Source organism: Phenylobacterium sp. SCN 70-31, from assembly GCF_001724605.1.
In the GTDB taxonomy this organism is placed as follows: Bacteria; Pseudomonadota; Alphaproteobacteria; order Caulobacterales; family Caulobacteraceae; genus Phenylobacterium.
Genome location: NZ_MEEX01000004.1, coordinates 112591 through 169482, shown reverse-complemented (window position 1 = coordinate 169482; position 56892 = coordinate 112591). Strand labels below are relative to the sequence as shown.

At 69.7% G+C, this 56892-nt stretch carries 49 protein-coding genes and 1 pseudogene (1 of these 50 only partly in view); 25 read left to right on the top strand and 25 right to left on the bottom strand.

What is annotated here, in order from left to right:
- From ABS78_RS03100 to ABS78_RS03090, 3 genes and pseudogenes are all read right to left on the bottom strand, one after another.
- On the bottom strand, window positions 1–892 hold the 5' portion of the coding sequence (locus ABS78_RS03100; RefSeq protein WP_293374775.1) for an alkaline phosphatase D family protein. It extends 644 nt beyond the left edge of the window; the window shows 892 of its 1536 coding nt (coding positions 1–892); it begins with the start codon at window positions 890–892; its stop codon lies off the left edge, out of view.
- 56 nt (window positions 893–948) lie between these two features.
- Window positions 949–1767 (bottom strand): hypothetical protein, encoded by an 819-nt coding sequence (locus ABS78_RS03095; RefSeq protein WP_293374773.1) that lies wholly within the window; start codon window positions 1765–1767, stop codon window positions 949–951.
- Window positions 1767–4265: pseudogene (locus ABS78_RS03090) on the bottom strand (TonB-dependent receptor); the annotation flags it as partial. The gene ABS78_RS03095 and the pseudogene ABS78_RS03090, both read right to left, overlap by 1 nt.
- A 289-nt stretch (window positions 4266–4554) precedes the next feature.
- On the opposite strand from ABS78_RS03090, the gene ABS78_RS03085 reads away from it, so the two are divergent.
- From ABS78_RS03085 to ABS78_RS03065, 5 genes are all read left to right on the top strand, one after another.
- Window positions 4555–6249 carry a lysine--tRNA ligase gene (locus ABS78_RS03085; protein ID WP_293374771.1) on the top strand — a complete coding sequence of 565 codons (1695 nt, stop codon included), beginning with the start codon at window positions 4555–4557 and terminating at the stop codon, window positions 6247–6249.
- 170 nt (window positions 6250–6419) lie between these two features.
- Window positions 6420–6899, top strand: coding sequence for a MerR family DNA-binding transcriptional regulator (locus ABS78_RS03080; RefSeq protein ID WP_293374769.1), 480 nt, complete (start codon window positions 6420–6422; stop codon window positions 6897–6899).
- 32 nt (window positions 6900–6931) lie between these two features.
- Window positions 6932–8719 (top strand): acyl-CoA dehydrogenase C-terminal domain-containing protein, encoded by a 1788-nt coding sequence (locus ABS78_RS03075; protein ID WP_293374767.1) that lies wholly within the window; start codon window positions 6932–6934, stop codon window positions 8717–8719.
- A 13-nt stretch (window positions 8720–8732) separates the two neighbouring features.
- Window positions 8733–9200: an OsmC family protein gene (locus tag ABS78_RS03070; protein WP_293374765.1), complete on the top strand. Its 468-nt coding sequence runs from the start codon at window positions 8733–8735 to the stop codon at window positions 9198–9200.
- A gap of 70 nt (window positions 9201–9270) precedes the next feature.
- Window positions 9271–9858, top strand: coding sequence for a hypothetical protein (locus ABS78_RS03065; protein WP_293374763.1), 588 nt, complete (start codon window positions 9271–9273; stop codon window positions 9856–9858).
- On the opposite strand, the gene vsr is transcribed toward ABS78_RS03065, so the two are convergent.
- From vsr to dcm, 3 genes are all read right to left on the bottom strand, one after another.
- A complete protein-coding gene (gene vsr / locus ABS78_RS03060; protein WP_293374761.1) occupies window positions 9780–10274 on the bottom strand; it encodes a DNA mismatch endonuclease Vsr in 495 nt (164 codons plus the stop codon). The two genes, ABS78_RS03065 and vsr, sit on opposite strands and share 79 nt — an antisense overlap.
- 43 nt (window positions 10275–10317) lie before the next feature.
- The gene (gene cysK / locus ABS78_RS03055; protein ID WP_293374759.1) at window positions 10318–11307 is read right to left on the bottom strand and encodes a cysteine synthase A; all 990 of its coding nucleotides are present in this window, start codon (window positions 11305–11307) and stop codon (window positions 10318–10320) included.
- A 107-nt stretch (window positions 11308–11414) separates the two neighbouring features.
- Entirely contained in the window at window positions 11415–12524 is a 1110-nt protein-coding gene (gene dcm, locus ABS78_RS03050) for a DNA (cytosine-5-)-methyltransferase (RefSeq protein ID WP_293374757.1), read from the bottom strand.
- Between the two features lie 210 nt (window positions 12525–12734).
- On the opposite strand from dcm, the gene ABS78_RS03045 reads away from it, so the two are divergent.
- The 4 genes from ABS78_RS03045 to recQ all read left to right on the top strand — a co-directional run bounded on the left by ABS78_RS03045 (window position 12735) and on the right by recQ (window position 17869).
- Complete coding sequence (locus ABS78_RS03045; RefSeq protein ID WP_293374755.1) at window positions 12735–13211, top strand: hypothetical protein; 477 nt, start codon at window positions 12735–12737, stop codon at window positions 13209–13211.
- A 132-nt stretch (window positions 13212–13343) separates the two neighbouring features.
- Window positions 13344–15095: an amidohydrolase family protein gene (locus ABS78_RS03040; protein ID WP_293374753.1), complete on the top strand. Its 1752-nt coding sequence runs from the start codon at window positions 13344–13346 to the stop codon at window positions 15093–15095.
- Between the two features lie 4 nt (window positions 15096–15099).
- On the top strand, window positions 15100–15855 hold the full coding sequence (locus ABS78_RS03035) for an enoyl-CoA hydratase/isomerase family protein (protein ID WP_293374751.1): 756 nt from the start codon (window positions 15100–15102) through the stop codon (window positions 15853–15855).
- Window positions 15856–15997: 142 nt separating this feature from the next.
- Window positions 15998–17869, top strand: a complete 1872-nt coding sequence (recQ, locus tag ABS78_RS03030) for a DNA helicase RecQ (protein WP_293374749.1) — start codon at window positions 15998–16000, stop codon at window positions 17867–17869.
- Window positions 17870–17930: 61 nt separating this feature from the next.
- Here recQ and ABS78_RS03025 read toward each other — a convergent pair whose 3' ends face one another.
- Both ABS78_RS03025 and gyrB read right to left on the bottom strand, forming a co-directional pair.
- Window positions 17931–18413, bottom strand: coding sequence for a PEPxxWA-CTERM sorting domain-containing protein (locus tag ABS78_RS03025; protein WP_293374747.1), 483 nt, complete (start codon window positions 18411–18413; stop codon window positions 17931–17933).
- Window positions 18414–18630: 217 nt separating this feature from the next.
- Entirely contained in the window at window positions 18631–21081 is a 2451-nt protein-coding gene (gene gyrB, locus ABS78_RS03020) for a DNA topoisomerase (ATP-hydrolyzing) subunit B (protein WP_293374745.1), read from the bottom strand.
- A gap of 174 nt (window positions 21082–21255) precedes the next feature.
- On the opposite strand from gyrB, the gene ABS78_RS03015 reads away from it, so the two are divergent.
- Both ABS78_RS03015 and ABS78_RS03010 read left to right on the top strand, forming a co-directional pair.
- Complete coding sequence (locus tag ABS78_RS03015) at window positions 21256–22842, top strand: energy transducer TonB (protein WP_293374743.1); 1587 nt, start codon at window positions 21256–21258, stop codon at window positions 22840–22842.
- A gap of 135 nt (window positions 22843–22977) precedes the next feature.
- Window positions 22978–23469, top strand: coding sequence for a cyclic nucleotide-binding domain-containing protein (locus ABS78_RS03010; RefSeq protein ID WP_293374742.1), 492 nt, complete (start codon window positions 22978–22980; stop codon window positions 23467–23469).
- Here ABS78_RS03010 and ABS78_RS03005 read toward each other — a convergent pair.
- From ABS78_RS03005 to ABS78_RS02990, 4 genes are all read right to left on the bottom strand, one after another.
- Complete coding sequence (locus tag ABS78_RS03005; protein ID WP_293374740.1) at window positions 23438–24262, bottom strand: metallophosphoesterase; 825 nt, start codon at window positions 24260–24262, stop codon at window positions 23438–23440. The two genes, ABS78_RS03010 and ABS78_RS03005, sit on opposite strands and share 32 nt — an antisense overlap.
- Window positions 24263–24313: 51 nt before the next feature.
- Window positions 24314–25504 (bottom strand): DNA replication/repair protein RecF, encoded by a 1191-nt coding sequence (gene recF, locus ABS78_RS03000; protein ID WP_293374738.1) that lies wholly within the window; start codon window positions 25502–25504, stop codon window positions 24314–24316.
- Between the two features lie 141 nt (window positions 25505–25645).
- Entirely contained in the window at window positions 25646–27466 is a 1821-nt protein-coding gene (locus tag ABS78_RS02995) for an MHYT domain-containing protein (protein WP_293374736.1), read from the bottom strand.
- Window positions 27418–27690 (bottom strand): hypothetical protein, encoded by a 273-nt coding sequence (locus ABS78_RS02990; protein ID WP_293374734.1) that lies wholly within the window; start codon window positions 27688–27690, stop codon window positions 27418–27420. Before ABS78_RS02990 ends, ABS78_RS02995 begins: the two co-directional genes overlap by 49 nt.
- A gap of 139 nt (window positions 27691–27829) precedes the next feature.
- Between ABS78_RS02990 and polA the strand changes: the two genes are divergently transcribed.
- Window positions 27830–30727, top strand: a complete 2898-nt coding sequence (gene polA / locus ABS78_RS02985) for a DNA polymerase I (RefSeq protein ID WP_293375458.1) — start codon at window positions 27830–27832, stop codon at window positions 30725–30727.
- Window positions 30728–30743: 16 nt separating this feature from the next.
- On the opposite strand, the gene ABS78_RS02980 is transcribed toward polA, so the two are convergent.
- Window positions 30744–31538 carry a metallophosphoesterase family protein gene (locus tag ABS78_RS02980; protein ID WP_363082561.1) on the bottom strand — a complete coding sequence of 265 codons (795 nt, stop codon included), beginning with the start codon at window positions 31536–31538 and terminating at the stop codon, window positions 30744–30746.
- A 55-nt stretch (window positions 31539–31593) separates the two neighbouring features.
- On the opposite strand from ABS78_RS02980, the gene ABS78_RS02975 reads away from it, so the two are divergent.
- Genes ABS78_RS02975 through ABS78_RS02965 form a run of 3 tightly spaced genes read left to right on the top strand, consistent with a single transcriptional unit; the run spans window position 31594 to window position 32438 of the window.
- Window positions 31594–31809: a hypothetical protein gene (locus tag ABS78_RS02975; protein WP_293374732.1), complete on the top strand. Its 216-nt coding sequence runs from the start codon at window positions 31594–31596 to the stop codon at window positions 31807–31809.
- 2 nt (window positions 31810–31811) lie between these two features.
- A complete protein-coding gene (locus ABS78_RS02970; RefSeq protein ID WP_293374730.1) occupies window positions 31812–32135 on the top strand; it encodes an HPF/RaiA family ribosome-associated protein in 324 nt (107 codons plus the stop codon).
- A 21-nt stretch (window positions 32136–32156) separates the two neighbouring features.
- Window positions 32157–32438 (top strand): PepSY domain-containing protein, encoded by a 282-nt coding sequence (locus ABS78_RS02965; protein WP_293374728.1) that lies wholly within the window; start codon window positions 32157–32159, stop codon window positions 32436–32438.
- Between the two features lie 19 nt (window positions 32439–32457).
- On the opposite strand, the gene ABS78_RS02960 is transcribed toward ABS78_RS02965, so the two are convergent.
- Window positions 32458–34749: an NADP-dependent malic enzyme gene (locus tag ABS78_RS02960; RefSeq protein ID WP_293374726.1), complete on the bottom strand. Its 2292-nt coding sequence runs from the start codon at window positions 34747–34749 to the stop codon at window positions 32458–32460.
- 202 nt (window positions 34750–34951) lie between these two features.
- Here ABS78_RS02960 and ABS78_RS02955 point away from each other — a divergent pair, with 202 nt between their 5' ends.
- The gene (locus ABS78_RS02955) at window positions 34952–35350 is read left to right on the top strand and encodes a hypothetical protein (protein ID WP_293374724.1); all 399 of its coding nucleotides are present in this window, start codon (window positions 34952–34954) and stop codon (window positions 35348–35350) included.
- 75 nt (window positions 35351–35425) lie between these two features.
- Here ABS78_RS02955 and ABS78_RS02950 read toward each other — a convergent pair whose 3' ends face one another.
- Both ABS78_RS02950 and ABS78_RS02945 read right to left on the bottom strand, forming a co-directional pair.
- Window positions 35426–37591 (bottom strand): malate synthase G, encoded by a 2166-nt coding sequence (locus ABS78_RS02950; protein WP_293374722.1) that lies wholly within the window; start codon window positions 37589–37591, stop codon window positions 35426–35428.
- A gap of 127 nt (window positions 37592–37718) precedes the next feature.
- Window positions 37719–39311 carry an isocitrate lyase gene (locus tag ABS78_RS02945; protein WP_293374720.1) on the bottom strand — a complete coding sequence of 531 codons (1593 nt, stop codon included), beginning with the start codon at window positions 39309–39311 and terminating at the stop codon, window positions 37719–37721.
- Window positions 39312–39457: 146 nt separating this feature from the next.
- Between ABS78_RS02945 and ABS78_RS02940 the strand changes: the two genes are divergently transcribed.
- From ABS78_RS02940 to ABS78_RS02930, 3 genes are all read left to right on the top strand, one after another.
- On the top strand, window positions 39458–40870 hold the full coding sequence (locus ABS78_RS02940; RefSeq protein WP_293374718.1) for a helix-turn-helix transcriptional regulator: 1413 nt from the start codon (window positions 39458–39460) through the stop codon (window positions 40868–40870).
- A gap of 89 nt (window positions 40871–40959) precedes the next feature.
- Window positions 40960–41880: a hypothetical protein gene (locus tag ABS78_RS02935; RefSeq protein ID WP_293374716.1), complete on the top strand. Its 921-nt coding sequence runs from the start codon at window positions 40960–40962 to the stop codon at window positions 41878–41880.
- Window positions 41881–42032: 152 nt separating this feature from the next.
- The gene (locus tag ABS78_RS02930; protein ID WP_293374714.1) at window positions 42033–43262 is read left to right on the top strand and encodes a TetR/AcrR family transcriptional regulator; all 1230 of its coding nucleotides are present in this window, start codon (window positions 42033–42035) and stop codon (window positions 43260–43262) included.
- A 14-nt stretch (window positions 43263–43276) separates the two neighbouring features.
- Here the strand turns inward: ABS78_RS02930 and ABS78_RS02925 are convergent, their stop codons facing one another.
- Both ABS78_RS02925 and ABS78_RS02920 read right to left on the bottom strand, forming a co-directional pair.
- Complete coding sequence (locus tag ABS78_RS02925; RefSeq protein ID WP_293374712.1) at window positions 43277–44782, bottom strand: MFS transporter; 1506 nt, start codon at window positions 44780–44782, stop codon at window positions 43277–43279.
- A 144-nt stretch (window positions 44783–44926) separates the two neighbouring features.
- Window positions 44927–45919 carry an NAD(P)H-quinone oxidoreductase gene (locus ABS78_RS02920; protein WP_293374710.1) on the bottom strand — a complete coding sequence of 331 codons (993 nt, stop codon included), beginning with the start codon at window positions 45917–45919 and terminating at the stop codon, window positions 44927–44929.
- Window positions 45920–46003: 84 nt separating this feature from the next.
- Here ABS78_RS02920 and ABS78_RS02915 point away from each other — a divergent pair, with 84 nt between their 5' ends.
- The 3 genes from ABS78_RS02915 (at window position 46004) to ABS78_RS02905 (ending at window position 48399) form a co-directional block, all read left to right on the top strand.
- Window positions 46004–46207 carry a DUF1192 domain-containing protein gene (locus tag ABS78_RS02915; RefSeq protein ID WP_293374708.1) on the top strand — a complete coding sequence of 68 codons (204 nt, stop codon included), beginning with the start codon at window positions 46004–46006 and terminating at the stop codon, window positions 46205–46207.
- Between the two features lie 94 nt (window positions 46208–46301).
- A complete protein-coding gene (locus ABS78_RS02910) occupies window positions 46302–46838 on the top strand; it encodes a DUF1465 family protein (RefSeq protein WP_293374706.1) in 537 nt (178 codons plus the stop codon).
- Window positions 46839–46929: 91 nt separating this feature from the next.
- Window positions 46930–48399 carry a PQQ-binding-like beta-propeller repeat protein gene (locus tag ABS78_RS02905; protein ID WP_293374704.1) on the top strand — a complete coding sequence of 490 codons (1470 nt, stop codon included), beginning with the start codon at window positions 46930–46932 and terminating at the stop codon, window positions 48397–48399.
- A gap of 102 nt (window positions 48400–48501) precedes the next feature.
- Here ABS78_RS02905 and rpmE read toward each other — a convergent pair whose 3' ends face one another.
- Window positions 48502–48726, bottom strand: a complete 225-nt coding sequence (rpmE, locus tag ABS78_RS02900) for a 50S ribosomal protein L31 (protein ID WP_293374702.1) — start codon at window positions 48724–48726, stop codon at window positions 48502–48504.
- Window positions 48727–48842: 116 nt separating this feature from the next.
- Here rpmE and ABS78_RS02895 point away from each other — a divergent pair, with 116 nt between their 5' ends.
- Together ABS78_RS02895 and ABS78_RS02890 are read left to right on the top strand one after the other, a co-directional pair.
- Window positions 48843–50732 (top strand): ABC transporter transmembrane domain-containing protein, encoded by a 1890-nt coding sequence (locus tag ABS78_RS02895; RefSeq protein ID WP_293374700.1) that lies wholly within the window; start codon window positions 48843–48845, stop codon window positions 50730–50732.
- Window positions 50733–50734: 2 nt separating this feature from the next.
- A complete protein-coding gene (locus ABS78_RS02890) occupies window positions 50735–51226 on the top strand; it encodes a hypothetical protein (protein ID WP_293374698.1) in 492 nt (163 codons plus the stop codon).
- Here the strand turns inward: ABS78_RS02890 and ABS78_RS02885 are convergent.
- From ABS78_RS02885 to ABS78_RS02860, 6 genes are all read right to left on the bottom strand, one after another.
- On the bottom strand, window positions 51186–52217 hold the full coding sequence (locus ABS78_RS02885; protein ID WP_293374696.1) for a glycerophosphodiester phosphodiesterase: 1032 nt from the start codon (window positions 52215–52217) through the stop codon (window positions 51186–51188). The two genes, ABS78_RS02890 and ABS78_RS02885, sit on opposite strands and share 41 nt — an antisense overlap.
- Before the next feature lie 19 nt (window positions 52218–52236).
- Window positions 52237–53031, bottom strand: coding sequence for an inositol monophosphatase family protein (locus ABS78_RS02880; RefSeq protein WP_293374694.1), 795 nt, complete (start codon window positions 53029–53031; stop codon window positions 52237–52239).
- A gap of 108 nt (window positions 53032–53139) precedes the next feature.
- Window positions 53140–53793, bottom strand: coding sequence for a thiamine phosphate synthase (thiE, locus tag ABS78_RS02875; RefSeq protein ID WP_293374692.1), 654 nt, complete (start codon window positions 53791–53793; stop codon window positions 53140–53142).
- A 21-nt stretch (window positions 53794–53814) separates the two neighbouring features.
- Window positions 53815–53964 carry a hypothetical protein gene (locus ABS78_RS02870; RefSeq protein WP_293374690.1) on the bottom strand — a complete coding sequence of 50 codons (150 nt, stop codon included), beginning with the start codon at window positions 53962–53964 and terminating at the stop codon, window positions 53815–53817.
- Complete coding sequence (gene cydB, locus ABS78_RS02865) at window positions 53948–54973, bottom strand: cytochrome d ubiquinol oxidase subunit II (protein WP_293374688.1); 1026 nt, start codon at window positions 54971–54973, stop codon at window positions 53948–53950. The genes ABS78_RS02870 and cydB overlap by 17 nt, the downstream gene beginning before the upstream one ends.
- Window positions 54970–56385 (bottom strand): cytochrome ubiquinol oxidase subunit I, encoded by a 1416-nt coding sequence (locus ABS78_RS02860; protein WP_293374686.1) that lies wholly within the window; start codon window positions 56383–56385, stop codon window positions 54970–54972. The genes cydB and ABS78_RS02860 overlap by 4 nt, the downstream gene beginning before the upstream one ends.
- A gap of 171 nt (window positions 56386–56556) precedes the next feature.
- On the opposite strand from ABS78_RS02860, the gene ABS78_RS02855 reads away from it, so the two are divergent.
- Window positions 56557–56742 (top strand): (2Fe-2S)-binding protein, encoded by a 186-nt coding sequence (locus tag ABS78_RS02855; protein WP_293374684.1) that lies wholly within the window; start codon window positions 56557–56559, stop codon window positions 56740–56742.
- The last annotated feature ends 150 nt before the right edge of the window (window positions 56743–56892 follow it).

The following is a 56892-nucleotide window of genomic DNA, read 5'->3' as shown; positions in this document are numbered from 1 at the left end:
CGAGGCGGCCCCAGTCCGTCGCCCGATAGAGCCGCATGTCGGGACCCATCGGCCGCACCGCGGCGCGGAGCGGCATGTTCTCGAAGTAGGCCTGGTAGGCCGCCGCCCGGCGCTTCAGGAAGAGCGCCGGATCGGGGTCGCTGCGGTCCTGATCGTTCCCGTAGTCGTTCGACACCTCGTGGTCGTCCCACATGACCATCCAGGGCGCGCAGGCGTGGGCGGCCTGGAGGTCGGCGTCGGCCTTGTACCAGGCGTAGCGGCGCCGGTAGCTGGCCAGGTCCAGGCAATCCTCCTCGGGATGGCGGCGGACGCCGTCCGCGGTGGCGGCCTTCTCGTAGATGTAGTCGCCCAGGAAGACGACGAGGTCGGGATCGTCCGCCGCCAGCGCCGCATGGGCCGAATAGAAGCCGGACTCGTACTTCTGGCACGAGCCGTAGGCGATCCGCAGCCGCCGGACGTCGGCGCCCGGGCTCGGCGCCGTGCGGGTGCGCGCCACCGGGCTGGCGTGTCCGCCGGCGGTGAAACGATACCAGTACGGGCGGTCGGGCTTCAGCCCCGCGGCCTCCACATGCACCGAATGTCCGGCCTCGGGCGCGGCGATCGTGCGGCCCCGGCGCACGATCCGGCGCAGGGCCTCGTCCTCCGCGACTTCCCAGCCCACCTCGAACGGCTCGGGCGGCATCCCCCCGGCCGGCGCCGCGGGATCGACCGCCAGCCGCGTCCAGAGCACCACGCCGTCCGGCGCGGGCTCGCCCGACGCGACGCCCAGCCGGAAGGGATTCTCGGGCAAGCGCGTGCGCGCCCAGGCCGTGGTCCAGCCGGCCGGGGCCATCGCCCCAGCGGCCAGGGCGGCGGCCCGGATCAGCAGGCGGCGGCGGTCGACGCTGGGCATCTTCATCTCCTTACCTTGGCTTTGGGTCCGCCCGCCACGCAAGCGTCGTCGGGGCTTCAGCGCCTTTCGACCCCGGGAAGACGCAACGCCACCACCTCGCGGTTGGGTCGGCTGATACCGTAGAGGACGTCGCGCCGCGTCGGATCGACGGCGATGGCCTGGCCCTCGATGGCCGCGCCGATCGTCGCGACATGGTCGAGCTTCGACCCGCCCTTCGGCAGTTCCAGCACATAGAGCTCCGGATGATCGTGGCCCGTCACATAGAGCCGGCCATCGGCGCCCCAGACGCCGCCAGACGAGCTCATGGGCGCGAAGCGGGAGGTGACCGAGGCGGGGAAGGACCAGCCCTCCATCCGCCGCCACTGGTCGTCGAACCTGACGAGCTGGGTGTGGGCGTGGCCCCGACCGGGCTCGCCCCCCTTGCCGTCGTAGTTGGCGAAGGCGGCCCACCAGGCGCCGTCGCGGCGGTCGATCCAGGTGAGCGAACCGACCTGCTGGCCCAGGGACACGGTGCGCAGGTGAACCATCCGGCGGGGATCGAAGATCTCCACCGAACTGGTCATCGGCATCTCCGGGAAGTTCGAGGCCGCGCACACCAGGTCCCGGCCGACCACGGCGCACGAGTTGATGTGCGGGAAGCGGTCCCTGTCGCCCGACCACTCGGCCAGCTTCTCGCCCGTGGCCCTGTCGTACTTGCCGATGCGCGAATTGGCGACGGCGTAGAAATGGCGCGCGTCCACCGCCACGCCCTGGACGGCCTCAGGCGCCTTCCAGCGCCCGAGGACTTCAGCTTCCAGCTTCGGCTGCGCCGCCGCCGGAACGGCGGCGACCCATGCGATGGCGAGCAGCGCGCCGGTTGCGAGACCAGCCCGCATCAGAACGTCGCCGCCAGGCCGACCCAGTAGGTGCGACCATAGTTCGCCCACTCCTGGAGATAGCGCTGACCGGGGCCGGTCACTTCCTGGCGTCCGGTGTTCGACAGGTTCTGGGCCTCGGCGAAGACCGTGAAGTTGTCGTTGATCCGCCAGCTCACGCTGGCGTCGAACACGTGACGGCCCTTCCAGTACTGGTCGGCGTTGGGGATCGTATCGTTGATCGTCTCCAGGAAGCCGCCGATGTAGTTGTGCGAGACCCGGGCCTCGAGCGGGCCTCGCTGATAGTAGATCGACTCGTTCGTGGTGATCTCGGGCTGCTGGAACAGGCCGGTCACGCGGCGTCCCGCCCGCGTAAGGAACGTGAACTCGGTGTCCAGGTAGGTGATGTTGCCGTTGAAACCGAAGCCGTCGAAGGGCGCGGGCAGGAAGGTGAAGGCCTGCTGCACGGCGAACTCCACGCCCTTGATCTTGGCGTCCTCAGCGTTGCGGGGCGTCGAGACCGTCACCGCCTCCACGCCGCGGCCCACGTCGATCTGCTCGACGGACGACAAGGTGAAGATCTCGTTCTTGATGCTCTTGGAGAACACCGCCAGCGAGATCAGGCCGTCGGGGGGATAGAATTCCACCGACAGGTCGAAGCCGCGGCTCTCTCGCGCCTTCAGGTCCGGGTTTCCGCGCGACAGGGTGGGCTGGCTCCCATCGAAGTTCAGGGTCTCGCTGGCGGCCAGCGAACCATAGTCGGGGCGGCCGATGGTGTTGGTCCACGCCGCCCGGACGATCAGGTTCTCCCGCGCATTCCATTGCAGATGCACGCTGGGCAGCAGGTTGTCGTACGAACCCGAATTGCTGACGGGCGTCAGGACGCCGCCGGTGTTGCGGACCGCGTCCGAGTCCACCTTCGTCCGCTCGTATCGGAGACCGCCCAGCAGGGTGACATCGCCCATCCGGTAGCTGGCCTGGCCATAGGCCGCGAAGACGTCCTCGGACACCTCGTAGTCCCCCGTGGGCAGGTTGGTGGCCACGCGGAAGCGGTCGCGATTGGCGTTCAGGAAGTCGCTGGCGGCCTTGGGGTCGATCCTCGGGTTCAACAGGTATCGGCCGGCGATCAGCTCGGTGGGCCCGGGCCGGTCGACCGCATCCAGCGTGTAGGTGAAGCCGGGGAGCGCCGTGTAGTTCGTCTGCCGTGACAGGAATTCGCGCTTCGTGCTGCGCAGCAGGCCGCCGGCCTTGGCCTTGAGGTTCCGGTCGCCGCCCTCGTCGTCGTAGGCCACATTGAAGCGCGCCTGGGCGGTGTCCTCGTCGGTGGCGGTGACCGCGAAGCGGTGTTGCTGCAGATTGTAGTTGGCCGGGTTTCGGAGATTGGCCTCGTTCACCGGCCGGAAGATCGGGAAGAAGGCGTTCGTCGTATCGTAGTCGAACGCATAGTTCGCGCCCTGGGCGTCGATGGTCCGGAACTCCACGGACTCGTTCGGCACGTCCAAGCGAGCCTGCGAGTAGACGACGTCGCCGTCCAGGTTCCACAGGGGCGCGAAGCGCCATTCGAAGGCCGACCGCGCCATGCCGATCTCGCGCTTGGTGATCGGCTGATTGAGCTGGATCACGCTGCGGCCGCGGGCGAAGCTGCCGCTGGTGGGGGTCTGGTTGCTGACATTGCCCAGCGGCTCGGTGCGGTACTCGATCCGCTCCTCGTCGTCCTCCATCCGGGCGAAGAGGCCCGAGGCCTCCCAGCGGAAGTCCGTGTTCGGGCGGTACTCGACCTTGGCGTTCAGGCCGCTGCGCTGCTTGGTGTTGTTGTACCAGAACAGGCGCACGAAGGTGGGCACCTGGATGCCGTTGCCGGTCGCCGCGCCCGAGTTCACCGGGGCGCCCGCGGCGGTGTACTCGCGAACCGAGGGGTCCTGGGATTCCACCTGGGGAATGTCGTAGTCGAGCTGCTCGTGCGAGGCGCCGACGACGACGCCCCATTCGTCGGCCGCGCCGAACGTGCGGCCGGCCGCGAAGGCCAGGCGGTAGGATTGCTTGTCGTTCCGCACGCCGCCGCTGCGTTCGTAGTAGCCGGCGGACGCCATGCTGTTGAAGAAGGGCCGGCCGGCGTCGAAGGCGCTGCGCGTCGTCACGTTGATGACGCCGCCGATAGCGTTGCCGTCGTCCTCGGGCCTGATCGTCTTCATCACCTCGAGGCGGCCCGCCATCACCGAGGGGACGATATCCATCGGGATCGTCCGGCTGCTCTCGTCCACCGACGCCATGATGGCGCCGTCGACGGTCGTCCGGTTGTAGGTGGAACGCAGGCCGCGGAGCACTGGGAAGCGCGGCTCGCCCTGGTCCTCCATCACCGACACGCCGGGGATGCGGCGCAGTGCGGCGGCGGTGTTGTGGTCGGGCAGCTTGCCGATGTCGTCTGCGGAAACCACGTCGGCCACCACGAATTCCTCGCGCTTCACGGCGATGGCTGCGCGCTGGGCCTCGCGCTGGCCGGTGACGACGATCTCCTCGACCTCGGCGCCGGCGTCGGCCGCATCGTCGGCCGCCAGCGCGGGCGCAGCGGCGGCCAGGGCCAGGATCAGGCTCGACGCAGACAGAAGCGCCGCGCGGCGGCGCTGGCCGCCCGCATTCCCGTAAGACATGACAAAATCCCCTCTTGTCGGATGGGGCGCGCTTACGGGACGGGAGTGACAACCGGGCGACGGCTTCGCGAAGGCTGCGCGACAGCGCCACGCCCTGGGCCGGCCCGCTACCGGGCGATAGGCCTTGAGCCTGGGCCCCGAGGGGTTTAGGCCGCCCGGCATGCAAGGCCATACTCTCCAAGGACTGTCCCAACAGGCGCGCGACGCGCGCAGCTGGCCGTTCGAACAGGCGCGCATCCTGCTGGACCGCATCACCCGCCTGCGCCTGACCGACGCCGAGCGGGATCTGGCGGCCGCCCTGTTCGCCCGTGGCGAGTTCGCCGAAGCCGTCCGGACCCTACCCGCTCTACAGAAGCCGGTGATCTTCCAGTGCGGCTATGGGGCCAGCGGCCTGCCGCACCTGGGCACGTTCGGCGAGGCCACCCGGCCCACCATCGTGCGCAACGCGTTCCGGGCGCTGACCGAGGACGCCATCCCGACCCAGCTCATCGTCTTTTCGGACGACATGGACGGCCTGCGGAAGATCCCGGACAACGTGCCCAATCGCGAGATGCTGGAGGAGGATCGCGACAAGCCGGTCACGTCCGTCCGCGACCCGTTCGGCGAGCACGAGAGCTTCGGCGCCCACAACAACGCCCGCCTCCGCGCGTTCCTCGACAGCTTCGGGTTCGAATACACCTTCATGTCGTCGACCGAGACCTACCGGTCGGGGCGGTTCGACGAGGTGCTGCTGCGGATCCTGGCGCGGTTCGACGCCGTCCAGGCGATCATGCTGCCCACCCTGGGCGAGGAGCGCCGCGCCACCTATTCGCCGTTCCTGCCCATCAGCCCGAAGAGCGGCCGGGTTCTCCAGGCGCCGACGCTGGAACGCAACGTCGAGAAGGGCACGATCGTGTTCGCCGACGAGGATGGGACGCCGACCGAGGTTCCCGTCACCGGCGGCCACGTGAAGCTGCAATGGCGCCCCGATTGGGCCGCCCGCTGGACGGCGCTGGAGGTCGACTTCGAGGCCTCCGGCAAGGACCTGGTCGACAGCGTCCGCGTCTCGAACAAGATCGTCCGCGCGCTGGGCGGCGAGCCGCCCGAGGCGTTCCACTTCGAGCTCTTCATGGACGAGAACAACCAGAAGATCTCGAAGTCGAAGGGCAACGGCCTGACCATCGAGGAGTGGCTGCGCTACGGCGCGCCCGAGAGCCTGACCTACTACATGTTCCAGTCGCCGAAGTCGGCCAAGCGGCTCTATTTCGACGTGATCCCCAAGGCCACCGACGAGTACCTCCAGCAGCTCGACGCCCTGCTGCGCAAGAAGGCCGAGGGCGACAACGCCGCCCAGCTCGACAACCCCGCCTGGCACGTCCATCGCGGCGCGCCGCCCGAAAAGGGCTCGCCGCTGTCGTTCTCGCTGCTGCTCAATCTGGTGTCCGCGGCCGACGCGTCGACCAAGGACATCCTGTGGGCCTTCATCGCCCGCTATCTGCCGGGCGCGACGCCGAAGAGCGAGCCGCTGCTCGACAAGCTCGTGGGCTATGCGCTCAACTATTATGAGGACTTCGTGAAGCCCTCGAAGCGGTTCCGCGCCCCGACCGACCTCGAACGCGCGGCGATGCTCGATCTCGTGGCCAGGCTCGAGGCGCTGCCGGCCGACGCCGACGCCGAAGCGATACAGAACGAGGTGTTCGAGGTGGGCAAGGCCGCCGGCTTCGATCCCCTGCGGGCCTGGTTCGGCGCGCTCTACGAGGTGCTGCTCGGCCAGAGCCAGGGGCCGCGTTTCGGCTCGTTCGTGGCGATCTTCGGGATCGACCGCACCGTCGCCCTGATCCGGCGGGCGCTGGCCGGGGACCTCGTCGCGGCCTGAAAGGCCGAGACGTAGGGAGCGCTATCGTCATACCCCGGTCGCAATCGAGCATGACGGTCATCGCTGTCCACAGCCTTTGACGACTGACGCCGCGTTCGCTCCCCTTGACGTAAACGGAACCCGGGCGCACGTTGGTTATCAACGATAAGCCAAGGGAGGACGGCATCATCATGCCCCACGATCTGCGCCGCCCCGTCCGGACCTATACGATCCGGCAGCTCTGCCATGAGTTCAAATGCACGCCGCGTGCGCTGCGGTTCTACGAGGACAAGGGTCTGCTCAATCCGGCCCGGGACGGCATGAACCGCGTCTATTCCTACAAGGACCGCGGCCGCCTCGTCCTGATCCTGCGCGGCAAGCGCGTCGGCCTCTCGCTGGCCGAGATCGCCGAGATCCTCGACCTGTACGACGCGGACGACACCGGGGTCGCCCAGGCCGCCAAGAGCCTGCGCAAGTTCCAGGAGCGTATCGTGGCCCTGGAGCAGCAGAAGAAGGATATCGACGACGCCATCGCTCAGCTTGAGATGGGCGTCGTGGCGATGGAGAGCCGGCTGGCCGAGACCCGCCCCGATCTCCTGCCCAGCGCCGAGGCCTACGACCAGATGCTGCGTCGTCGCCTCGACGGCATGGAGGGCGGCGCGGAGGCCTGATAAACCGGAGCCGGACAGACTCCGGAGCTCCCATGACCTACCAGGCCCCCGTGCGGGACTACGCCTTCCTGCTGCGCGACGTGCTCCAGCTCGAGCGCTACGCAGACCTGCCCGCGTTCGCCGACGCCTCGATCGACACGGTCGATGCGGTCCTGGAGGAGGCCGGGAAGTTCACGTCCGAAGTCCTGGCCCCGCTGAACGGGGTGGGCGACAAGGAGGGCTGCGTCTGGAGCCCGGACTTCACGGTCCGGACGCCGAGCGGCTTCAAGGACGCCTACGCCAAGCTGGTCGAGGGCGGCTGGCCCGGCCTGGGGTCCGATCCGACCTATGGCGGCCAGGGCCTGCCCCACGTCGTCAACGTGGCGTTCTCCGAGATGAGTTCGTCGGCGAACATGGCCTTCTCGATGTACCCGGGACTGACCCACGGCGCCTATTCGGCGATCGTGGTGGGCGGGACGCCGGAGCAGAAGGACCTCTACCTGCCCAAGCTCGCCTCCTTCCAATGGGCGGGCACCATGAACCTGACCGAGCCGCATTGCGGCACAGACCTCGGGCTCCTCCGCACCAAGGCGGTTCCGCAGGCTGACGGGACCTATCGGATTTCCGGCCAGAAGATCTGGATCAGCGGCGGCGAGCAGGACCTGACCGAGAACATCGTCCATCTGGTGCTGGCCCGGATCGAGGGGGCGCCGGCCGGCGTGCGCGGCATCAGCCTGTTCATCGTGCCCAAGTTCATCCCCGACGCCGACGGCAACCCCGGCGAGCGCAACGCGGTGAAGTGCCTGGGCCTGGAAGAGAAGATGGGCATCCACGGTAACGCCACCTGTGTCATCAGCCACGAGGAGTCCGTCGGCTGGCTCATCGGCGAGGAGAACCAGGGCCTCAAGCTGATGTTCGTGATGATGAACGAGGCGCGCCTGGGCGTGGGCCTCCAGGGGATCGCCCAGGCCGAAGCCGCCTACCAGGCCGCCGCCGCCTTCGCGAAGGAGCGTCTCCAGGGCCGCTCGCTCACCGGTCCCAAGAATCCGGACGGACCGGCCGACCCGATCATCGTCCACCCCGACGTGCGCCGCATGCTGATGGACGCCCGCGCCATCGTCGAAGGCGGCCGCGCCTTCATGGCCTGGACCGCGCTCCACGGCGACCTCTCCCACGCCAGCCCGGACGAGGCCGTCCGGCAGAAGGGCCGCGACTACATGGCCCTCATGACCCCGGTGGTGAAGGCCTTCCTCACCGACCGCGGCTTCCAGGTCTGTTCCGACGCCATGCAGGTGCACGGCGGCTCGGGCTTCACCGAGCACTTCCCGGCCAGTCAGTACCTGCGCGACGTGCGCATCGCGCTGATCTACGAGGGCACCAACGGCGTCCAGGCGCTCGACCTCGTGGGCCGCAAGCTGGCCGCCGACGGCGGCCGGGCCGTGATGAGCTTCTTCGCCGAACTGGACGCCTTCTCGGCCGAGATCGACGGCGAGGCGGCGATGAAGCCGTTCGCGGACGGGCTCGCCAAGGCCAAGGGCGAGCTTCAGGAGGCCACCATGTGGCTGATGCAGCACGGACTGGCCAATCCCGACAACGCGGGCGCCGCCTCCACCGACTATCTGCACCTCTTCGGCCTGACGGCCCTGGCCTACATGTGGGCGCTCCAGGCCCGGGCGGCGCTGGCCCGCATCGCGGCCGGCGACACCGACCCCTTCTACGAGACCAAGCTGGTGATCGGCCGCTATTACCTCGAACGCGTCCTGCCCGAGACCGCCAGCCGCCTGGCCAAGCTCAAGGGAGGCTCCGAGCTGATGATGAAGCTGCCCGCCGAGGCCTTCTGAGGGGATCGTCCTGATGGCCACCTATCGCGCGACGGTCGAGTGGGCGTTGCAGGAGAGCCCGGAGGACTTCCTCAAGGGCCGCTACGGCCGCGGCCACACCGTCGGCTTCGCCGAGCACATCGTGCCGGCCACCGCCTCGCGCCACGTCGTGGGCAAGTGGGCCGCGCCGGGGGCGGTGGACCCCGAGGAGATGCTGGTCGCCGCGCTCTCGAACTGTCACATGCTGACGTTTCTCCACAGGGCGCGGCTGGCCGGCTTCGCCGTCGTGCGCTACCGCGACGCCGCCGAAGGCGTGATGGAGAAGATCGACGGCGACCGGATGGCGGTCACCCGCGTGACGCTGCGGCCCCAGGTCGACTACGACGGCCGCCGCCCCACGGCCGAAGAGGCCGCCCGGCTGCACCACGAGGCCCATGAAGAGTGCTTCATCGCCAACTCCGTGAAGACCGAGGTGACGGTCGAGGAGGTTTCCGCAATTTAGTTTCTGCTTTGTTCTTGCACGCGGGTTGGTGCTCTGGGACAATGAGGATCACGACTTAGGGGGGTGACGGATGGGTTTCTCGCATTCCTGGATCGCGGTCTCGGGCCTCACGCCGGACGCCGCCGTCGCGGCGCTCGGCGCTGAAGTGGTGGGCGAGCTCGACGCCGAAGAGTTTCCGGAAACACTCGGGATGGGAGTTCTGCCCGGCGGCTGGTTGCTGGTCGTGAGCAGCGATTTCGACGATGCGTTCAAGGGCAGGCTGGCGCGGCTCGCGGCTCTGGGGCCGGCCGTCGCCTGCGCCATCGAGGAACACGTCATGCACGCCGAGGCGCGCGGCTACGACGCGGGGAGCGAGACCTGGCGCGTGGTTCGCGATCCCGACGACGACCACCTCGAGATGACAGGCGCGCCGCCCGCGGCCTTGACCGCCATACGGGACGAAGCCGTACGGCGGCAGGACGCCGATGAGGCCTCCGGGATCGACCGGCTGTTCGAGGCGCCCGCCGATATGGCCGCCGCCATCTGCGGCTACCAGTTGGGCGTCGAGGAACCCGAAGGCTTCCGCTACACCGAGTTGCGCTACCTGCGCGAGACCGCGAGCAGCGGGGGCGGCGGCAAGCCGGGCTTCTTCGCACGGCTCTTCGGCATCAAGGGCTGACGCGACAGAACACCGACGAGCCGGGCCTCCAGCGCGGCTGCATCCTTGAGATCGCACTCCCAGACCGTCTCGACCCGCCAGCCCGCAGCGGTCAGCGCCTCGGCGTTCCGCGTGTCGCGGGCGATGTTGCGGCCGATCTTGGCCACCCAGTAGTCGCGGTTCTGCTTGGGCGTGCGCGCGCCGCGCGCGCAGTCGTGGCCGTGCCAGAAGCAGCCATGCACGAAGATGGCCAGCCGCCGGCCGGGCAGGACGATGTCGGGGCTTCCCGGCAGGTCCCTGCGATGCAGGCGATAGCGCGCGCCCAGGCGGGTCAGCGCCTTGCGCACCGTCATCTCGGGCGTCGTGTTCCGGCCCTTCACCCGCCGCATGACCGCCGAGCGTTTTTCCGGGCCGTAGACGTCGGTCGGCCCGTTCATGCGCGTCGTCGCCCGGCGTGATCCGGAGATGACGCGCGCCGGATCACAGCCCGTCGAACAGGGCGGTGGAGATGTAGCGCTCGGCGAAGCTCGGGATGATGGCCACGATCAGCTTGCCGGCCATGTCGTCGCGGCTGGCGAGATCGAAGGCGGCGGTCAGGGCGGCGCCCGACGAGATGCCCACCGGGATGCCCTCTTCCTTCGCCACCCGCCGCGCCATGGCGAACGCGTCGTCGTTGCTGACCTGGATGATCTCGTCCATCACGCCGCGATCCAGGATCGAAGGGACGAACCCCGCGCCGATCCCCTGGATCTTGTGCGGCGAGGGCGAACCGCCCGACAGCACGGGCGAAGCGGTCGGTTCGACCGCCACCATCTTCACCGACGGCTTGCGCGCCTTGAGCACCTGGCCGACGCCGGTGATCGTACCGCCCGTGCCGACGCCCGAGATGACCGCGTCCACGCGGCCGTCGGTGTCGTTCCAGATCTCCTCGGCGGTCGAAACCCGGTGGATCAGGGGATTGGCGGCGTTGTCGAACTGCTGCGGCATGACGGCGCCGGGCGTGGCCTCGACGATCTCCTTGGCGCGGGCGACGGCGCCGGCCATGCCCTTCTCGGCCGGCGTCAGCTCCAGGGTCGCGCCCAGGATCAGCAGCATCTTGCGCCGCTCGATCGACATGCTCTCGGGCATGACCAGCGTGATCGGATAGCCCTTGGCCGCCGCCACGAAGGCCAGCGCGATGCCGGTGTTGCCCGAGGTGGGCTCCACGATCCGGCCGCCGGGCTTGAGTTTGCCGGTCGCCTCCAGCCACTCGATCATGGACACGCCGATGCGGTCCTTCACCGAGGCCAGCGGGTTGAAGAATTCGAGCTTGGCCACGACCTCGGCCTTGGGCTTCAGCGCCGCGGTCAGGCGCGGCAGGCGCACCAGCGGGGTGTCGCCGACCAGATCCAGCACGGAATCGTAGATCTTGCCCCGGCCCGAGCGGCTGTAGCGCGCGGCGTCGTAGGCCTTGTCAGGGGTGGAGTCCATCGGAGCGGCCTTCTGTCTGGGCTCGGAAACGTGCGCCGAACCCTAAGCCTTCCGGTGGGGATTGGAAGCCGGGAGACCGTGGCCTTGCCGATAGTTTTTCTGACGCCCTACTCCGCGGCCAGCATCCGGGCGGGATGCAGAAGCGGCTCCAGCAGCTCGCGGGCCAGCCAGCGGACCACGGGCGCGGCCACGCCGTCGCCCGCCACATGGAGGGCCGTGGTGGTGGTGGTCGGCAGGGCGTAGCTGTCGGGAAGCCCCATGAGCCGGGCGGCCTCGCGGGCGGTCAGCAGGCGCGACCGGACCCGGCCGCCCTCGACCACCAGGATCGCCTGGCGCGACGAACCGCCCCGCGGCGTGCGCAGGCAGCCGGCCAGGCCGTCGAAGCGGACCTCGGCCCGCTGGACGCGCCGGCCGGCCTCTACGCGGGTGCGGCGGAAGACGGCGCCTACGGCCCGGCCGTTCACCGCATCGATCCGCGCCCGGTGCAGCGGCCCCATCAGCGAGATCAGCCTTCGCGTCTCGGCCTCCGACCGCCAGGCCACCGCGTCGTCGGGCTCGAGCAGAGACGCAAGGTCGGTGTTGCGGGCGGGCGGCGCGACCAGCCGCCACCACGCCCAGGCCTGCGCGGCCGCATCCGGCAAGCGGGCGTGCGCGGCGCGCACGGCGCGGGTGTGGAAGGGGCTGTCCCCGACCAGGGTCGCCGGGGCCTCACGCGCGGCCACCACGAAGACGCGGGGGCGGGACTGGGGCAGGAAGGCGGCTGCGTCGATCTCCAGCGCGCCGAACCGGTAGCCGCGTCCCGCCAGGGCCGCGCCCAGGGCCGCGAAGTCGGCGCCGCCGTTGGATGTGAGCAGGCCGCTGACATTCTCGATCACGATGGCGCGCGGCGCACGGCCCCCGTCGTCCAGCGCCTCCATCAGCCGCCAGAAGCCGAAGAAGGCCGACGAACGTCCACCCCCCAGGCCCGCCCGGCCGCCGGCGAGGCTGAAGTCCTGGCATGGGCTGGAGGCCCACGCGAGATCGGCGTGGCCCGGCAGGTCGTCCGCCGTCAGGGCCCAGACGTCGCCCTCGCGCAGGTGATGGGCGGCCTCAGGGAAGTTCGCGCGATAGGTCGCCGCCTTCCGGGCGTCGAAATCGTTGGCGAACGCACAGGTCCAGGCCTCGCCCAGGCCCAGCGCGGCCATGCCGCCGCCGGCGAAGAATTCGTAGAAGGTCAACGGCTGCGCCACGACGCAGGACGCTAGTGCGCGTCGCCCCGCCGCGGAAGCCGGCTTCGTCCGGGCCGCCGGCGTCGGAACCGGCGAGACGCCGGCCGGCTTCGCCTTATCAAGGCCCGATAATACCCTCACCCTGCGATGGTCCCTATTCTGTACGCCGCCCGCGTCGCTCTCCCGCGACGGGGTGGCCGTTGTCCCGAAGGAATCCCGATGCACCAATGGACCGATCCGCTGCGCTTCGGCCTCCTTCTCGCCGGCGCCACCCTGGCGCTGGTCGCCTGCCAGCCGCCCGAGGCCGCCGGCGTCGCGCCCGACAGCCAGGCCGCGACCGATGCGTCCCAGGCGGGGGCAGGCGCCGGCATGGACATCAGCCAGCCGATCATGGCGCGGGGAACCGAGCCGTTCTGGGCGATCCGGGTGACCGACGGCCGGATCCTGACCTATTCCGCGCCGGGCGAGACCGACCGGGTCTACCGGGCCGAGGGCGCGACGGTGGCGCCGGGCCGCGCCACCTGGGTGGCGCACGAGCCGGGCGGCGAGCAGCTCACGCTCACCGTCTACGCCAGCGACTGTTCGGACGGCATGAGCGACCTGAACTATCCCTGGGTCGCCGAGGCGGCCCTGCCGAACCGGCGTCTCCACGGCTGCGCCGGCAAGGAAGCCGAAATGCCGCGCGAAGCCGGTTAGCGCCGGACCTCAACCACGTCCGAGGCGCCTCCTCATTACGAACTTCGGACGCGCGGCACCGGACCCGCGCTTGACCGACCCCGCGTCACCGGCGGCTAATGGCCGGAAACAACGACGCGAAGGGAGCGCGCGATGGAAAAGGCCTTCGACGTCGTCGTCCGCGGCGGCACGGTGGTGGACGGCGGGGGCGGCGCGCCCTTCGAGGCCGATGTCGGCGTGAAGGACGGCCGGATCGCCGCCGTGGGCCGCATCGCCGGCGTGGGCGCCGAGGAGATCGACGCCCGGGGCCAGATCGTCACGCCCGGCTTCGTCGACGTCCACACCCACTACGACGGCCAGGCGACGTGGGACGAGCGCATGCAGCCCTCGTCCTGGCACGGCGTGACCACGGTGATCATGGGCAACTGCGGCGTGGGTTTCGCGCCGTGCAGGCCCGACGACCACGACCGGCTGATCCGGCTGATGGAGGGCGTGGAGGACATTCCCTTCCCCGTGCTGTCCGACGGGCTGCCTTGGAACTGGGAGAGCTATCCCGAATACCTCGACAGCCTGGCGCGACGCCGGTTCGACGTGGACGTGGGCAGCCAGCTCCCGCACGCGGCGCTGCGGGTCTACGTCATGGGCCAACGGGGCGTGGACCGGGAGCCGGCCACGGAGGCCGACATCGCGGCGATGGCGGCGCTGGCCAGGCGGGCGATGGAGGCGGGCGCCATCGGCTTCGGCACCTCGCGCACCCTGAACCACCGCAGTTCGGACGGCTCGCCCATCGCCACCCTGACCGCCGGAGAGGACGAGCTGACCGGCATCGCCCTGGGCATGGCGGCGGCCAACAACGGGGCCGGCGGCGGCGTGCTGCAGTTCGTATCGGACTTCCCCGACCCGGCCGAGGAATTCGCCATGATGCGGCGCATCGTGGAAACGTCGGGACGGCCGCTATCGTTCAGCCTGGTCCAGAGCCCCCGGGCGCCCGACAGCTACAAGGCCCTTCTGGGGTATCTCGCCGACGCCGGCGCCGCCGGACTGTCCATGAAGGCCCAGGCCGCGACCCGGCCCGTGGGCGTGCTGTTCGGTCTCGAACTGACCATCAACCCCTTCACCCAGAATCCCTCGTACCAGGCCATCAAGACGCTGCCCCTGGCCGAGCGCGTCGCGCGCCTGCGCGACCCAGAATTCCGCCGGGCGCTGCTCGCGGAGGAGACGGGGGACCGGCGCGGCTTCGCCGGCACGCAGCCGCGGAACTGGGACAAGATGTTCCTGATGGGCGAGGTCCCGGACTACGAACCCACCGCCGACCAGACCGTGGCGGCCGTCGCGGCGCGGGCGGGGCTGGACCCCGCGGAAGTGGCGCTGGACCACATGCTCACCAACGGGGGACGGGGGATGCTGTACCTCCCGTTCCTGAACTACGCCTCCGGCAGCCTCGACCCGGCCTACGAGATGCTGAACCACCCGCAGGTGGTCCCCGGCCTGTCGGACGGCGGCGCGCATGTCGGCATGATCTGCGACGGCAGTTTCCCCACCACCAACCTCGTCCACTGGACGCGGGACCGCGCGCGTGGCCCCCGCCTGCCGCTGGAGCACATGGTCAAGGCCCAGTGCCGCGACACCGCCGAGCTGGTGGGCCTGTACGACCGGGGCCTCGTGGCGCCGGGCTACCGCGCCGACCTCAACGTGATCGACTACGGCCGGCTGAACCTGCGCGCGCCGCAGGTGGCCTATGACCTGCCCGCGGGCGGCCGACGGCTGATCCAGCGGGCCGACGGCTACACGGCGACCCTGGTGGAGGGAAGCATCACCTATCGGGACGGCGAGCCGACCGGGGCCCTTCCGGGCCGGCTGCTCCGCGGGGCGCAGCCCGCGCCTGTGGCCCTTGCGGCGGAGTAGGGACATGACAAACCTGGTCCTGCGCGAGGATCGCGGCGGCGCGGCGATCCTCACCCTCAATCGGCCCGACAAGCTGAACGCCCTGAACGCCGATCTCTTCCGGGAACTGGACGGCCACGTCCGCGCCATCGCCGGCCAGACCGATGCGGTGGGCCTCGTCGTGGTGAGGGGCGCCGGCCGCTGCTTCTCGGCCGGCCACGATCTGTCGGACATCGCCGCGGGCGAGAAGCTGCCCGAGCCGTTCTTCCAGTCGAAGGTGATCGAGCGGCTGGCCGACCTGCCCCAGCCCGTGATCAGCGCCGTCCACGACCACTGCTACACCGGCGCGCTGGAGCTGGCGCTGGCCGGCGACATCGTCTTCGCCGCCGAGGGCGCGCGCTTCGCCGACACCCACGCCAAGTGGGCGCTGACACCGGTCTGGGGACTGTCGCAACGCCTGCCACGCCGGGTCGGGACCTATCGGGCGCGCGAGATGATGCTCACCTGCCGGACGGTGGGGGGCGCCGAGGCGCTGGGCCTGGGCCTCGCCGACTTCTGCGTGCCCGACGCGGAGTTCGACGCCCGCCTGGACGCGCTCGTGGCGCAGATCCTCGCCAATTCCTGGTTCAGCCACCGCGCCAACAAGCGCCTGATCCGAGAGACCGACGGCCTGCCCCTCGGCGCGGGCCTCGCCCACGAGATCTACCGCGGGGAAGGCCGCGGCCCCGACATGGCCGACCGCATCGCCGGCTTCCAGAGCAAGGCCGTGAAGCAGGGGTAGACAACACCGCCGACCCCCGACCCCGACCCCGACCCCCACCCATACGTGGCGGCCGTGGTTGCTTGAAATCCGGGAAGCGTCGCCGCGCATGAGCGCCGCGTTGTGAATGGCGCCGGGCGCCGACGCGCGGCATAGAGACGCCATGAGTTCCGTCGCCGCCGAAACCGCCCCCGCGCCGCTGAACGCCGCGCGGGACATCCTGCGGCGCACCTTCGGCCATACCGATTTCCGGGGCCTCCAGGGGCAGGTGATCGACGAGGTCCTGGCCGGCCGCAACGCCCTGGCCGTGCTGCCGACCGGCGGCGGCAAGAGCCTCTGCTATCAGATCCCGGCCCTCGTGCGGCCCGGCCTGGGGCTGGTGGTCTCGCCGCTGATCGCGCTGATGACCGACCAGGTGGCGGCGCTGGTGCAGTCGGGCGTGGCGGCGGCGCGGCTGGATTCGGCCATCGACCCCGACGAGCGCGCCGAGACCTGGCGGCGGATCGACGCCGGCGAACTGGCGCTGCTCTACGTCTCGCCCGAAGGGCTGATGCAGCCCTGGATGCTGGAGCGGCTGTCGCGCCTCAGCCTGTCGCTGATCGCCATCGACGAGGCGCACTGCGTCAGCCAGTGGGGCCACGACTTCCGGCCCGAGTACCGGATGCTGGGGCGGCTGGCCGAGCTGTTCCCGGGCGTGCCGCGCCTGGCGGTGACCGCGACGGCCGACGCCCGCACGCGCGAGGACATCCGCGCCGAACTGCGGCTAGAGGGCGCGGCCGAGTTCGTGGCCAGCTTCGCCCGCCCCGAGTTGATCCTGTCGGCCGAGCGCAAGCGGGGCACGGCCGAGAAGCGGGTGGTGGAGCTGGTGACGGCGCGGCCCGGCCGGTCGGGCGTGGTCTACGCCGGGTCTCGCGAGAAAACCGAGCGGCTGGCGGAAGCGCTACGTGGGGCCGGCGTTCCTGCGCTGGCCTACCACGCCGGCCTGGACAAGACCGTCCGCGCCCGGCGGCTGGAGGAATTCCTCGAGGCCGACGCGGCGGTGATGGTGGCGACCATCGCGTTCGGCATGGGTGTGGACAAGCCCGACGTCCGCTTCGTGATCCACGCCGACCCGCCCGCCGCGATCGAGGCGTACTGGCAGGAGGTGGGCCGCGCCGGCCGCGACGGCGAACCGGCCGAGGGGATCACGCTCTACGGCGCCCCCGACATGGCCTGGGCGCTGCGCCGGCTGAACGAGCGCGAGGTGGACGAAGGCGTCAAGCAGGTCCAGGCGCGAAAGGTGCGCCAGCTCTACGCCATGCTGGACGGGGTGGCGTGCCGCGCCGCCGCCGTGCGCCGGTACTTCGGCGAGGCCGAGGTCGAGCCGTGCGGCCAGTGCGACCTGTGCGCCGGCGACGTGGAGACCGTCGACGTGACCGTGGCTGCTCAGAAGGCCCTCAGCGCCGCGCATCGCCTGGGCGGGCGCTTCGGGCGCGGGCGGCTGGTGGATCACCTGCTGGGTCGCACAAAGGACGTCAGCGACTGGGAATCCGGGCTTTCGACCTGGGGGATCGGCGCCGAGCTTTCGGCCAACCAGTGGAAGGACCTGGCCGAACAACTCGTGTTCGAGGGCCTGCTGCGCGAAGACCCCAACGACGGCCGCCCGCTGGTGGGGCCGGGCGATCCCGAGGCGGTTCGGGCCGTCTTCCGCGGCGACCGCACTGTGTCGATGCGCAAGCCGGCGGAAGGCGCCTCCGGGGGCGGCGGGTCTGGGGGCGGCGCGGGCGACCGCTCGCGGCGCAAGGGGCGCGAGGCCACCGTCGTCGGGCCGGCCGACCGGGCGCTGTTCGAAGCGCTGCGCGCCTGGCGAGCGGCCGAGGCCAAGGCCCAGCATGTGCCGCCCTACGTCATCTTCCACGACCGGACCCTGGCCGAGATCGCCGCCGCCCGCCCGGGCTCTCGCGGCGCCCTCGCCCGCCTCAACGGTGTTGGCGAGGCCAAGCTGGCGCACTATGGCGAGGCCGTGCTCGAGGTCGTGTCGGGCTTCGCCGGCTGAGCGGTCGGCGCTTCGCAGCGAAGCGAATAGGGCCGCGCGGCCGAACGGCCACGCCTCGCCGTCAGGCGGTCGCGGGGCGCCGGCGACGAAGGACCGCGCCCGTCAGACCCAGGCCGCCGATCATCAGGGCCCAGGTCGCCGGCTCGGGGATACCGGGCCCCACATCGCGCTCGGCGAAGGCGTAGTTCACGAAGCGATCCTGCTCGTCGACCAGCTCCGGGTCGTAGACATAGGCCGACAGGTCGAAGCCCGCCGCGTTGCTGACGTCATGGCCGGCGATGGACGTAATCCCCGGGAAGCCCAGCACGGCGTACCAGGCGAGCGCGTTCGCCGAGTTGTCCACCGTCGAGATCACATAGTCCTCGGGCGCGCCGCCGAAGAGCTGCGCGGCCACCTGCTGCGCCGACATCGGCGTCGCCAGATCGAGGGTCGGGCCGTTGTTCAGTCCCCAGCTTCCGACGAGCACCAGGGCGGCCTGGGCTGCGCCCGCAGCGGCGAGGGCGGCGCCGGCGGTGACGGCGGCGAGGACGTTTCGAAGCTTCATGGACCCAACCCTTTGAGACAGCGCGCGAATCACTTCGGCGCACGGACTATCAGAGTTTCCGAACCGTGAACGTCCGCCTAACGAACACACCCACGGGTTGAATCTAAAATACCCGCGGAAATAGCAACGCCGCCCGCCAGAGAGGAGCGGCGCGCAGATACCGAACCCGGATGGTCAGGCGAAGGCGGCGCAGCGCCGTTTTCGCCAGGCCGAAGCCTCACACGTCCACCTCGGCGTCCAGGGCGTTCTCCTGGATGAATTCGCGGCGCGGCTCGACCAGGTCGCCCATCAGGCGGGTGAACATGTCGTCGGCGTCGTCGGCGTGGTTCACCCTGACCTGAAGCAGGGTGCGCGCATCGACGTCCAGAGTCGTTTCCCAGAGCTGTTCGGCGTTCATCTCGCCCAGTCCCTTGTAGCGCTGGATCGACAGCCCCCGCCGGCCGTTGTCCATCACGGCGTTCACGAGATCCAGCGGTCCTCGGACGGTCGAAATGCGGTCGCGACGGGTGAAGGTCCCGACGCCCGAGAACAGCTGCGCCAGCTCCTTGGAGCGTTCCGCCAGCCGCCGCGCGTCGGCGGCGTGCAGCAGCAGGTCGTCCAGCACCACCCGCTCGGAGACGCCGCGGCGCACGCGGCTGAAGGCGTAGCCCCCGCCGGCCGCCGCCTCGCCCGACCAGGGTCCGTCGCCCTCCTCGGCGTAGAGGTTGAGGCGGACGGCCGCCGCGGCCGGATCGCCGGACTCGCCCAGCAGGCCGGCCAGGGCCGCCTGTTCGATGGCGAACGCGGGCGCGCGCGCGGCCAGCCGCTCGATATTGGCCTTGGCCCCGCGCGAATTCTGGACCAGCGCCAGCAGGTCCTGACCCGTCAGCCGCTCGCCCGACGGCAGGTCGAGGGTCGCCCCGTCGACGCCCTCGTCCATCAGATAGACCTCAAGTTCGGCGTCGTCCTTGAGGTAGCGCACCGACTTGCCTTTCGCCGCCTTATAGAGCGGCGGCTGGGCGATATAGAGATACCCCTTCTCGATCACCTCGGGCATCTGCCGGTAGAAGAAGGTGAGCAGCAGGGTCCGGATGTGGGCGCCGTCGACGTCGGCGTCGGTCATGATGACGATCTTGTGGTAGCGCAGCTTCTCGATGTTGAAGTCGTCGCGCCCGATGCCGGCGCCCAGGGCGGTGATCAGCGTCCCCACCTGGTCCGACGACAGCATCTTGTCGAACCGCGCCCGCTCGACGTTCAGGATCTTGCCGCGCAGGGGCAGGATGGCCTGGTTCTCGCGGTTGCGCGCCTGCTTGGCCGAGCCGCCGGCCGAGTCGCCCTCCACCAGGAAGATCTCGGACTTGGCCGGGTCCTTCTCGGAACAGTCGGCCAGCTTGCCGGGCAGCGAGGTGATGTCCAGGGCAGACTTGCGGCGCGTCAGCTCGCGGGCCTTGCGCGCGGCCTCGCGGGCGGCGGCGGCCTCGGCGATCTTCTGGACGATCATCTTGGCTTCGTTCGGGTGCTCCTCGAACCAGGTGGCCAGGCCGTCGCTCACCAGGCCCTCGACCGCGGGACGCACCTCCGAGCTGACCAGCTTGTCCTTGGTCTGCGACGAGAACTTCGGATCGGGCACCTTCACCGACAGCACGCAGGTCAGGCCCTCGCGCGCGTCCTCGCCCGAGACGCTCACCTTCTCGCGCTTGGCCGCGCCCGAGCTCTCGGCATAGCCGGTGATGATCCGCGTCAGCGCCGAGCGGAACGCCGCCAGGTGGGTGCCGCCGTCCCGCTGGGGGATGTTGTTCGTGAAGCAGAGGACGTTCTCGTGGTAGCCGTCGTTCCACCACAGCGAGAGGTCCACCTCGACCGTGTCCCGACGCCCGCGGATCACCACCGGCGTCTTCAGGAGGGGGGTCTTGGCCTTGTCGAGATGGCGCACGAACGCCTCGATGCCGCCCTCGTAGCTCATCACCTCCTCGAACGGCTCGGCGCCGCGGTGGTCCTTGAGCCAGATGGTCACACCCGAGTTCAGGAACGCCAGCTCGCGCAGCCGGTGCTCCAGCGTCTTCAGGTCGAACTCGATGAAACGGAAAGTGTCGGTCGACGGCAGGAACGTGACCTCGGTGCCGGTCAGGAACTCGCCGTTCTCGCGCTTGGGCGCCGTGCCGGTGATGGCCAGCGGCGAGACCGCGTCGCCGCGCCGGAACTCCATCTCGTGGGTCAGGCCGCCGCGGTGGATCTTCAGCCGCAGGAAGTCGGACAGCGCGTTCACCACCGACACGCCCACGCCGTGGAGGCCGCCCGAGACCTTGTAGCTGTTCTGGTCGAACTTCCCGCCCGCATGGAGCTGGGTCATGATGACCTCGGCCGCCGAGACGCCCTCGCCCTCGTGGATGTCGGTGGGGATGCCGCGGCCGTCGTCGGTGACGGTGCACGACCCGTCGGCGTTCAGGATCACCTCCACGCGGGTGGCGTAGTCGGCCAGCGCCTCGTCGATGGCGTTGTCCACCACCTCGTAGACCATGTGGTGCAGGCCCGAGCCGTCGTCGGTGTCGCCGATGTACATGCCCGGCCGCTTGCGCACCGCGTCCAGGCCCTTCAGCACCTTGATCGAGTCCGCGCCGTACTCGGCGGAGCCGTTGGTTTCCGGACCCTGGGTTTCCGGGGCTTCCGGCGTCGCGTTGTCTTCGCTCATCTCGTATCCAGCTTCGGCGCTTCCCGCGGGGGTTGGCCCCTCGGAAGTTGAGCGGTGTCGCCCCGGCGCCCTATGGTGGCGGCCGCGCGCTTCGCGCGGAGCCTGCATTGAGGTTCCATATATAGGGTTCGGGGCTGATTCTGCACGCCATTCGGCGTCGCGGGCGGGGGGAAGATGAGGCGAGCCAGCGTCCTGTGCGCGGCCTGGGCGATCCTGGCCGCAACACCAGCGGCAGGTTGGGCCGCGGAACCGGTCGTCACCAATCCGGACTGGCTGCGACGCCCCTCGATGGAGGACGTGCAGAAGCACTATCCCAAGATCGCCGCCGCGCTGGACATCCCGGGCTACGCGGTCCTCAGTTGTACGGTCGATCTCGATGGCCGGCTGCCGGACTGCCGCGCCGTGGACGAGACGCCAAAGGCGCTGGGCTTTGGCGACGCGGCCATCGAGATGAGCCGCTCGTTTCGGATGCGCCCCAAGACGGTGGACGGCCGGGCGGTCGCCGACGGAACCGTGCGTATCCCCATCCGCTTCACGCTGCCGGCCGACGATGACAGTTGGGCGCCTCCCCAACCCGCCCCATCTCCCGTCACGATGGCGCAGGCGCTGCACCTGGTCGACACGATGGACCTGATCGGCCAGCACATCCGCCATGTGACCGAGGACTGGGTCAAGGAAGACGGGGTCAAGACGCCGGAAGCCACCCGCAAGGCGGCCATCGAGGCCCTGACGGCCGCGGTTCATGCCCGAAAGGACGCGACCCGCGAGATACTGGCCCAGGCGGCGGCCTCCGTCTTCGACGCGCAGGAACTCGCCGACATCGCGAACTATCAGGTCGTGGACCGTCGCTATGCCGACGCCCACAAGCTCTGGGACGAATACCAGAAGACCGTTTCCCTCGCCTTCTGGCCCAAGGCGGGCGACATGGCGCGGCCCGCCTTCTGTGCGGCGACCAATTGCACGCCCCTGTCGCCACTCACGCCCCCCGTCGGCCAGGGCTGGCTGACGGAACCGCGGTGGATCGAGACGCCGGACGAGGCGAGTCTGAGGCTCAGAGCGCCTCTACTGGCCAGGAACCTGGGCGTCGAGGGCGCTGCGCGGCTGGTCTGCGAGATCGGGGCCGATGGGCGGCTGCGCGGCTGTGCGATCGAAGCCGAAGCGCCCGTGGGCCTCGGTTTCGGTCGGGCCGGTATGAGGGCCGCCTCCGAGTACACCCTGGACGTGGCGCAACTCACCGACGCGGTGGGCAAGAAGGTGCGCATTCAGGTCGTATTCCCGCCACAGAAGGTCCGGCCCACCACAGCGCCGCCGCCTGAGGCGTCGGCGCGCCTCATCGAACTGGCCGAGGCCATCACGGGCACATCCGAGGGTCTTTCATTGACGCGCCGGAGTGTGGAGCTCGCGCTGCTCGAAATGGAGGCCCGGCCAGGACCCGGCAGCGACCCGAAGGTCGTCGCCGCCGGCATCTCCGCGCTCCGAGCCGCGAGCCCCGCAGCCATCGCCTGGACACATGCCGAGGGCGTCTCGGTGCTGACCCGCATCTATGACGAGGCGTATCTGGAGGAGACCTTCAAGTATCATCGTTCCGCAGGGAAACTCGCTTTCGACGCCCGAAGCGAAGAGCTGAGGGAAACCTTGGAGAAGGCGACCAAGTATGCCGCGCAGCTGATGACCGCAGACGCCCGCGCCCAGTACTGCAGGACCCAGGACTGCACACCCCCACCGACCCCACGCAACCCTGCATCTACCGCGCCGCCGTGAGCGTCGGTTCGACGGGCATCACCCCTGAGTGAACGTGGCGTCGCCGGCGCCCAATTGCTGACCAGCCGGCCGGCGTCGGGCGCACGACCCCCGAATTCCCGCGCCGGGCGGCCAGCGGCCCGCTAGCGTCGGCATATGGCGGCCCCTCCATCGCCCTCCCTGCTCGACGTCTGCCGCGACCTGCCCGTCGCGACCTTCGCCGATGGCGAGGCGCTGCTGCCCGAGGGCGAGACGACCGGGCGGCTCTACGTGCTGGTCGAGGGTGTGGTCGAGGTGGCCAAGGGCGAGCACCGCATCGACACCGTCGCCGAACCCGGCGCCGTCTTCGGCGAGATGTCGGTGCTGCTGGAGGCGCCGCACATGGCCACCGTGCGCGCCCTGGGGCCGGTCCGCGCCCATGTGAGCGAGGACGGCGCCAGCTTCATCCGGGCGCATCCGCACATCGCCTTCCACCTGGCCCGCGTCATCGCCCGGCGGCTGAACGGGGTGACCGCCTATCTCGTCGACCTCAAGACCCAGTTCGAGGCGGAGGCCGGCCACCTCGGCTTCGTGGACGAGATCCTGGAATGCCTGCTCCACCAGCCGCTCGACGCGTTCACGCCGGGATCGGATCGCGATCCCGGATAGGCCCGCGGCCCCAGTCCGCCAGCCACTCGGGCGGCGCGTCCAACGACTCCAGGGGCCGGAGCAGCGGCCGGTCCAGGCGCACCGCCTCGGTTCCGGCCAGCGAGAACCAGGCGGCGGCGCGAGCCTGGGTGTCGATCACGATGTGCGGCGGGACGGGGCCGATCTGGCGACCGCAGTTGAACACCCAGGTGTCGCCGATCCGGTCGACCCACGAGCCCTCGGGCCGAAACGGCGCCTGGTGGATGTGTCCGGCCAGCACCATGTCGGGGCGGTAGGCGTCGATCCAGGCCGACAGCTCGCCGTCGCCCCAGTCGCGCCGCCCGTCCCAGCTCGTCGGCGAGCCTTCGGGCGGGGCGTGGTAGACCCAGATCCAGCGGCCCGCTTCCGGTCGCCGCGCCGCGTCCCGCGCCAGTTGCGCGCCCACCGCCTCGCGCGAGAGGGGGCCGTCCCACCAGGGACAGACCGTCAGCAGCGTGTCCCCGATCTCCACGGCGTCGCCGTCCGCCGCGATCCCCATCCGCCGGACCCAGTCCATCCACGAGGCCACCCGCTCGCCCTGGCCGTTGCGCCGGTCGAGGTCGTGGTTGCCCGACGACACGATCAGGCGCGTCGCCCGGGCTATCCGCTGGAGGTGTTTCAGGATCACCACCACCTGGATCGAGCCGTCCAGGGGGCTGGAAATGTCCAGATGGTCGCCCGCGATCACCACCACGTCGAAGTCCGGCGCGGCGGTCAGCGTCCAGTCGTACTGCTTCAGGGCGTAGTGCAGGTCCGAGACCAGCAGGATCCTCATCGCGCCCTCCCCCCGACACCGTCCGGTTCGTTGCGACGAGGGAGCGCCGCTTCACCCGACGGGGGCAACCCCGGACGGCTCGACGCGGAAGCCCTGGGCGCGACCTGCCAAAGCTTCGAACAGCATCTCGTCGGTTCCGGTCAGGAAGGCCTGGAGGCCCAGGGCCTCGATCTCGTCGAACAGGGCCGCGCGGCGCCGGGCGTCCAGGTGGGCGGCCACCTCGTCCAGCAACAGGAGCGGCGCGGGCGCGTTGGCGGCGCGGGCCAGGCGGGCGGCCTGGGCCAGCACGAGGTTGAGGATCAGGGCCTTCTGCTCGCCGGTGGAGCACTCGGAGGCCGGGCGGTCCTTCTCCAGGTGGATCACCGAGAGGTCGCCCCGGTGCGGCCCGGTCAGCGCCCGGCCGGCCGCGGCGTCGCGCTCGCGCGCCTGCCGCAGCGCCCGCGCCAGCCGCGCCTCGATCTCGGCGAAGTCCACGCCCTCGCCGGCCATCCGCTCCCAGTCGCCGGCCAGCGCCAGCCGCGCCTGGGGAAAGGGCCGGTCGCCCCGGGTGGCGATCTCGGCCGACAGCGCCGCCAGCGTACGGGCGCGGGCCTCGGCCATCAGCGTTCCGGCCTCGGCCAGCCGGGCCTCTAGCGCGTCCAGCCAGGCGGCGTCGGCCGGGCCGTCGGTGAGCAGCCGCATCCGCTCGCGCATCGCCTTCTCATAGGCCTGGACGTGGGCCGCGTGCGCCGGCTCGGCGGCGAACACCAGCCGGTCGAAGAAGCGGCGCCGGTCCGCCGCGCCCTCCAGGAACAGCCGGTCCTGGGCCGGGGTCAGCCAGACCTGGCGGACGTGCTCGGCCAGCCGGCCGGGCGGGACGGGCTCGCCCTCCACCCGCACCACACGACGCGCGGCGCCGGCCTGCTCCACGCCGGTGCCCAGGCGCGTCTCGCTCCCCGCCCCAGCGTCTGGCCCGGTCTCTGGTCCGGCTTCCGGCCCGCGCATCGTCACCGCCACCGCCCAGGCGCGGCCCTGCCGCTCGCCGGACAGTCGGCGGCCCACCTCGGCCAGGGCCGAGCCGCGCAGCCCCCGGCCGGGGATCAGGAAGCTCACCGCCTCCAGGATGTTGGTCTTGCCCGCCCCGTTCGGCCCCGCCAGCCACACGGGCCGCCCGTCCAGCGCCAGTTCCGCGCGATCGTAAGACCGGAAGTCGGTCAGGCTGAGGCGGGTCAGGCAGGAACGGATGGGGGCCGCGGCGGTCACCGCCCGGTCTTAGCCGGTTTCGCAAGACCGCCCCAAGGGCTCCTCGCGCGCCGTCGGGATTTGGTCCAGGCCACTGAAGCCCCGAAAGCGGCAGGGCGCGAAACGCCCCCCAACCTCCAGGCGCGGGTCGGGAACGCCTCTTCAGCCCGCCTTCGCAGCCGTGCGCCAGTCGGCGGCCTCCGCACCGGGCGGCTGGATCGCGCCGCGGATGGCGTCCACCAGCGCCTCGATGTTGAGCGGCTTGGTGAGATAGTCGTGGAACCCCGACGTCCGCCCGCGGGTGAGCGTTTCGGTCAGGACGTTGGCCGAAAGTGCGATCACGGGGATGCCCCGCGTCGCAGGGTCGGCGTCCAGCCGCGCCTTGACCTCGAAGCCGTCCATGTCCGGAAGGTTGATGTCGAGCAGGATGACGTCGGGCCTGAGCTGCGCGGCGGCCTGCAGGCCGACGAGGGGATGTTCGGCGACGTGGAGTTCGAGCGCGCCCAGCGCCTCGAAGACGTGCTGCATGAGGCGGATGTTCGAGGGATTGTCCTCGATGTAGAGCGCGACGGCCCGCGGCAGGTCCTGCGCCGGGTTCTCGCGCACCGCGATCTCGGCCGTGGCGAGCTCGGCCACGGCGGCGGCGGGCAGCCGGACGGTGAACGCCGAGCCCTCGCGCTCCACGCTTTCCACCTCGAGGACGCCATCCATCGCCTCGACCAGCCTCTTGGTCAGGGCCAGGCCCAGGCCCGCGCCCTCCACGGCGAGGGTCTCCCGCCCCAGGCGGTTGAAGGGCTCGAAGAGCGACGCGAGCCGTTCGGCCGGCAGGCCCAGCCCGGTATCGCGGACCGTGAGCCGCACGGACGCCCCCAGGGCGTCGATCTCCACCGACACCGAACCGCCCGGCCGATTGTACTTGATGGCGTTGGACACGAGGTTGGCGAGGATCTGCTTGAACTTCAGGGGATCGGCGCGGACGGCCAGGCCGCCGCCGGCGTCGGGACCCGACAGCGTGACGCCCGCGCGCTCGGCCTGGAGGCGGAATGTTCCAAGGAGATCTTGCACGGCGGCGTGCGGGTCCAGCGCTTCCAGCGACACATCCAGGTGGCCGCTTTCGATCTTGGCGAAGTCCAGGACTTCCTCGATCAGCGCCAGGAGGTGGCGGCCCGACCGGCCGATCTGCTCCACGGCGTCGGCCTGGGCGACGCTCAGCGTCTCTTCGCCCCGGCGCATCTGGAGGATCTGGGCGAATCCGATGACGGCGTTCAGCGGGGTCCTCAGTTCATGGCTCATGTTGGCGAGGAAGTCGGATTTCGACCGGTTCGCCTGTTCGGCGCTCCGGCGCTGCTCGTCCAGCGCGACCAGCGCGCCGGTGAGTTCGACGGTGCGCGCCTCGACCTTGGCTTCGAGGGTCTCGTTCAACGCCCGCAGCCGCCCGGCCTCGCTCACCGACCGCGCCTCCAGCCGGCGGTCGAACCAGGCGCAGGTCAGGCTGAACAGCAGGATGACCGCCAGGCTGGCGGCGATGCTGGCGGCCAGAAGCTGGCTCGACACCAGCCCCGCGACGTAGGCCTCCTCGGCTAGCGGGCCAGGCACGAGCACGGTGGCCGCCATGCCCGTGAAGTGCATCCCCGAAATCGCCAGCGCCATGACCAGGGCGGCGGCGGCGCGCTGAAGCGCCGTATGCAGATTGACGGCGAGCCACAGGGCCGCGCCGGCCGCCGCCACGGCGATGACGACCGAAAGGCCGAACAGGCCCGGCCTATAGTAGGTTTCGCCCGGGAAGCGCATCGCGTCCATCCCGATGTAGTGCATCACCACCACCGAAAGCCCGACCAGCGCGCCGCTGCCGGCGATCCGCCGCAGCGAGCCGTCGCCCAGGGTGTGCAGGCCGACCGCGACGCCTGCGACGGCGATCAGGCCGGACAGGATCGTCAGGCCCGGGTCGTAGGCGATCTCCAGCGAGGTCCGGTAGGCCAGCATGGGATGAAGTGCATGGACCAGACCCCCCCGCCCAGCACAAGGGCGGCGCACAGGTGCCAGAACGGCCGCGCCGCGCCGCCCGAACGGCGCAGCCGCTCGGTCGTGTCGAGGGCGGCGTATGAGGCTATGGCCGCGGCGACATAGGCCACCGCCACCAGGGCGGCGTCATGGTGGGTGTCGACACCGACGGCTGCGTTGTCGAAGCACAGGCCGAGGATTTCCAAGAGACGCCCCTGAGAACGATTATCGTCTTGGTTGTGATCGTAATGGACGCTCGTATAGCAAGCGTTACCGCCGGCGATCGGCGCGGAGGGGGCCCAGGCCGTGGATGACCTCGACGCCCCGCCGCCCTATCCTGGCGGCATGAGCGACACATCCGAATCCGCGGCGCCGGCCACCCTGGACGAAATTCCGCGCGAGCCCACCCAGGACGGGCCCAATGTGCGGCTCTATCTGGTGGACGGTTCGGGCTACATCTTCCGGGCGTTCCACGCCCTGCCGCCGCTGACGCGCAAGACGGACGGCCTGCCCGTGGGCGCGGTCGCCGGCTTCTGCAACATGATCTGGAAGCTGCTGGTCGAGATGCGGGCCCAGGCCGACGCGCCCACGCACCTGGCCGTGGTGTTCGACCATTCCGAGAAGACGTTCCGCAACGATCTCTACGACCAGTACAAGGCGCACCGGCCCCCGCCGCCAGAGGACCTGATCCCGCAGTTCCCGCTGGTGCGCGAGGCGACGCGGGCCTTCGGGGTGCCCTCCCTCGAGCTGCCCGGCTACGAGGCCGACGACATCATCGCCGCCTACGCCTGCAAGGTGCGGGACATGGGCGGTGAGGTAACCATCATCTCGTCGGACAAGGACCTCATGCAACTGGTCGGCGACCGGGTCTTCATGCTCGACACCATGAAGAACCTGCGCATCGGAATCGATCAGGTCGTCGAGAAGTTCGGCGTAACGCCGGACAAGGTCGTCGATGTGCAGGCGCTCTGCGGCGATTCGGTGGACAACGTGCCCGGTGCCCCAGGGATCGGGATCAAGACCGCCTCGGCGCTCATCAACGAGTACGGCGACCTCGACACGCTCCTGGCCCGCGCCCACGAGATCAAGCAGCAGAAGCGCCGCGAGACCCTGATCGAGTACGCCGACCAGATCCGCCTCTCGCGCCAGCTCGTCCAGCTCGACTGCGACACGCCCCTGCCCGAGCCGCTCGACGCCCTGGTGGTCGATCCGCCGAATCCCGCCGAGCTGCACGCCTTCCTGGAGAAGATGGAGTTCCGCACGCTGGCGCGTCGGGTGGGCGACGGCGCCGGCGGCGAGACGTCCACGACCCCAGGCGCCGCCTCGGGCGCTGCGGCCTCGGACACGCCGTCGCCCAACGGCAGGGCGCCAGCCGCCCCCGCGCACGGCCCCATCGACGTGAACGGCTACGTGTGCGTCCGCGACCTCGCGGCGCTGGACGACTGGATCGCCCGCGCCGTCGCCGCCGGCGTCGTGGCCTTCGACACCGAGACCGACGCCCTCTCGTCGGCCGGCGCCAACCTCTGCGGCGTCTCCCTTGCCGTCGCTCCCGGTCAGGCTTGCTACATCCCCCTGGGCCACGAGGCCGAGGACGGCCTGGCGCTGGAGGCGCCCTCCGACCTGACGCAGATCCCGATCGACGAGGCCCTGGCGCGCCTGAAGCCCCTGCTGGAAGACCCCGCGGTGCTCAAGGTGGCCCAGAACGGCAAGTACGACATGGCCGTGCTGTCTCGCTACGGGATCGAGGTCGGTCCCATGGACGACACCATGCTGATCTCGTTCGCCCTGGAGGGCGGGCTGCACAAGAGCCACGGCATGGACGAACTGTCCAAGCGCCTGCTCGACCATGCGCCGATCACCTTCAAGACCGTGGCCGGGACCGGCAAATCGCAGAAGAGCTTCAAGCACGTCGAACTCTCGGCGGCCACCTGCTACGCGGCCGAGGACGCCGACGTCACGCTCAGGCTCTACGAGCACCTGCGGCCGCGCCTCGCCCATGAACGCCTGCTGACCGTATACGAAACCACCGAGCGGCCGATGCCCCGGGTGCTGGCCCAGATGGAGCTGGCCGGGATCAAGGTGGACCCTGAACGCCTGCGCCAGCTCTCCAACGACTTCTCGGTGCGCATGGCCGAGTTCGAGGCCGAGGCCCATCGCGTGGCCGGCCGCCCCTTCAACCTGGGCTCGCCCAAGCAGATCGGCGACATCCTTTACAAGGAGATGGGGCTGGCCTCGGGCAAGACGACGGCGACGGGCGCCCAGTCCACCGACGCCTCGATGCTTGAGGAGCTGGCGGCCCAGGGCCACGAGCTGCCCCGCATCCTGCTGGACTGGCGCCAGCTCTCGAAGCTGAAAGGCACCTACACCGACAACCTCGTGGCGGCGATGAACCCCTCCACCCACAGGGTCCACACGTCCTACAGCCTGGCCGCGGCCACCACCGGGCGGCTGGCCTCGTCGGACCCCAACCTGCAGAACATCCCGATCCGGACCGAGGAGGGCCGCAAGATCCGCCGCTGCTTCATCGCCGAACCGGGCCATGTGCTGATCAGCGCCGACTATTCGCAGATCGAGCTGCGCCTGCTCGCCCACATCGGCGACATCCCCCAGCTCAAGAAGGCGTTCGCCGAGGGCCAGGACATCCATGCCACCACGGCGTCGGAGATGTTCGGCGTCCCCGTCGAGGGCATGCCGGCCGAGACCCGGCGGCGGGCCAAGGCGATCAACTTCGGCATCATCTACGGCATCTCGGCCTTCGGCCTGGCCAACCAGCTCGGTATCCCGCGCGACGAGGCGGGGGCCTACATCAAGACCTACTTCGAGCGCTTCCCCGGCATCCGCACCTACATGGACCGGATGCAGCAGCAGGTGCGCGCCGAGGCCTTCGTCACCACCATCTTCGGCCGCAAGGTCCACATCCCGGCGGCGCGCGGCAAGAGCCAGGCCGAGCGCGCCTTCGCCGACCGCGCCGCCATCAACGCGCCGATCCAGGGCGCGGCGGCCGACGTGATGCGCCGCGCCATGATCCGCATGCCGGCCGCGCTGGCGGGCGCCGGCCTCACCGCGAAGATGCTGCTGCAGGTGCACGACGAACTGGTCTTCGAGGCGCCCGAGGCCGAAGCCGAGGCCGTGATCGCGGTCGCCCGCCGGGTCATGGAGCGGGCCGCCGAGCCCGCCGTCTCGATCTCGGTGCCCCTGGTGGTGGACGCCCGCGCCGCCGCCAACTGGGACGACGCGCACTGACCGCGTCTGCGGCGCCTCAGCGCTCGACGGCCTGGATCAACCGCTGGCTCTCGCCTTCCAGCCGCACGGCGGTGAGCACCCCCGTGTAATAGACGCCCGTGTCGATGCCGATGCGGTTCGGCCGCATCTGCGGCCGGGGCGCCGGCGTGTGGCCGTGGACCACCACCTTGCCGAAGTCGGCGTCCGACTCGAGAAAGTCGTAGCGGATCCACATCAGATCGCGCTCGGTCTGTTCCGACAGCGGCACGCCGGGGCGCACGCCGGCGTGGACGAACAGATAGTCACCGATCTCACACCGCAGCGGCAGCTCGTGCAGGAAGGCTCGGTGCGCGTCGGGGAAGACCGCCGCGAACCGGGCGCGCGCCTGTGCGGCGCCGTCCTCCCGCCAGGGGGACGCGATTCCGTAGGCCCTCAGAGTCGTTTCCCCCCAGTTCTCGATCCAGCTCGGAGCGTAGGCGGGGTCGTCCAGGAACTTGAGCAGGGCGTCCTCGTGATTGCCCTTGAGCGCCGTCACCTCGAAACGACCGCTTTCGACAAGCGCCAGGATGCGGTCGATGACGGCACGGCTGTCGGGGCCGCGGTCCACATAGTCGCCGAGAAACACCAGTCGCGGCGCCTCATGCGGGCGCGAGACCTCGACGTCGGCGGCGATCCGGCGGAGCAGGTCGTCCAGGACCAGGGCGTGGCCATGGATGTCGCCGATCGCATAGACCAGCCGCCCGCCTGTGGACGGCGCCTTGGCCGGAACCGAATGCGGCGTCGGGATCGGACCCTCCTTCTCCGTCTCTGAAACCGGCGTGATCTCCCGCAACCGGAACAGCCTTCGCGGGTTCGTCAGTATGACCGAAGATCGAAAGGAGGCCGACATGTCCCAGGAAGATGCCCGCAAGCCGGCGGCGCAGGCAGGTCCAGCCCGGCGCGCGCAAGAGATGAAGGCGAACGTCGAGCCGCCGGCCCATCCCGTGGACCGAACCCCGGATACGGGCATGAACCCCCTGCCCAACCCCGGCATCGCGCCGTCCGGCGCCCTCGACGCCGAGGGTCATCGGCCGGTCCTCGAACGCTCTCGCAAGGTGCGCTGACAGTGCAGGTTCTCGTCAACACCGCCAACAATGTCGCTGGACGCCAACCGTGGACGACCGACGTGGAAACGATGGTCCGGGAGCGGCTGGCCCGCTTCGAGGATCGCCTGACGCGGGTGGAGGTGCATGTGGTCGACGAAAGCGCGCCGCCCACGCGACAGCCAGATAAGCGCTGCGCCATCGAGGCGAGGCCGGCAGGCTTCGATCCCGTCGCCGCGACCGAGACCGCCGAAACCATCGACCAGGCCACCGTCGGGGCCCTGACCAAACTGGTCACAGCTCTGGAGAGGACGTTCGGCAAGACAACCACCCGCAAGGGCCATTGACGTTTCCCGAGGAGAAGATCGATGAGACTGTTCGCCGCGGCCACCGCCGCACTGACCGCCGCCGCAGCCCTGGCGGCCGCGGGCGTGGCCCAGGCCAAGGACCGCGACCCTACGCCCCAGGAACGGACCCAGATCGAAGCCAAGCTCCGGGCGGAGGGCTACGTCCAGTGGGACGACATCGAACTCGAGGACGACAACGGCCTCTGGGAGGTGGACGACGCCAAGACAGCGGACGGACGCAAGTTCGACCTCAGGCTGAAGCCCGGCTCGCTGGAAATCGTCAGCCGCCGCGCGGACGACTGACGACGCCGGCCTTCTGCGCCTACTCCGCCAGGTCCACCAGCGGGCGGTCGTAGGCGCAGACCGTGGCCATCTGAAGGATCTTCGAGACCGACGCGCCCAGCGGACAGATCTGCACCGGCTTGTCGAGGCCCAGGAGGATCGGACCGATCACCTCCGCTCCCCCCAGCGACGTGATAAGCTGGGTCGAGATCGCTGCCGAGTGGATCGCGGGCATGATCAGGACGTTCGCGGGGCCGGTCAGGCGCATGAACGGATAGGCGCCGCGGCTTTCCGGATCCAGCGCCAATCCCGGGGGCATCTCGCCTTCGTACTCGAAGTCGACACCCTCCATGCCGTCCAGCATCCGCACCGCCTCCCGGATGCGTTCGGAACGATCGCCCATGGGATTGCCGAAGGTGGAGTAGCTCATGAAAGCCACCTTGGGCTCATAGCCCAGGGTCTTGACGGCCCGCGCGGCCTCGATGGCGATTTCGACCAGCTCCTCGGCCTCGGGCATCTCGGTGACGTTGGTGTCGGCGATGAAGAGCGTGCGCCCCTTCGCCATCACCACGCTCATGCCGATGATCCGCCCCTCGGGCGCGGGATCGATGACGTTGAGCACCTCCTCCAGCACCTGGTCGAAGTTGCGGGTCACGCCGGTGACCATGCCGTCGGCGTGGCCCAGGGCCACCATCGCCGCCGCAAAGGCGTTCCGGTCCTGGTTGATCAGGCGCTGAACGTCGCGGCGCAGGTAACCCTCGCGCTGGAGACGGCCGTAGAGCAGGTCGACCGACGCCTCGTTCCAGTGCGAGACCCGCGCATTCAGGACCTCCAGACCGGCCTCGGCGGGGTCGATGCCCGCCGCGCGCATGTTCTCGTGTACGAGGTCCTCCCGCCCCACCAGCACGGCCTTGCCCAGCCCTTGCGTCTGGAAGGCGTAGGCGGCGCGAATGACGCTCTGCTCCTCGCCCTCGGCGAAGACGATCTTCCGTTGCGGGCCTGACAGCACCGCCCCCTGGAGCTTCTGGAGGAAGGCCGCGGTGGGGTCGAGCCGGCGCGCGAGCGAGGCGCGGTAGGCGTCCATGTCGGCGATCGGCTTGCGCGCCACGCCGGTGTCCATCGCCGCCTGGGCGATGAAGGGGGGGATGTAGGACAGCAGCCGTGGGTCGAACGGCGTCGGGATGATGTACTGCGGTCCGAACTTGAGCTGGGCGCCGTGATAGGCGGCGATCACCTCGTCGGGCACGTCCTCGCGGGCGAGCTGCGCCAGCGCCCGGGCGCAGGCGATCTTCATGTCCATGTTGATCTGCCGGGCGCGCACGTCGAGCGCGCCGCGGAACAGGTAGGGGAAGGCCAGGACGTTGTTGACCTGGTTCGGATAGTCGCTGCGGCCGGTGGCGACGATGGCGTCGGGGCGGACGGCGTAGACTTCCTCCGGCGCGATTTCGGGATCCGGGTTGGCCATGGCGAAGATGATCGGCTGGGGCGCCATCGTCTTCACGTGCTCCTGCGTCAGCGCGCCCTTGGCCGACACGCCGATGAAGACATCGGCGCCGTTCACCGCCTCGGCCAGGGTGCGCTTGTCGGTGTCGATGGCGTGGGCCGACTTCCACTGGTTCATGTCGTCGGGCCGGCCGCGCCAGAGCACGCCCTTGCGATCGACGGCGATGACGTTCTCGTGGCGCACGCCCATGGCCTTGATCAGGCCCAGCGTGGCGATGCCGGCGGCCCCCGGGCCGTTCAGCACGACCTTGACCTCCTCGATCTTCCGCCCGGTGATCTCGCAGGCGTTGATGAGGCCCGCGGCGCAGATGATGGCGGTGCCGTGCTGGTCGTCGTGGAAGACCGGGATGTCGAGCAGTTCCTGGAGCTCGGTTTCGATCCGGAAGCAGTCGGGGCTCTTGATGTCTTCGAGGTTGATGCCGCCGTAGGTGACGCCGATGGACTTCACAACCGTGATGATCTCATCGGGATCGGTGGAGCTCATCTCCACGTCGATGGCGTCGACGTCGGCGAAGCGCTTGAAGAGCACCCCCTTGCCCTCCATCACCGGCTTGGACGCGGCGGGCCCCAGGTCGCCCAGGCCCAGGATCGCGGTGCCGTTCGAGATCACGGCCACCAGATTGCCCTTGGACGTGTAGTCGTAGACCGCGTCCGGGTCCTTCGCGATGGCCAGCACCGGCACCGCCACGCCCGGCGAATAGGCGAGGCTCAGGTCTCTCTGGGTGCCCATGGGCTTGGTGGGCTGGACCCCGATCTTCCCGGGGGTGGGGTAGCGGTGGAAGCTCAGCGCCTCCTCGTCGGTGAAGGTGCGTTTTTCGACCTGATCCATGTAAGTCCTTGCCCCGAGCTCAAGCCCGCTCCGTGGGCTGATCCGCTCGGTGGCCGCAACCTACAGAGCGCCGCCGCGAGGGACAACGCCTGCGGCGGGCGAGCCTGACGGAACGGCGCCCCCGCCGGGCGCCGGGAACAATTCCGTGATCCGGGGGTTTTCAGGGGCCGGGCGCGGGGGCGCTCAGACTGGAAAGAGACACATGCGCAAGACCCTCGCCTTCGCCGCCTCTTCGGCCCTGCTGATGGCCGCCGCCGCGCCTGCCATGGCGCAGGACACCGCTCAGGACCCGGCGCCGCCCGCCGCCACCCAGGCCCCGCCGGCGGACGCCGACACCGACGCCACAAGCGCGTCGTCCGTGGGCGCGTCGTCCGACGCCGCCGCGACGGACGTGACCACCGGTATGGCCGTGAAGGACAAGACCGGCGCCACGATCGGTCAGGTCGCCAACGTCCGCACAGGTGTTGACGGCAAGACGACCGCCACCATCGCGATGGGCGCCGACACCTTTGCAGTGGATACCAGCGCGCTGGCGGTCGTGAACGGCGCGGCCACGGTCAACGCCACGCAAGACGAGATCAAGGCGATGCTGAAGAAATAGGCGTCACGCCTGCGCCACATGCAATCGCGATGAAGGGCGACCCGCGAGGGTCGCCCTTTTTCGTTGCGGAGCCTGTCAGACCGGTTCCGGCGTGCGGGCGAGTTGGGCTTTCCGCTCGCGACGGCGGCGCGTGAGGATATGCTCGGTATAGCCGTTGGGCTGAGTGCGCCCCTCGAACACCAGATCCAGGGCCGCCTGGAAGGCGATGCTGCCGTCCAGATCGGCGGCCATCGGCGTGTAGGCCGGATCGTCCGCGTTCTGGCCATCCACCACCTTGGCCATCCGGGCCATCGTCTCGCGCACCTGGGCCTCGCTGCACACGCCGTGGCGCAGCCAGTTGGCGATGTGCTGGCTGGAGATGCGCAGGGTGGCGCGGTCTTCCATCAGGCCGACGTCGTGGATGTCGGGCACCTTGGAGCAGCCGACGCCCTGGTCGATCCAGCGGACGACGTACCCCAGGATGCCCTGGGCGTTGTTGTCCAGCTCCTGCTGCACGTCGGACGGGCTCCAGTTCGACCTGGCCAGCGGCGGGGTCAGGAGTTCGTCCGTTCCGGTGCGCTCGGCTTCCGCGGACATCCGCGCCTGGAGCGCCGGCACGTCCACCTCGTGATAGTGCAGGGCGTGCAGCGCCGCCGCCGTGGGCGAGGGCACCCAGGCGGTGTTCGCCCCGGCCCTGGGGTGGCCCACCTTGGCGTTCAGCATGTCCTTCATCATGTCGGGCGCGGCCCACATGCCCTTGCCGATCTGGGCGCGGCCGGGGAAGCCGGCGGCCAGGCCGATCTCGACGTTGCGCTTCTCGTAGGCCGTCAGCCAGGGCTCGGCCTTGATGGCGTCCTTGCGCATGACCGGGCCCGCCTCCATGGCGGTGTGGATCTCGTCGCCGGTGCGGTCGAGGAAGCCGGTGTTGATGAACACCACGCGGTCCTTCGCGGCGAAGATGCAGGCCTTGAGGTTGGCGCTGGTTCGGCGCTCCTCGTCCATGATGCCGATCTTGACCGTGTTGCGGGGCAGGCCGAGCGCGTCCTCCACCCGGTCGAACAGGCTGACCGCCAGCGAGACCTCGTCGGGGCCGTGCATCTTGGGCTTCACCACATAGACCGAACCCGCCGGGCTGTTGCGGCGCGCGCCCTTCAGGTCGTGCAGGGCCGCCGTGACGGTGATCAGCGCATCGACCGCCGTCTCGTGGACCGGCTGTCCGTCCAGCCGGACCATGTCGGTCAGCATATGGTGCCCCACGTTTCGCACCAGCAGCAGCGAGCGGCCCTTGAGCGTCAGCGGCTGGCCGCCGGCGGTGGCGTAGACGCGGTCCTCGTCCAGCCGGCGGGTCTCGGTTCGCCCGCCCTTCTGGAAGGTGGCGGCGAGGTCGCCCTTCATCAGGCCGAGCCAGTTGCGGTAGACGCCCACCTTGTCCTCGGCGTCGACAGCGGCGACCGAGTCCTCGCAGTCCTGGATGGCGGTGAGCGCCGCCTCGACCAGCAGGTCGGAGACGCCGGCCGGGTCATCCTTGCCGACCGGGTGGGCGCGGTCGATCTGGATCTCCACATGCAGGCCGTTGTGCTTCAGCAGGACGCCCTGCGGATCGTCCGGCTCGCCCCGCCAGCCCGCGAGTTGACCGGGCGTCGCAAGGCCGGCCTCCTGACCGTTGGCCAGTTGCACCGACAGGTCGCCGTTGACGACGGCGTAGCGCACGGCGTCGGCGTGGCCGCCCTGGGTGAGCGGCGCGATCCGGTCGAGGAAAGCGCGCGCATAGGCGATGACCTTGCCCCCGCGCACGGGATCGTAGCCCTTGGCGCCGGTCGGCGGCTCGATGGCGTCGGTGCCATAGAGCGCGTCGTAGAGGCTGCCCCACCGCGCATTGGCCGCGTTGAGGGCGTAGCGGCCGTTCGAGACGGGGACCACGAGCTGGGGGCCGGCCACCTGGGCGATCTCGGGATCCGCCCCCTGGGTGCCGATGGTGAAATCGGCCGGCTCGGGCAGGAGATAGCCGATCTCCTTGAGGAAGGCGGTCTGTTCGGCCACGCTCACCGTCTTGCCGCGCCGCTCGGTCCACCAGGCGTCGATCTTCGCCTGCAAGGCGTCACGACGGTCCAGCAGGGCGGCGTTGCGCGAGCCGAAATAGCTCAGGACGGTCTCGAGAGCGGACCAGAACGCCGGAGCCTCCACGCCAGTCCCAGGCAGGAGTTCGCGCTCGACGAAGGCGTGCAGGAGGTCGTCGACCGACAGGTTGGGGCTGATGTTCATGGAATGGCTCTCGAACTGCGGGCTCTCGGGACGGAGGGCGGGCGCCGCCGTCGCGGCGCGATCGTAAACGCAAAGGGGCGGCCCGAGAGACCCAGGCCGCCCTGCGACAATGAACCGGAGCGCTGGCTCAGGCGAACTGGTTCATCGTGTTGTGGACGCCGCCGGCCTTCAGGGCGGCCTCGCCGGCGAAGTATTCCTTGTGGTCGTCGCCGATGTCCGAGCCGGACATGTTCTGGTGACGCACGCAGGCGATGCCCTGGCGGATCTCCTTCCGCTGGACGCCGGCCACGTAGCCCAGCATGCCCTGCTCGCCGAAGTATTCCTTGGCCAGATTGTCGGTCGACAGCGCGGCCGTGTGATAGGTCGGCAGCGTGATCAGGTGATGGAAGATGCCCGACCGCTTGGCGCTGTCGCGCTGGAAGGTGCGGATCTTCTCGTCGGCCTCGGCCGCCAGCTCGGTGGCGTCGTAATCGGCGCTCATCAGGGCGTCGCGGCTGTAGGCCGACACGTCCTTGCCGGCCACCTTCCAGGCGTCATAGACCTGCTGGCGGAAGTTCAGCGTCCAGTTGAACGACGGGCTGTTGTTGTAGGCCAGCTTCGCGTTCGGGATGACTTCGCGGATGCGGTCGACCATCGAAGCGATCTGCTCGATGTGCGGCTTCTCCGTTTCGATCCACAGCAGGTCGGCGCCGTTCTGCAGCGAGGTGATGCAGTCCAGCACGCAGCGGTCGGCGCCCGTGCCTTCGCGGAACTGGAACAGGTTCGACGGCAGGCGCTTGGGACGCAGGAGCTTGCCGTTGCGGTTCAGGACCACGTCGCCGTTCTTCATGTCGGCGGGCGCGATCTCCTCGCAATCCAGGAAGCTGTTGTACTGGTCGCCGATGTCGCCCGGCTGGTGGCTGACGGCGATCTGCTTGGTCAGGCCGGCGCCCAGGCTGTCGGTGCGGGCGACGATGATCCCGTTGTCCACGCCCATTTCGAGGAAGGCGTAGCGGAGAGCGCGAATCTTCGCGAGGAAGTCCTCGTGCGGAACGGTGACCTTGCCGTCCTGGTGGCCGCACTGCTTCTCGTCGGAGACCTGGTTCTCGATCTGCAGGGCGCAGGCGCCCGCCTCGATCATCTTCTTGGCCAGCAGATAGGTGGCTTCCGCGTTGCCGAAGCCGGCGTCGATGTCGGCGATGATCGGAACGACGTGGGTCTCGTAGTTGTCGATCGCGTCGATCAGCTTCTGTTCCTTGGCCTTGTCGCCGGCCGCGCGGGCGGCGTCGAGATCGCGGTAGAGGCCGCCCAGCTCGCGGGCGTCGGCCTGCTTCAGGAACGTATAGATCTCCTCGATCAGCGCCGGCACCGAGGTCTTCTCGTGCATCGACTGATCCGGCAGGGGTCCGAATTCCGACCGCAGGGCCGCGACCATCCAGCCCGACAGGTAGATGTAGCGCTGCTTGGTCGTGCCGAAGTGCTTCTTGATCGAGATCAGCTTCTGCTGGGCCACGAACCCGTGCCAGCAGCCCAGCGACTGGGTGTAGTTGGCCGGATCGGCGTCATACGCAGCCATGTCCTTGCGCATGATGTCGGCGGTGTACTTGGCGATTTCCAGGCCGGTCTTGAACCGGTTCTGGAGGCGCATGCGCGCCACGGCTTCGGGGTCGATCCCGTCCCAGGGGCCGCTCTTGCTCTTGATGAGCTGGCCCATCTCGATGATGTGGTCTTGGTACGCCATTGGCCCGGATCCCTTGCAGGAATGAGGTGAGGTTGAGGGCCCATTACGCGGCCAACGCCTTGCGCAGAAGGCGTTCCGGGGTGCGGATGTAAGACTTTACAGAATTTCCTTGTAATGTTGTAAGGAGTGGTGCGCCGAAGCCAGCCATGACCACCGAACGCCGCCTCTACGTCGGGCCCAGCCTGCGCCGCCTGCGCCGGGACCTGGGGCTGACCCAGGCCGACATGGCCGCCGATCTCGACGTGTCGGCCTCCTACATCGCGCTTCTGGAGCGCAACCACCGGCCGCTCAGCGCCGAACTGCTGCTGCGGCTGGCGCGCACCTACAAGATGGACATGGCCGCTCTGACCCGCGAGGGCGCCGACGACGACGTCGCGCGGCTGCAGGCGGTGCTGAAGGACCCGATGTTCGCCGACATCGATCTGCCCTCGCTGGAGGCCGCCGACGCCGCCACCAACTATCCGGGGATCACCGAAGCCCTGCTGCGGCTCTACACGTCGTATCGCGAGGAGCACCTGGCGCTGGCCGACCGCCGGGCCGACGGCGAGGCGGGCGGCGGGACCCCGGACGTGTCCGACCCCGTGGCGGAATCTCGCCGCTTCCTGGAGGCGCGACGCAACAGCTTCCCGATGCTGGACGACGCCGCCGAACGGCTGGCCCAGCGCGTGGCCGCATTCGACAGCCTGGCCGGCTACTTCAAGGACCGCCACAACCTGCGGGTCCGCCGCCTGCCGCCCGAGGTGATGGTGGGCTCCACCCGCCGCCTGGACCGCCACAGGCGCGAACTGCTGCTCAGCGACGAGCTGGACAACGCCAGCCAGACCTTCCAGCTCGCCTTGCAGCTCGCCTATCTCGAACTGGACGCCGACCTGGACTTCATCGCTTCGCAGGCCAGCTTCGCCACCGACAGCGGCGCGCGGCTGACGCGCCGGGCCCTGGCCAGCTACGCGGCCGCCGCGCTCCTGATGCCGTACACCGCGTTCGCCCGCGCCGTGGAGGCCCGCCGCTACGACCTCGAGGCCTTGTCGCGGCAGTTCGGGGCCAGTTTCGAGCAGGTGGCTCACCGGCTGACGACACTCCAGAAGCCTGGACAGGAGCGCGTGCCGTTCTTCTTCATCCGCGTGGATGAGGCCGGCAACGTCTCGAAGCGCCTGGACGGCGCCGGCTTCCCCTTCGCGCGGCACGGCGGCGGCTGTCCGCTCTGGAACGTCCACCAGGCCTTCCGCACGCCACGCCAGATCGTGACCCAGTGGCTGGAGCTGCCCGACGGCCAGCGCTTCTTCACGGTGGCCCGTACGGTCACCGCCGGCGGGGGGGGCTACGGCAAGCCGCGCATCGAACGCGCCATCGCCCTGGGCTGCGCCGCCGAGCACGCGCCGCGGCTGATCTACGCCGACAGCCACCCGGGCGGTCCCGAGGGCGCGACACCGATCGGGGTGACGTGCCGCATCTGCCACCGGACCGAATGCACCGCCCGCTCCGCGCCGCCGATCGGACGCCAGATCCTGGCGGACGACATCCGCCGCACGAGCGCGCCATTCGGGTTTTCGGACAACTGAGGATCGGCAACCTTGACCTTACTTGAGTGCTTTGGCCGGTTCATCTACTCCAAGGTAGGGACGCAGAGTCCGAACGCCGGGGGGCGGAGATGCGGGAAACCTTTATCAAGACTGCGTTGACAGCTCTGTTGCTGTCGATCGCCCTGGGCGGGCAAGACAGCCTTGCGCAAACGCCGCCGGCGGCGGCCGAGCTGAAACCCTACAGGATCGCAGACTTCGAAAAGGTCGTGCTTCCGTCCGCGCCCGACGCCTTCGCAGGCAAGACGTTTCGGCTCAAGATCAAAGGCGATACGCTCATCAGCTTCGGCCTCGGCTACAGGTTCGTCGCGATGAATAGCGAGCCGATCAGCGCTAACGTCGGCGGACTGGAGTTCACTATTCCGCCTGGTGAAATCTTCACCCAGCGCAAGGTCAAGGGCGGGGCGATGTCGGATCTGCCCGCGCAGGCCGTCATCCTCTGCCAGGCCCCGGTCCAGCGAAACTTCGGCCAAGCCCTGGTTGGGGCCGCCACGCTCGGCCTCACCGAATTCGCCGCCCGATACCTTTCCGATGTTCAGGTCTGTGGCGTGGATGCGGACGTCGATGGGAAAATGGAGAAGCTGTTCCTGGGCGGGGCGAACCGCAGCGCCGACCTGGGGTTCTCCGACATCGTTCCGGTGGCCTACGTGGCTCGGGAGAACTTCGCGGTTCCGGGCGTCAACCTGGCTGTCCGCATCACCGATGTCTTGTTGTTCGGGCCGCAGATCACCGTCGGCGTCATGAACGGCCAAAAATTCACGGCGCTCTCGACGCTCAGCTTCGAGAAGAACGGCAAGATGGTCCGCTCGACCGCTTATGAATCCATAAAGGTCAAGAAACTCCCGCAGGATATCGCGATCGGATCTGCCTTGCTCACCGTGAAATCGTACGACCCCATAGAGAAAATGTTCGATGTTGAGGTGAAGCGGGATTTCGAAGTCGCTTTAGTCGATTGGATTATCAATCCCGAGGTAATCTATATTTACTTTTAACCCTAACTTGGAGCCAGGCGCGCTGATCGGGACGGCGTATGGATTCCCATCGCACCGAGCCCGCGGCCAAGCTTAAACCTGGCGCGTCGTAACCCCTTGGCTAAGACCGTCATTCGCGGTCAAAAGGGATTTCATCGGAGACACACGAGCCTATGACCCGCAGCGCCGCGGCGAGATCCACGGACCGGTTCGAGCGCAAGCGGGAGACGATCCTCGACGCCGCCACCCGGATCCTGAACCGCAAGGGCATCCGCGGCCTGACGCTCGGCGACACGGCGGCGGCCGTGGATCTCTCCACCACCAGCGTCACCTACTATTTCCGGCGCAAGGACGACCTCGCGGCCGCCTGCATCACCCGCGGCATCGAGACCCTGACCGACCTCGCCGAGGGCGCCGCTCGGGCGCCCACGCCGCCCGAGCGCCTGCATGTCTTCATCACCCGATATCTCGACATCCTGAAGCGGACCGAGGCCGGGCAGGCCCCGCCCCTGCCCATCATCTCGGAACTGCGGGCGCTGACCTCGCCCCGGCGCGAGGAGGTTGCCAACGCCTATGGACGTCTGTTCCGCAAGGCGCGGCAGATCTTCGACCACCCCGACCTGACGTGGATGTCCCGCGGGCGCCGCACGGCGCGCACCCGCATGCTGCTGGAGCATGTCTTCTGGGGCGGCGCATGGCTGTCCAAGTACGACACCGAGGACTATCCGCGCATCCGCGACCGGATGGTGGACATCCTGGTCAACGGCCTGGCCGTGCCGGGGGCCGAGTGGTCGCCCGCGCCCATCGCGCCCGAGGCGCTGGCGGCCCGCGAGGGGTCGGAAGGCGCGCGGGAGACGTTCCTGCTGGCGGCGACCCGGCTGATCAACAAGCGAGGCTACCGCGGGGCGTCCGTCGACAAGATCTCGGCGGAGCTCAACGTCACAAAGGGCAGCTTCTATCACCACAACGACGCCAAGGACGATCTTGTGGTGGCCTGCTTCGAGCGGAGCTTCGAGGTGATGACGCGGGCCCAACGCCTGGCGATGGAACTGCCCGGCGATCAGTGGCTGAAGGTTTCGTCCTGCGCCGCGGCCCTGGGCGAGTTCCAGCTTTCCGACCACGGCCCGCTCCTGCGCACCAACGCCCTGACGGCCCTGCCGGAACAGATGCGCAAGACCATGGTCGAACACGCCAACCGGGTGTCGGACCGTTTCGCCTCGATGATCTCGGACGGGATCGCCGAGGGCTCGATCCGGCCCGTGGATCCGTTCATCGCCTCGCAGATGCTGAACGCCACCCTCAACTCGTGCGCCGACCTGGGCTATCTCGTTCCCGATGTCCGGCCCAAGGCGGCGGCCTCAGTCTTCGTCCGCCCCCTGCTCATGGGCGTCTTCGAGCGGTAAGCGCGAACCCGGGATCAGGGTCCGCGCGACGGCGGGGCCTCGCCCGAGCCGATCCCGGGACCAGCTTCGGCCGCGGCCTGTTCGCCCAGCCGCGCGCGCAGGGCCGCGAGGTTGGCGTCGTGCTTCTTGCGGTCGATGCCGTAGGCGACGATGGCGAGGATCGCCACGGCGTAGAAGCCGACGATCACGGGGATATAGGCCAGTCCCAGATTGGTCAGCGCCTCAGGGGAGACCTGGCCACGCTCGGCCTTCTCGGGGAAGCCCACGAAGGCCAGGACCGTGGTGGCCACCAGGATGCCGCCGCCCGAGACCGCCTTGCGCAGCAGGGCGTTGGCCGACATCAGCAGCCCCTCCGAGCGCCGCCCGGTCTTGACCTCGGCGTCCTCGACGATGTCGGCGATCAGCGAGGCCAGCAGGATGGCGACGGCCGCAGCGAGGGTCGCATTTACGATCTCCTCGCCATAGAGCAGCCAAAGGAGCTGTGGCGTCCCGTTCTCGGGCGCCAGTCCGAGCAGGCGCAGGGAGACGGGGGTGATGTGCACGACCACCCCCATCACCCACAGGGCGAGGGCGCCCCACTTCTTGCCCAACAGCTTCGCGACGATGGGGGCCAGGAACACGCCGATGAAGCCGCCCAGAACGCTCATGCCGGCGAGACCGGCCAGTTCGACCTGTCGCAGCTCCCAGAAATAGAGGCCGAAATAAATCTCCAGCCCGTTTCGCGCGCCCACCGCCACGGCGGCGAACATGCTGGCGACCACCATGGCCATGAACGAGCGGTTGTTCAGCGTCTGCACGATCTCGAGGACCATGCCCTTCAGCGTGACGCGCCGCATGGGGGGCTGGGCCAGTTCGGGGATGCGGTGCGCGGTGCCGAAGACCGAGATCAGGATCGTGACGAAGATGATCAGCGCGCCGGTGAGGGAGTAGCCGAGGTACCCGTCGCGGGCCAGAACGCCCCCCGTGCCGTCCGGCTGCTCCTTGAGGAAGACCTGATAGGCCAGGACGGTCATCCCCAGGCCGCCGATCACGAGGAAGAAGTGACGCAGCGCCATGAGGTTGGTGCGTTCGTCGTAGCCCTTGGCCAACTCGGGCGCGAGCGCCTGGTGCGGCACCTCGAAGAAGGTGTCGAAGAACCGGACCGCGAAGATCAGGACCATCAGATACAGGCCGAGCGCCTCATGACTCCAGCCGATCGGGGGGTTCCAGATCAGGAAGAAGCAGAGCGCGTAGGGCACGGCGGCGGCCAGCATGAACGGGTGGCGGCGGCCCCAGCGGGAGCGGAAGTTGTCCGAGATCTGACCCAGGATCGGGTCCAGGAAGGCGTCGAAGAGCAGCGCCACGGCCAGGATCGACCCGACCATCTGCGGCGGCAGGCCCACCACCTGATTGTAGAAGATGACCAGGAACGTCGAGAACGCGCGGAGCTTGAGCGCGGTCGCCGTCGCCCCGATCGCATAGGCCGTCTTGGTCAGATACCCCAGGCGCGGCGCTTGGGCCGCGCCGGCAACGGCGGTCATCCGTCGTCCTCCCATGTGGCGGCTCGGGCCATCGTGTCCGCACGGGCGATCTTCGTCGCCTCGATCGATACGCCGGACGGTGGGGGCGGGGGCCTCCGGCGTCAACATTTTAGATTTTTCGGTATGGACACATACCGTCTGTCCTCAGCCCGGGACGAGGATCACCTTCCCGACATGCGAACCGCCTTCCAAGTGGGCGTGAGCGGCCGCGGCCTCTTCCAGCGGGAAGGTGCGGTCGACCTGAGGTTTCACCTTGCCGGCAGCGATCCAGGGCCACACCACCCGCTCGACCTCGCCAGCCAGCCGCGCCTTCTCGTCGGGATCTCGGGGGCGAAGGGTGGAGCCCGTGATGACCGCGCGCTTCATCATGATGCGAAAGATCGGCAGGTCGAGTTGACCGCCGCCCAGGCTGGCGATGAAGACGATCCGTCCGCCGGTGTTCAAGGCGTCCAGGTTCTTCGAGACATAGTCGCCACCCACCATGTCGAGCACGACGTCGACGCCCCCCTCGCGCTTGGCGACCTCGGCGAAGTCCTCGGCGGTCACGTCGACGGCCACGTCGGCTCCCAGCGCCAGGGCCGCCTTCGCCTTGTCTGCGCCCCGGCCGGTGGCGATCACCTTCGCGCCGGCGGCCTTGGCCATCTGGATGGCCGTGACGCCGATGCCCGAGGTGGCGCCGTGGAGCAGGAGGGTCTCACCCGACTTCAGCGCGCCGTGCTGGAACACGTTGGCGTAGACGGTGAACACGGTCTCGGGCAGTCCCGCCGCCTGCACGAAGTCGAGGCCGTCGGGGATGGGCAGGGCGTGGCGGGCGTCGACCGCCGCGTACTCCGCATAGCCGCCGCCGCCCAGCAGGGCGCAGACCCTGTCGCCCACCTTCCATCGCCCTGCGGCGCGGGCCACCACGCCGGCCACTTCGAGGCCCAGCGTCTCAGGCGCCCCGGGCGGGGGCGGATAGGCGCCGAGCCGCTGGACGATGTCGGGCCGGTTCACGCCCGCGGCGCGCACCTGGATCAGAATCTCGCCGGGCTTCGGCTCGGGCAGGGGCGACCGCGTGGGATGCAGCGCCGAGGCCGGCCCCCGGCCGCCCTCGATGGCGATGGCGGTCATGGTCTCGTTCTCGAGGGGACTGGTCATGGCGGGCCTTTCGGGCGCTTGCGGAAATCCGGACTGACGTTCAGATAGCTTCCGGATCGGGGGACGCAAAGGGAGGGTCCGGCGATGGACGAGCCTGCAGACGTCCGGATGGGACGCGGTCAACGGCTTATCGAGGCCACGCGCGAGGATCTCGAACTCTACGGTGTGGGCGAACTCGAGGATCGGCTCGGCGTCCTGGAGGCCGAGATCGCGCGGGTCCGCGCCCAGATCGACAGGAAGAGGTCCGGCCGCGCGGCGGCCGACGCCCTGTTCGCGCCCCGGTCGTGACGTCAGGGCCGGATGGCACGGAGGTTGCATCGCCGGGACCGTCCGCGACGTTTCGTTCAGCGCGCGGAAACCCGTTTCGAGGTAGGGTGAGCGGATGCACGAGTTTCAGGCTCCGAACTTCCACGGCGCGGGTGCGCCGGACTGGCGCAACGGCGTGATCCAGGACTTCGCCCGTTCGGAGCTTTTCGAGCGGACCTTCCAGGAAGGCATGGATCTGGTCGAACAGACCGCCACCTATCTCGACGGCGAGGGCCGCCAGGAATCCAAGCTCCTGTCCCGCAACGCGGCTCTGGCCTACGCAGCCGAGAGCATGCGGCTGACCACACGGCTGATGCAGGTGGCGTCGTGGCTGCTGGTCCAACGCGCCGTGCGCGAGGGGGACATGGCGCCCGCGGCGGCCTGCGAGGACCGCTATCGGCTGAATCCCGACGACGTCGCGCGCAGCACCGAGACCGAAGCCGCCCGCGGCGAACTTCCCCACGGCCTGACCGGCCTCGCCGACCGGGCGGAACGCCTCTACGAGCGCGTCCGTCATCTCGACCGGCGCATGTACCTTGAAAGCCGGACCGCCGAGCCGGCCAATCCCGTGCTGGGCCATCTGGATCGCCTGAAGACCGCCTTCGGCGGCTAGGTCGTCCTGGCCTGGAGCCGAAAGCCGTAGCGCGGAGCCGGCTTCGCCGGATAGGCTCCGGCGGACTTCGGCAGCAGGGCCATTCGCCGTGATGAAACGCTTCGCCCTCGGCATAGGGCTGCTTGGCCTCTCGATCCTGCTGTCGGCTTCGCCGCTGGCCGCGGCGGTGATCCCGGACGACTCGCCGGCGGCGCGCGACGCCGCCCTGTCCCGCCTGCGCGCGGCGCCCCCGCGCGAGGTGTGCGCCGAGACGCTGGCGATGAGCTCCACCTTCGGCACGAGTTGCGCGAGCCGCGAGTTCCCAGCCCTGCCGATCCTCACCGCGCCCCGCAAGGCGTGGGAGGTGAAGCCGGGCTGGTGGGGCGCCTGGTCGCCCTTCCTCGTGGGCGACCTGATGCTCACGGGAAGCTGCAACAACGACGGGAACGAAGGCGTCTCGGCGCTGGACACGAAGACGGGCCGGTTCGTCTGGCGCATCGCCAGCATCTGCGCCGCGGGGAATCGGCGCGGGTCCATGGGGCAGGTGGCCTTCCACGAACTCCCGTCGGGCGAGGTGCTTCTGATCTATCCTCGCGAGAACGGCGAACCGACCGATCACTACGTCATCGACGTGAAGGCCGGACGTATCGTGCGCACGCTCACGCCCGCCCGGCGCGGGCCGACGCGTAGTGCTGGCGGCGTGTTCACCGTGGTGAACCAGTCCACGGCCAACGGGCACAGCTACATCAGCGCGCTGAGTCCGGAGATGGACCGGATCGTCTGGCAGAACTTCGACTTCCGCCTGGCCATGCCAGACAACCTGGACCCCAGGTACACACCCACGTTCAGCGCGCCGGCCGCGTCGGGCGGCGTCCTGTATCAGACCGCCCGGAGCAAGGATCAGCCCGAGCCCCCGACGCGGCAACTCCACGCGATCGACCTCCGGACGGGGCGCACCCTGTGGCGGCATACCGCCCAGCCGGTCGTCGAACAGGGCAACACCTCGGCGGGCGTGACCTCGTACCGCTCGGACGACGGCCTGCCGATGGTGGCGGGCGGCCGGGTGATCATCCGCGTTCAGGGCCTGCTGGGGCCGGTCAGGATCGGCCTCCCCCCCGCGGGGGAGGGCCTGCGGGCGCTGGATGCGCGCACGGGCGCCACGCTCTGGACGACGACTCCGGTCCCCGGGCAGACCATCATCAACCGCGTGGCCGTGGGCGACATTCTGGCGGTCGAGGTCGAGACGGGGAACGTGCGGCAGATCTGGGGCTATCGGCTGGTTGACGGCCGCCTCGCCTGGCGGCGGCCCGTCGCCCGCGGGGCGCGGCTGCTGGCCTCGTCGGGCGGGGTGTTCTACGTCTCGGAGCGCACGCCGGCGAAGGACTTCCAGCTACAGGGCTTCGACGGCGAGACGGGTCTGCTGCTCTGGTCCACGGTCCTGCCCGGCCACAACCTCGACTTCGACGGGCGGTGGGGAATCCAGGACGGACGGGGCGGCGCCTCGCAGGGGCCGAGCTGGCGCATCGGCCGGGACGGGGCGATCTACGGCGTGACGCTCCAGGGGGCCTTCAAACTCCAGTAGGCGCGGCTTGGAACGACAGACGCCGCGAAGGTTTCCCCTCGCGGCGTCCTGGAACTCCACCTCGGCCTCGATCCCCGCCAGCGGGGATCGACCGTCGTCGGCTCACTTGCGGGTGAAGGCGCCGAACTTGGCGTTGAAGCGCGACACGCGACCGCCGCGGTCGAGAAGCTGGTGGCCGCCGCCGGTCCACGCCGGGTGGGTCTTGGGGTCGATGTCCAGGTTCAGGACGTCCCCTTCCTTCCCGTAGGTGGAGCGGGTCTTGTAGGTCGTGCCGTCCGTCATGACCACGGTGATGAAGTGGTAGTCGGGGTGGATGTCTTGTTTCATCGAACGGGCGCCTGACGTAAAGGAGCGGCCGATAGGGGCCGGCCGCCCGCGAGGGCGGCGAAAATGGAAGCCGCGCGTATAGAGAAACGCGTCGGGGATTGCAAGGTGCGAGGGGGATGAGCGAGTCGGGGCCAGAGTCAGTCGCGGCCAGATCTTCCGTCGCTGGGCCTTCCGGGGCGGGGCCTTCCGCGCCCGGCCGCCCGAGCGCCGGGCAGGCGCTGGCGCAGACCCTGGCCGACGGCGCGCAGAAGCGGGACCGGAGCCGCAACGTCGGCGCGCTGCGCCGCCTGCGCCCGTTCCTGGCCGCCCATTGGGGCCACGGCGCAGCGGCCTTCCTCTTCCTGCTCCTGTCCTCCAGCGCCACCCTGGGCATGTCGGGGGCGATCCGGCTGGTGGTGGACAACCTCACCGACCCGGGGCTCGACCCGGCGACGGTGAACCGGCGGTTCCTGGTGGTGGGCGCGGTGGCCGGGGTGCTGGCGCTGGCGACCGCCATGCGCTTCTACTTCGTCACCAGCCTGGGCGAGCGGGTGGTCGCCGACCTGCGCAAGGCGGTCTACGGCCATATCCTGACGCTGGACCCGGCCTTCTTCCTGAAGACGCGCACGGGCGAGGTGCTGTCGCGCCTGACCACCGATGTGGCCATCGTCGAGAACCTGCTGACCACCTCGGTCTCGGTCGCCCTGCGCAACCTGATCACTCTGATCGGCGCCCTGATCCTGCTGGTCTTCGTCAGTCCGCACCTGACCGGCCTGGTCCTGCTCACCTTCCCCTTCGTGCTGGCCCCGCTGTTCGTGTTCGGGCGGCGGGTGCGCAGGCTCACCACCGCGGCCCAGGACCGGTTCGCCGACGCGGTAGGATCGGCCGGCGAGAGCCTGGACGCGCTGGAGACCGTGCAGGCGTTCGGCCGCGAGCGCGCCGCGGCGGCCCGGTTCGGCGAGGCGGTCGAGACGGCCTTCCGCGCCCAGATGCGGCGAATCTCCACCCGCGCGGTGATGACCGCCGCGGTGATCGTGCTGGTCTTCGGCGGCGTCGTGGGGGTGTTCTGGCTCGGGGTCCAGGCGGGCCTGCGCGGCGACATCTCGTGGGGGGCGCTGTTCCAGTTCGCCTTCCTGTCGGTGCTGGCGGCGGGATCGGTCAGCACCCTGGGCGAGACCTGGGGCGACGTGCAGAAGGCGGCCGGGGCCATGGAGCGCGTGGGCGACCTGCTGGACGCCCGGCCCGACGTGGCCGCCCCGGCCGAGCCCGTCGCTCTGCCGTCGCCACCGCACGGCGAGGTGACCTTCGAGGGCGTGGATTTCGCCTATCCCGGCCGCGAGGACAGGCCCGCCCTGCGCGGCTTCTCGCTCACGGTGCGGCCGGGCGAACGGGTCGCCCTGGTGGGGCCCTCGGGCGCGGGCAAGAGCACAGTCTTCCGGCTGCTTCTCCGCTTCTATGACCCCCAGGCCGGGCGCGTCCTGCTGGACGGCGTCGATGTCCGCCGCGCCGACCCGGTCCAGGTGCGCGCGCGCATGGCGCTGGTGGCCCAGGAGAGCCCGTTGTTCTCAGGCTCGGCGGCCGACAACGTGCGCTTCGGGCGCGCCGAAGCCAACGATCTCGACGTCCAGGCCGCGCTGCGCGCCGCCCAGGCCGAGGGTTTCCTGGCCGCCCTGCCCGACGGCGCCGACACCGAGGTGGGCGACCGCGCCCGCAGCCTCTCGGGCGGTCAGCGCCAGCGGCTGGCCATCGCCCGCGCCCTGGTCCGCCAGGCGCCGATCCTGCTGCTGGACGAAGCCACCAGCGCGCTCGACGCCGAGAACGAACATCTCGTCCAGCGCGCCCTGGACGAGGCCATGAAGGGTCACACCACCCTGGTCATCGCCCACCGGCTGGCCACCGTGCTGAAGGCCGACCGCATCGTCGTCATGGACGAAGGTCGCGTCGTCGAGGAAGGGACCCACGCCGACCTGGTGGCGCGGAACGGCCTCTACGCCCGGCTCGCGGCGCTGCAGTTCGAGGCGGCGTAGCCATGCGAATCCTCACGGTCGCGTCCGCGCTGGTCGTTCTGTGGTCACCGGCGAATGCAGCAGATGACAGCCGTTTCTCGCTGATGCCGGTGTTGGACGCGAACCCGTCTCAGGCGCTCTTGCCGACTGTCGCGGTCTTAATGCGGGCGCCGGATGGCGCGGAAATCTGGGTCGCGAAGGATGCGTTGTTGACGGCGCATATGATGGGGCCGGCAAAAGTGATCGAAGACCGCCAAACAGGCCTCCCAGCTATCGAGATCGCGCTGACTGCCGAAGGTCAACGACGCCTCACCGCATTTTCGCGCGATCACATCGGTCGTCGCCTCGCGATTATGATCGAGGGCCGGGTGGAAGCCGCGCCTCTCATCAACGAGGAGCTTGCGACCTCGTCGATCCTCCTGACGACAGACTCGGCCGTCAAAGCCGAGAACCTTGCGGGCCTGATCAATCGGCTCAGGTCCGCGCCGCCGCCGCTGCGGCCGGGAAGTCGCTGAACACGCCGTCGACGCCGGCGGCGTATAGCGCCTTCAGCAACGCCTCCGCGTCCCCGTGGGCCGCCGGCCCGGTCCCGCGGTGCAAGGCCTTCGGCAGGAAGGCGTTCTCGGCGCGGACGGTCCAGGGATGGACGGCCAGGCCCGCGGCATGGGCGTCGCGCACGAGGCGGGTCGGCGGGCCGAGCGCGCCATCGACGATCGGGACCACCAGGGGCCATTCCGGTCCCACGCCATCGGCGAAGGCGGCGATGGCCTTCAGGCCGGCCGCCGTCATGACGTCCACCGGGGCCGGGCCGCGGGCCACGAGCATGACCCGGCGCGCCTTCGAAATTTTCGCGAAGGCCTTCAACGGCTCGACCTCGAAGCACTGGACGAAGACCGGCGCGTCGCGGCGGTCGAGGTCGTTCGCCTTCAGCGTGTCGGCGAGCCGGGCCTCCAGGGGCAGGCCGAGGCCGGCGAACCAGGCTGGGTGCTTCATCTCGGGATAGGTCCCGATGGTCCGACCGATGCGCCGGCCCTCGGCCTTCGCGAGGTCGATCACCTCCTGATAGGTCGGGATCGTCTCCTGCCCGTCGAACGTGGCGCTGCCCGGCCTGAGCGCCGGCAGACGCTCGCGGGCGCGCAGGGTCTTCAGCTCGGCCAGCGTGAAGTCCTCGGTGAACCAGCCCGAGACCTTTTCCCCGTCGATGACCTTCTCGGCCTTGCGGGCCGCGAACTCGGGCCGGGCGGCGACGTCGGTCGTGCCGGAGATCTCGTTCTCATGGCGGACCACGAGGTGGCCGTCCTTGGTCGCCACCAGGTCGGGTTCGATGAAGTCCGCGCCCTGAGCGATGGCCAGGCGATACGCCGCCAGCGTGTGCTCGGGCCGTTCGCCGCTGGCGCCGCGATGGGCGATCACAAGAGGTCGCGGCGCGGGCGAGGCGGCCCCGGCGGCGGAGGCTGAGGCCCCGCCGGCGGCGAGGGTTCCGAGGACGGCTTGGCGGCGGGTCATCATGTCCGCCAGCTTAGCCCTATTTTGCGGCGGCCAGACGACTGATGATCTGGGGGTGCAGGTCGAGATTCGAGGCCACCACCGAGCCCTGGGCCAGCACCGCGTCGCCGCCTTCGGCGTCGGTGACCTTGCCGCCGGCCTCGGTCACCAGCAGTACGCCCGCCGCCAGGTCCCAAGGACTGAGATCGCGTTCCCAGAAGCCGTCGAAACGGCCGGCGGCCACCCAGGCCAGGTCCAGCGCCGCCGCACCGAAGCGGCGCACGCCGGCGACCCGCTGGGTCATCTGATGCAGCTCCTTCAGGAACTTCGCGTGCTGGCCGTGGCCCAGGAAGGGAATGCCCGTCGCCAGCACCGCCTCGTCCATCCGCTGCCGGGCGGCCACGCGCAGGCGATGGTCGTTCACGTAGCAGCCCTTGCCCTTCTCGGCCCAGAACAGCTCGTTGGTGATGGGATTGTAGGTGACGGCGGCCACCACCGCGCCCTCGCGCTCGAGGGCGATGTTGATGGCGAAGTGCGGGATGGCGTGCAGGAAGTTCGTGGTGCCGTCCAGCGGATCGACGATCCAGGTGTGGGTCCTGTCGGTGCCCTCGATCAGCCCCCGCTCCTCGCCGTGGAAGCTGTAGCCGGGGCGGGCCTTGGTGAGGGCTTCGAAGAGCACCTGTTCCGCCTTCAGGTCGGCCGCCGAGACGAAATCGGCGGGCGCCTTCTTGGCCACCTGCAGCTCGGCGAGTTCGCCGAAATCGCGGTTGAGGCCGCGCGCGGCCTTGCGCGCAGCGTCGCTCATCACCTTCAGGAGGGCGGATTGGGTGCTCACGGTGTCAAAAGATCTCGGTCGGATTGGAGGGCGCGGAACCTAGTGTCGGCCCTCTTCGAACGCAAGGAAAGCCTCTCGATGGCGTTCTGGAGATTCGAGGGGAGGCGTTCAGGCCGGGCGTTCGGCCACACCCGCGGCGATCTCGGCCTCCAGCGCAGCGACGGCCGCCGCCGGCCCTTGCGGATGGGCCCAGACTCCCGCCGAGATCGCCAGGAAGTCGGCGCCGGCGGCGGCGAGGCCGCGGGCGTTCTGCGGCGTGATTCCGCCGATGGCCACGGAGGGCGTCTGCATCGTCTCCTGCCAGATGGTGAGGATCTCGGGATCGGCCCGGGTCGGCGCATCCTTGGTGGTGGTGGGAAAGAAGGCGCCGAAGGCCACATAATCCGCGCCGGCCTCGGCCGCCTCCATGGCCAGGTGCCGGCTGTCGTGGCAGGTGACGCCGACCATCCGGTCGGGGCCGACGGCGCGGCGGGCGTCGGCATAGCAGGCGTCGGACTGGCCCACGTGCACGCCGTCGCAGCCCAGGCGGGCGGCGAGGTCGGGCCGGTCGTTCAGGATCACCGCCACATCCCGGGCATGGCAGACGGGGGTGAGCCCGGCCACGGCGGCGGCGACCACGTCGTCGGGAACGTCCTTCAGGCGTATCTGCAGGGCCGCGACATCGCCGACCTCCAGCGCGCCGGCGAGGGCGCGGGCGAACCCCGCCAGGTCGTCCAGGCGGGGCGGTGTGATCAGATAGAGTCGGCAGAGGGGCGCGGCCATGCGCCTACATACACGGGTTCCCTACGGCATCAGCAGGGATCGCAGCCCATAGGCCACGGCGGCGGTCGCCGACGTCCCCGCCACGGCCAGGCCCACGAACCACGCCAGCCGCCGCCAGAGCGGCGAAGGCGCGGCCCCGGCCTCGGGCGGCGGCTCAATGATACGACGCACCGGCCGTCACCTTGCCACGGAAGAGCCAGTAGACCCAGATCGTGTAGCCCAGGATCACCGGCAGCAGGATTCCCACGCCCACGAGCATGAGGCCCAGCGCGTTGTCGGCGTTGGCCGCCTGGCGGAAGGTCATGTCGTAGGGGACGATGTGCGGGAAGAAGCCGACGGCGAGCCCGACGAAGCCCGAGAGGAAGACCACATAGGCGCCCAGGAGCGGCGTGGCGTGATGGCCGCGGCGCAGGCCGAAGATCGCCAGCGCCAGTCCCAGGAGGCCCACGAGGGGGATGGGCAGCAGCGGCAGCAGGGTGGCCAGCTCCAGCGCGCCGTCCCCGAAACCCCAGCGCGCCGCGACGCGGGGGTGGACGAAGAGGGTGGCGAGGCTGACCAGCGCCAGCAGCGCCGCCACCGCGCCGGTGGCCATCCAGCTCCAGCGGCGGGCCCGGGCCTGCAGCTCGCCTTCGGTCCGCCAGACCAGCCACGCCGCGCCCAGCAGCGCATAGCCCGCCGTCAGCCCCACCGCGACCAGCAGGCTGTAGGGCGTAAGCCAGTCGAAGGGCCCGCCGCCGAAGGCCAGATCGTTCAGTTTCACGCCCTGGATGAAGCCGCCCAGAACGAGTCCCTGGGCCAGGGTCGCGACCAGCGAGCCGCCGGCGAAAGCGGCGGTCCAGAACGCCTTTCCGCGCACCCGCCCGTGGTGGCGGAACTCGAACGCCACCCCGCGCAGGATCAACGCCAGCAGCATCAGGATGATCGGCAGGTACAGCGCGGGCATGAGGGTGGCGTAGGCGAAGGGAAAGGCCGCGAAGAGGCCGCCGCCGCCCAAGACCAGCCACGTCTCGTTGCCGTCCCAAACGGGCGCGATGGTCTCCATCATCACATCGCGCTCCTGGGGCGAAGCCGCGAAGGGGAACAGGATGCCGATGCCCAGGTCGAAACCGTCGAGCAGGACATAGAGCAGGACGGCCGTGGCGATCACGACCGCCCAGATAAGGGGCAGGTCCAGGGTCATGGGCGGTGCTCCGGCGGGGCGGCGGCGAGCGCGTTGCCCGGCGGCTGGCCATCGGAGACGGGCGCGTCCTCCTCCTCGCCTTGCGGGCCCTGGGCGATGAGCCGCAGGATGTAGAGCATGCCGGCTACGAAGATCACCGCGTAGACGACCATGAAAGCCAGCAACGAGGCCGAGACCTGGCCGGCGCCAATGGGCGAGACGGCGTCGGCGGTGCGCAGGAAGCCGTAGACCACATAGGGCTGGCGACCCACCTCGGCGACGATCCAGCCCGCGATCACCGCCACGAAGCCCGCGGGCCCCATCGCGACGGCGCTCCAGAGGAAGGCGCGGCTCCGCTCGGGGCCCTCGCGCCCGCCTCGCCCCAGTGCGTCCCGCAACGTCAGCCACGCGCCCCAGGCGCCCAGCGCGATCATCAGCATCCCGAGGCCCACCATGACGCGGAACGCCCAGAAGACGATGGCGGCCGGCGGTCGATCCTCGGGCGCGAAATCTTTCAGGCCCTGGACCTCGGCTTCGACGCTCCCGGCGGTGATCCAACTCCCCACCTTGGGAATCGAAAGTTCGAAGCGATTGCCCTCGATGGCGCGATCGGGCCACGCGACGATATGGAACGGCTGTTCCGTACGTGTCTCCCAGAAGCCCTCTATGGCGGCCAGCTTGGCCGGCTGAAGACGCTGCACGTCCTTGCCCGACAGGTCCCCCACCACGAGCTGTAGCGGCGCCACCACGGCGAACATGCCGATGGCCATGCGCAGCGCGATGGACGACTCCGGTGACGGCCCCGAGCGGAGGATGCGCCACGCCGACGCCGCCCCCACCACCAGCGAGGTGGTCAGGTAGGCCGCCAGCGCCATGTGGGCGAAGCGCTCGGGGAACGTCGGAGAGAACACCACCTGCCACCAGTCCACGGCGCGCAGCGAGCCGTCGGCCAGCACCTCGTGGCCTGTGGGATGCTGCATCCAACTGTTGGCCGAGATGATCCAGAAGGCGGATATCAGGGTGCCCACGGCCACAAGCACCGTGGAGGCGAAGTGGAGTCCGGGCCCCACCTTTCGCCATCCGAACAGCATCACGCCGAGAAACGACGCCTCCAGGAAGAAGGCCGTCAGCACCTCGAAGGCCAGAAGGGGGCCGATGACCGGCGCGGTCACGGCGGCGAAGACGCTCCAGTTCGTCCCGAGCTGGTAGCTGAGCACCACGCCCGAGACGACGCCCATGCCGAACGAGATCGCGAAGACCTTCACCCAGAAGAGGTACAGTGTCTTGAACGCTTCCTTCCGGGTCAGCAGCCACAGGCCCTCCAGCACAGCCAGGAAGCTGGCGAGCCCGATGGTGAAGCTGGGAAAGATGATGTGGAACGCGACCGTGAAGGCGAACTGAAGTCGCGAGAGCAGGAGCGCGTCCAGGTCCATGACCGTCCCTCGAGCGTCGTGGCCGGCCGACGCGCCGCCACCATTCCTTATAGCGGGTGGTCGCGACCGGTTTAAGCGCAGGTTGCGACAATTCATCGAATGCGAATGACTTGCAAAGGCGTTCGCAGGGCGCTATCGAAAGAGGGTCCGATCAGGAGTTTTCCGCGCCCAATGTACGTCTGCAACTGCAATGGCATTCGGGAACGTGACGTCCGCGCGGCCATCGCCGCGGGGGCCAGCCGGCCGGCGCAGATCTTCAAGGCCTGCGATTCCGCCGCCCAGTGCGCGCGCTGCGTCTGCGACATGCGCCGGATGCTGGACGAGGATCGCGAAGCGCTTCGCTACGCCGCCGAATAGGGGCGTTTTTCACCCCGTTGCGGGCGAGCGCAAATCATTCTCAGACGATTTTGTGGGTTTCTGAGCAACCGCAAATCACTCGCACAGATTGTCTTTGACATCGTGCAGACACAGACGCCATTCGAACCTTCAGTGATTTGACGGAGGGCC

Bases quoted from the DNA above. Each gene is read 5' to 3' on its own strand.
- ABS78_RS02890 (WP_293374698.1), top strand. From the start codon at position 50,735: ATGCGAATCCTCACGGTCGCGTCCGCGCTGGTCGTTCTGTGGTCACCG.
- ABS78_RS02860 (WP_293374686.1), bottom strand. From the start codon at position 56,385: ATGGACCTGGACGCGCTCCTGCTCTCGCGACTTCAGTTCGCCTTCACG.
- gyrB (WP_293374745.1), bottom strand. From the start codon at position 21,081: ATGAGCGAAGACAACGCGACGCCGGAAGCCCCGGAAACCCAGGGTCCG.
- ABS78_RS03035 (WP_293374751.1), top strand. From the start codon at position 15,100: ATGACAAACCTGGTCCTGCGCGAGGATCGCGGCGGCGCGGCGATCCTC.
- ABS78_RS02905 (WP_293374704.1), top strand. From the start codon at position 46,930: ATGAAACGCTTCGCCCTCGGCATAGGGCTGCTTGGCCTCTCGATCCTG.
- ABS78_RS03095 (WP_293374773.1), bottom strand. From the start codon at position 1,767: ATGCGGGCTGGTCTCGCAACCGGCGCGCTGCTCGCCATCGCATGGGTC.
- ABS78_RS02955 (WP_293374724.1), top strand. From the start codon at position 34,952: ATGCGCAAGACCCTCGCCTTCGCCGCCTCTTCGGCCCTGCTGATGGCC.
- ABS78_RS02925 (WP_293374712.1), bottom strand. From the start codon at position 44,782: ATGACCGCCGTTGCCGGCGCGGCCCAAGCGCCGCGCCTGGGGTATCTG.
- ABS78_RS02945 (WP_293374720.1), bottom strand. From the start codon at position 39,311: ATGGCGTACCAAGACCACATCATCGAGATGGGCCAGCTCATCAAGAGC.
- ABS78_RS02940 (WP_293374718.1), top strand. From the start codon at position 39,458: ATGACCACCGAACGCCGCCTCTACGTCGGGCCCAGCCTGCGCCGCCTG.
- vsr (WP_293374761.1), bottom strand. From the start codon at position 10,274: ATGAACGGGCCGACCGACGTCTACGGCCCGGAAAAACGCTCGGCGGTC.
- ABS78_RS02855 (WP_293374684.1), top strand. From the start codon at position 56,557: ATGTACGTCTGCAACTGCAATGGCATTCGGGAACGTGACGTCCGCGCG.
- cysK (WP_293374759.1), bottom strand. From the start codon at position 11,307: ATGGACTCCACCCCTGACAAGGCCTACGACGCCGCGCGCTACAGCCGC.
- ABS78_RS02930 (WP_293374714.1), top strand. From the start codon at position 42,033: ATGACCCGCAGCGCCGCGGCGAGATCCACGGACCGGTTCGAGCGCAAG.
- ABS78_RS03070 (WP_293374765.1), top strand. From the start codon at position 8,733: ATGGCCACCTATCGCGCGACGGTCGAGTGGGCGTTGCAGGAGAGCCCG.
- ABS78_RS02910 (WP_293374706.1), top strand. From the start codon at position 46,302: ATGCACGAGTTTCAGGCTCCGAACTTCCACGGCGCGGGTGCGCCGGAC.
- ABS78_RS02885 (WP_293374696.1), bottom strand. From the start codon at position 52,217: ATGACCCGCCGCCAAGCCGTCCTCGGAACCCTCGCCGCCGGCGGGGCC.
- ABS78_RS02975 (WP_293374732.1), top strand. From the start codon at position 31,594: ATGTCCCAGGAAGATGCCCGCAAGCCGGCGGCGCAGGCAGGTCCAGCC.
- thiE (WP_293374692.1), bottom strand. From the start codon at position 53,793: ATGGCCGCGCCCCTCTGCCGACTCTATCTGATCACACCGCCCCGCCTG.
- ABS78_RS02995 (WP_293374736.1), bottom strand. From the start codon at position 27,466: ATGCTGGCCTACCGGACCTCGCTGGAGATCGCCTACGACCCGGGCCTG.
- ABS78_RS02895 (WP_293374700.1), top strand. From the start codon at position 48,843: ATGAGCGAGTCGGGGCCAGAGTCAGTCGCGGCCAGATCTTCCGTCGCT.
- ABS78_RS03015 (WP_293374743.1), top strand. From the start codon at position 21,256: ATGAGGCGAGCCAGCGTCCTGTGCGCGGCCTGGGCGATCCTGGCCGCA.
- rpmE (WP_293374702.1), bottom strand. From the start codon at position 48,726: ATGAAACAAGACATCCACCCCGACTACCACTTCATCACCGTGGTCATG.
- polA (WP_293375458.1), top strand. From the start codon at position 27,830: ATGAGCGACACATCCGAATCCGCGGCGCCGGCCACCCTGGACGAAATT.
- ABS78_RS03065 (WP_293374763.1), top strand. From the start codon at position 9,271: ATGGGTTTCTCGCATTCCTGGATCGCGGTCTCGGGCCTCACGCCGGAC.
- ABS78_RS03085 (WP_293374771.1), top strand. From the start codon at position 4,555: ATGCAAGGCCATACTCTCCAAGGACTGTCCCAACAGGCGCGCGACGCG.
- ABS78_RS02960 (WP_293374726.1), bottom strand. From the start codon at position 34,749: ATGGATCAGGTCGAAAAACGCACCTTCACCGACGAGGAGGCGCTGAGC.
- ABS78_RS02950 (WP_293374722.1), bottom strand. From the start codon at position 37,591: ATGAACATCAGCCCCAACCTGTCGGTCGACGACCTCCTGCACGCCTTC.
- ABS78_RS03045 (WP_293374755.1), top strand. From the start codon at position 12,735: ATGCACCAATGGACCGATCCGCTGCGCTTCGGCCTCCTTCTCGCCGGC.
- ABS78_RS03005 (WP_293374740.1), bottom strand. From the start codon at position 24,262: ATGAGGATCCTGCTGGTCTCGGACCTGCACTACGCCCTGAAGCAGTAC.
- ABS78_RS03040 (WP_293374753.1), top strand. From the start codon at position 13,344: ATGGAAAAGGCCTTCGACGTCGTCGTCCGCGGCGGCACGGTGGTGGAC.
- ABS78_RS02965 (WP_293374728.1), top strand. From the start codon at position 32,157: ATGAGACTGTTCGCCGCGGCCACCGCCGCACTGACCGCCGCCGCAGCC.
- ABS78_RS02920 (WP_293374710.1), bottom strand. From the start codon at position 45,919: ATGACCAGTCCCCTCGAGAACGAGACCATGACCGCCATCGCCATCGAG.
- ABS78_RS02915 (WP_293374708.1), top strand. From the start codon at position 46,004: ATGGACGAGCCTGCAGACGTCCGGATGGGACGCGGTCAACGGCTTATC.
- recQ (WP_293374749.1), top strand. From the start codon at position 15,998: ATGAGTTCCGTCGCCGCCGAAACCGCCCCCGCGCCGCTGAACGCCGCG.
- ABS78_RS03010 (WP_293374742.1), top strand. From the start codon at position 22,978: ATGGCGGCCCCTCCATCGCCCTCCCTGCTCGACGTCTGCCGCGACCTG.
- ABS78_RS03075 (WP_293374767.1), top strand. From the start codon at position 6,932: ATGACCTACCAGGCCCCCGTGCGGGACTACGCCTTCCTGCTGCGCGAC.
- ABS78_RS02935 (WP_293374716.1), top strand. From the start codon at position 40,960: ATGCGGGAAACCTTTATCAAGACTGCGTTGACAGCTCTGTTGCTGTCG.
- cydB (WP_293374688.1), bottom strand. From the start codon at position 54,973: ATGACCCTGGACCTGCCCCTTATCTGGGCGGTCGTGATCGCCACGGCC.
- ABS78_RS03025 (WP_293374747.1), bottom strand. From the start codon at position 18,413: ATGAAGCTTCGAAACGTCCTCGCCGCCGTCACCGCCGGCGCCGCCCTC.
- ABS78_RS03080 (WP_293374769.1), top strand. From the start codon at position 6,420: ATGCCCCACGATCTGCGCCGCCCCGTCCGGACCTATACGATCCGGCAG.